General features: G+C 70.5%; 54 protein-coding genes and 1 pseudogene (1 of these 55 cut by a window edge). 28 read left to right on the top strand and 27 right to left on the bottom strand.

Annotation, left to right across the window (positions count from 1 at the left end):
* Together atpA and atpH are read right to left on the bottom strand one after the other, a co-directional pair.
* On the bottom strand, positions 1-1,224 hold the 5' portion of the coding sequence (gene atpA / locus GT007_RS12895) for a F0F1 ATP synthase subunit alpha (protein WP_160122030.1). Its footprint begins 315 nt before the window's first position; 1,224 of the gene's 1,539 nt are visible here — the first part of the coding sequence; its start codon is at positions 1,222-1,224; the stop codon falls past the left edge of the window.
* A complete protein-coding gene (gene atpH, locus GT007_RS12890; RefSeq protein ID WP_236571647.1) occupies positions 1,224-1,814 on the bottom strand; it encodes an ATP synthase F1 subunit delta in 591 nt (196 codons plus the stop codon). The genes atpA and atpH overlap by 1 nt, the downstream gene beginning before the upstream one ends.
* A 309-nt stretch (positions 1,815-2,123) precedes the next feature.
* On the opposite strand from atpH, the gene GT007_RS12885 reads away from it, so the two are divergent.
* The gene (locus tag GT007_RS12885; protein WP_160122029.1) at positions 2,124-3,203 is read left to right on the top strand and encodes a flagellar motor protein MotB; all 1,080 of its coding nucleotides are present in this window, start codon (positions 2,124-2,126) and stop codon (positions 3,201-3,203) included.
* Positions 3,200-4,066 carry a flagellar motor stator protein MotA gene (gene motA / locus GT007_RS12880; RefSeq protein WP_160122028.1) on the top strand — a complete coding sequence of 289 codons (867 nt, stop codon included), beginning with the start codon at positions 3,200-3,202 and terminating at the stop codon, positions 4,064-4,066. The genes GT007_RS12885 and motA overlap by 4 nt, the downstream gene beginning before the upstream one ends.
* Here motA and GT007_RS12875 read toward each other — a convergent pair whose 3' ends face one another.
* Positions 4,067-4,801 (bottom strand): S1 family peptidase, encoded by a 735-nt coding sequence (locus tag GT007_RS12875; RefSeq protein ID WP_160122027.1) that lies wholly within the window; start codon positions 4,799-4,801, stop codon positions 4,067-4,069.
* Positions 4,802-4,917: 116 nt separating this feature from the next.
* On the opposite strand from GT007_RS12875, the gene GT007_RS12870 reads away from it, so the two are divergent.
* From GT007_RS12870 to GT007_RS12855, 4 genes are all read left to right on the top strand, one after another.
* A complete protein-coding gene (locus GT007_RS12870; protein ID WP_160122026.1) occupies positions 4,918-5,643 on the top strand; it encodes an ImuA family protein in 726 nt (241 codons plus the stop codon).
* A 7-nt stretch (positions 5,644-5,650) separates the two neighbouring features.
* Entirely contained in the window at positions 5,651-6,919 is a 1,269-nt protein-coding gene (locus GT007_RS12865; protein ID WP_160122025.1) for a DNA polymerase Y subunit UmuC family protein, read from the top strand.
* Between the two features lie 62 nt (positions 6,920-6,981).
* Complete coding sequence (locus tag GT007_RS12860; protein ID WP_160122024.1) at positions 6,982-7,449, top strand: MOSC domain-containing protein; 468 nt, start codon at positions 6,982-6,984, stop codon at positions 7,447-7,449.
* An 8-nt stretch (positions 7,450-7,457) separates the two neighbouring features.
* Positions 7,458-8,375, top strand: a complete 918-nt coding sequence (locus GT007_RS12855; protein WP_160122023.1) for a PDR/VanB family oxidoreductase — start codon at positions 7,458-7,460, stop codon at positions 8,373-8,375.
* A gap of 275 nt (positions 8,376-8,650) precedes the next feature.
* Here the strand turns inward: GT007_RS12855 and GT007_RS22805 are convergent, their stop codons facing one another.
* From GT007_RS22805 to fdhD, 3 genes are read right to left on the bottom strand one after another with little or no spacing between them, the layout of a single operon-like run.
* A complete protein-coding gene (locus tag GT007_RS22805; RefSeq protein WP_268894556.1) occupies positions 8,651-8,773 on the bottom strand; it encodes a hypothetical protein in 123 nt (40 codons plus the stop codon).
* Entirely contained in the window at positions 8,770-9,402 is a 633-nt protein-coding gene (mobA, locus tag GT007_RS12850) for a molybdenum cofactor guanylyltransferase MobA (RefSeq protein ID WP_160122022.1), read from the bottom strand. The genes GT007_RS22805 and mobA overlap by 4 nt, the downstream gene beginning before the upstream one ends.
* Positions 9,392-10,276, bottom strand: a complete 885-nt coding sequence (gene fdhD, locus GT007_RS12845) for a formate dehydrogenase accessory sulfurtransferase FdhD (RefSeq protein WP_160122021.1) — start codon at positions 10,274-10,276, stop codon at positions 9,392-9,394. The genes mobA and fdhD overlap by 11 nt, the downstream gene beginning before the upstream one ends.
* 116 nt (positions 10,277-10,392) lie before the next feature.
* Between fdhD and GT007_RS12840 the strand changes: the two genes are divergently transcribed.
* From GT007_RS12840 to GT007_RS12830, 3 genes are read left to right on the top strand one after another with little or no spacing between them, the layout of a single operon-like run.
* Complete coding sequence (locus GT007_RS12840) at positions 10,393-11,289, top strand: hypothetical protein (protein WP_160122020.1); 897 nt, start codon at positions 10,393-10,395, stop codon at positions 11,287-11,289.
* Positions 11,286-12,494: an O-antigen ligase family protein gene (locus tag GT007_RS12835; RefSeq protein ID WP_160122019.1), complete on the top strand. Its 1,209-nt coding sequence runs from the start codon at positions 11,286-11,288 to the stop codon at positions 12,492-12,494. The genes GT007_RS12840 and GT007_RS12835 overlap by 4 nt, the downstream gene beginning before the upstream one ends.
* Entirely contained in the window at positions 12,487-13,068 is a 582-nt protein-coding gene (locus GT007_RS12830; RefSeq protein WP_160122018.1) for a sugar transferase, read from the top strand. The genes GT007_RS12835 and GT007_RS12830 overlap by 8 nt, the downstream gene beginning before the upstream one ends.
* Positions 13,069-13,286: 218 nt before the next feature.
* Here GT007_RS12830 and GT007_RS12825 read toward each other — a convergent pair whose 3' ends face one another.
* Together GT007_RS12825 and GT007_RS23040 are read right to left on the bottom strand one after the other, a co-directional pair.
* A complete protein-coding gene (locus GT007_RS12825) occupies positions 13,287-13,796 on the bottom strand; it encodes an aromatic-ring-hydroxylating dioxygenase subunit beta (RefSeq protein ID WP_160122017.1) in 510 nt (169 codons plus the stop codon).
* A 2-nt stretch (positions 13,797-13,798) separates the two neighbouring features.
* Positions 13,799-16,582 carry an FAD-dependent oxidoreductase gene (locus tag GT007_RS23040; RefSeq protein WP_201451909.1) on the bottom strand — a complete coding sequence of 928 codons (2,784 nt, stop codon included), beginning with the start codon at positions 16,580-16,582 and terminating at the stop codon, positions 13,799-13,801.
* A 135-nt stretch (positions 16,583-16,717) separates the two neighbouring features.
* On the opposite strand from GT007_RS23040, the gene GT007_RS12815 reads away from it, so the two are divergent.
* Positions 16,718-17,086 carry a putative quinol monooxygenase gene (locus tag GT007_RS12815; RefSeq protein ID WP_160122016.1) on the top strand — a complete coding sequence of 123 codons (369 nt, stop codon included), beginning with the start codon at positions 16,718-16,720 and terminating at the stop codon, positions 17,084-17,086.
* Between the two features lie 44 nt (positions 17,087-17,130).
* On the opposite strand, the gene GT007_RS12810 is transcribed toward GT007_RS12815, so the two are convergent.
* From GT007_RS12810 to GT007_RS12795, 4 genes are all read right to left on the bottom strand, one after another.
* Positions 17,131-17,883, bottom strand: a complete 753-nt coding sequence (locus tag GT007_RS12810; protein WP_160122015.1) for an SDR family NAD(P)-dependent oxidoreductase — start codon at positions 17,881-17,883, stop codon at positions 17,131-17,133.
* A 71-nt stretch (positions 17,884-17,954) separates the two neighbouring features.
* Complete coding sequence (locus GT007_RS12805) at positions 17,955-19,457, bottom strand: tripartite tricarboxylate transporter permease (protein ID WP_160122014.1); 1,503 nt, start codon at positions 19,455-19,457, stop codon at positions 17,955-17,957.
* 10 nt (positions 19,458-19,467) lie between these two features.
* On the bottom strand, positions 19,468-20,070 hold the full coding sequence (locus GT007_RS12800; protein ID WP_160122013.1) for a hypothetical protein: 603 nt from the start codon (positions 20,068-20,070) through the stop codon (positions 19,468-19,470).
* A gap of 173 nt (positions 20,071-20,243) precedes the next feature.
* Positions 20,244-21,239 carry a Bug family tripartite tricarboxylate transporter substrate binding protein gene (locus GT007_RS12795; RefSeq protein WP_160122012.1) on the bottom strand — a complete coding sequence of 332 codons (996 nt, stop codon included), beginning with the start codon at positions 21,237-21,239 and terminating at the stop codon, positions 20,244-20,246.
* Between the two features lie 145 nt (positions 21,240-21,384).
* On the opposite strand from GT007_RS12795, the gene GT007_RS12790 reads away from it, so the two are divergent.
* The 10 genes from GT007_RS12790 (at position 21,385) to GT007_RS12745 (ending at position 30,884) form a co-directional block, all read left to right on the top strand.
* Positions 21,385-22,563, top strand: a complete 1,179-nt coding sequence (locus tag GT007_RS12790) for a M20 metallopeptidase family protein (RefSeq protein ID WP_160122011.1) — start codon at positions 21,385-21,387, stop codon at positions 22,561-22,563.
* Complete coding sequence (locus GT007_RS12785; protein WP_160122010.1) at positions 22,560-23,348, top strand: creatininase family protein; 789 nt, start codon at positions 22,560-22,562, stop codon at positions 23,346-23,348. The genes GT007_RS12790 and GT007_RS12785 overlap by 4 nt, the downstream gene beginning before the upstream one ends.
* On the top strand, positions 23,345-24,325 hold the full coding sequence (locus tag GT007_RS12780; RefSeq protein WP_160122009.1) for a ketopantoate reductase family protein: 981 nt from the start codon (positions 23,345-23,347) through the stop codon (positions 24,323-24,325). The genes GT007_RS12785 and GT007_RS12780 overlap by 4 nt, the downstream gene beginning before the upstream one ends.
* A gap of 233 nt (positions 24,326-24,558) precedes the next feature.
* Positions 24,559-26,700: a glycosyltransferase gene (locus GT007_RS12775; protein WP_160122008.1), complete on the top strand. Its 2,142-nt coding sequence runs from the start codon at positions 24,559-24,561 to the stop codon at positions 26,698-26,700.
* Positions 26,701-26,745: 45 nt separating this feature from the next.
* The gene (locus GT007_RS12770) at positions 26,746-27,792 is read left to right on the top strand and encodes a class I SAM-dependent methyltransferase (protein WP_160122007.1); all 1,047 of its coding nucleotides are present in this window, start codon (positions 26,746-26,748) and stop codon (positions 27,790-27,792) included.
* Between the two features lie 65 nt (positions 27,793-27,857).
* On the top strand, positions 27,858-28,016 hold the full coding sequence (locus tag GT007_RS12765) for a hypothetical protein (RefSeq protein WP_160122006.1): 159 nt from the start codon (positions 27,858-27,860) through the stop codon (positions 28,014-28,016).
* 17 nt (positions 28,017-28,033) lie between these two features.
* Entirely contained in the window at positions 28,034-28,240 is a 207-nt protein-coding gene (locus tag GT007_RS12760; protein WP_160122005.1) for a hypothetical protein, read from the top strand.
* Positions 28,237-29,637 carry an amidase gene (locus tag GT007_RS12755; RefSeq protein ID WP_160122004.1) on the top strand — a complete coding sequence of 467 codons (1,401 nt, stop codon included), beginning with the start codon at positions 28,237-28,239 and terminating at the stop codon, positions 29,635-29,637. The genes GT007_RS12760 and GT007_RS12755 overlap by 4 nt, the downstream gene beginning before the upstream one ends.
* Positions 29,634-29,819 carry a hypothetical protein gene (locus tag GT007_RS12750; RefSeq protein ID WP_160122003.1) on the top strand — a complete coding sequence of 62 codons (186 nt, stop codon included), beginning with the start codon at positions 29,634-29,636 and terminating at the stop codon, positions 29,817-29,819. The genes GT007_RS12755 and GT007_RS12750 overlap by 4 nt, the downstream gene beginning before the upstream one ends.
* Before the next feature lie 69 nt (positions 29,820-29,888).
* Entirely contained in the window at positions 29,889-30,884 is a 996-nt protein-coding gene (locus GT007_RS12745) for an extracellular catalytic domain type 1 short-chain-length polyhydroxyalkanoate depolymerase (RefSeq protein ID WP_160122002.1), read from the top strand.
* 7 nt (positions 30,885-30,891) lie between these two features.
* Here GT007_RS12745 and GT007_RS12740 read toward each other — a convergent pair whose 3' ends face one another.
* The 10 genes from GT007_RS12740 to GT007_RS12695 form a co-directional block, all read right to left on the bottom strand.
* Positions 30,892-31,506 carry a YitT family protein gene (locus tag GT007_RS12740; protein ID WP_160122001.1) on the bottom strand — a complete coding sequence of 205 codons (615 nt, stop codon included), beginning with the start codon at positions 31,504-31,506 and terminating at the stop codon, positions 30,892-30,894.
* Between the two features lie 60 nt (positions 31,507-31,566).
* Positions 31,567-32,865, bottom strand: coding sequence for a glycolate oxidase subunit GlcF (gene glcF / locus GT007_RS12735; protein WP_160122000.1), 1,299 nt, complete (start codon positions 32,863-32,865; stop codon positions 31,567-31,569).
* Between the two features lie 7 nt (positions 32,866-32,872).
* Positions 32,873-34,033, bottom strand: coding sequence for a glycolate oxidase subunit GlcE (glcE, locus tag GT007_RS12730; RefSeq protein ID WP_236571646.1), 1,161 nt, complete (start codon positions 34,031-34,033; stop codon positions 32,873-32,875).
* Positions 34,033-35,478 (bottom strand): FAD-linked oxidase C-terminal domain-containing protein, encoded by a 1,446-nt coding sequence (locus tag GT007_RS12725; protein ID WP_160121998.1) that lies wholly within the window; start codon positions 35,476-35,478, stop codon positions 34,033-34,035. The genes glcE and GT007_RS12725 overlap by 1 nt, the downstream gene beginning before the upstream one ends.
* A 193-nt stretch (positions 35,479-35,671) precedes the next feature.
* Positions 35,672-35,797 (bottom strand): type B 50S ribosomal protein L36, encoded by a 126-nt coding sequence (gene ykgO, locus GT007_RS12720; protein ID WP_007003646.1) that lies wholly within the window; start codon positions 35,795-35,797, stop codon positions 35,672-35,674.
* 80 nt (positions 35,798-35,877) lie between these two features.
* On the bottom strand, positions 35,878-36,441 hold the full coding sequence (locus GT007_RS12715; protein ID WP_160121997.1) for a GNAT family N-acetyltransferase: 564 nt from the start codon (positions 36,439-36,441) through the stop codon (positions 35,878-35,880).
* A gap of 3 nt (positions 36,442-36,444) precedes the next feature.
* A complete protein-coding gene (rpoD, locus tag GT007_RS12710) occupies positions 36,445-38,355 on the bottom strand; it encodes an RNA polymerase sigma factor RpoD (RefSeq protein WP_160121996.1) in 1,911 nt (636 codons plus the stop codon).
* A gap of 239 nt (positions 38,356-38,594) precedes the next feature.
* The gene (gene dnaG, locus GT007_RS12705; protein ID WP_160121995.1) at positions 38,595-40,370 is read right to left on the bottom strand and encodes a DNA primase; all 1,776 of its coding nucleotides are present in this window, start codon (positions 40,368-40,370) and stop codon (positions 38,595-38,597) included.
* 52 nt (positions 40,371-40,422) lie between these two features.
* The gene (locus GT007_RS12700; protein ID WP_160121994.1) at positions 40,423-40,710 is read right to left on the bottom strand and encodes a hypothetical protein; all 288 of its coding nucleotides are present in this window, start codon (positions 40,708-40,710) and stop codon (positions 40,423-40,425) included.
* Between the two features lie 84 nt (positions 40,711-40,794).
* Positions 40,795-41,208: a helix-turn-helix transcriptional regulator gene (locus tag GT007_RS12695; RefSeq protein WP_160121993.1), complete on the bottom strand. Its 414-nt coding sequence runs from the start codon at positions 41,206-41,208 to the stop codon at positions 40,795-40,797.
* Between the two features lie 395 nt (positions 41,209-41,603).
* On the opposite strand from GT007_RS12695, the gene GT007_RS12690 reads away from it, so the two are divergent.
* Positions 41,604-41,819, top strand: a complete 216-nt coding sequence (locus tag GT007_RS12690) for a DUF3126 family protein (protein WP_236571645.1) — start codon at positions 41,604-41,606, stop codon at positions 41,817-41,819.
* 12 nt (positions 41,820-41,831) lie between these two features.
* On the opposite strand, the gene GT007_RS12685 is transcribed toward GT007_RS12690, so the two are convergent.
* On the bottom strand, positions 41,832-42,284 hold the full coding sequence (locus GT007_RS12685) for a GatB/YqeY domain-containing protein (protein WP_160121991.1): 453 nt from the start codon (positions 42,282-42,284) through the stop codon (positions 41,832-41,834).
* A gap of 229 nt (positions 42,285-42,513) precedes the next feature.
* On the opposite strand from GT007_RS12685, the gene GT007_RS12680 reads away from it, so the two are divergent.
* The 6 genes from GT007_RS12680 (at position 42,514) to mutL (ending at position 51,179) form a co-directional block, all read left to right on the top strand.
* Positions 42,514-43,593 (top strand): TRAP transporter substrate-binding protein, encoded by a 1,080-nt coding sequence (locus GT007_RS12680; protein WP_160121990.1) that lies wholly within the window; start codon positions 42,514-42,516, stop codon positions 43,591-43,593.
* Positions 43,590-44,192 (top strand): TRAP transporter small permease subunit, encoded by a 603-nt coding sequence (locus GT007_RS12675; protein ID WP_160121989.1) that lies wholly within the window; start codon positions 43,590-43,592, stop codon positions 44,190-44,192. Before GT007_RS12680 ends, GT007_RS12675 begins: the two co-directional genes overlap by 4 nt.
* Positions 44,189-45,550 carry a TRAP transporter large permease gene (locus tag GT007_RS12670; RefSeq protein ID WP_160121988.1) on the top strand — a complete coding sequence of 454 codons (1,362 nt, stop codon included), beginning with the start codon at positions 44,189-44,191 and terminating at the stop codon, positions 45,548-45,550. The genes GT007_RS12675 and GT007_RS12670 overlap by 4 nt, the downstream gene beginning before the upstream one ends.
* Before the next feature lie 26 nt (positions 45,551-45,576).
* Entirely contained in the window at positions 45,577-47,628 is a 2,052-nt protein-coding gene (locus GT007_RS12665; protein ID WP_160121987.1) for a hydantoinase/oxoprolinase family protein, read from the top strand.
* Complete coding sequence (locus GT007_RS12660) at positions 47,628-49,259, top strand: hydantoinase B/oxoprolinase family protein (protein WP_160121986.1); 1,632 nt, start codon at positions 47,628-47,630, stop codon at positions 49,257-49,259. Before GT007_RS12665 ends, GT007_RS12660 begins: the two co-directional genes overlap by 1 nt.
* Before the next feature lie 162 nt (positions 49,260-49,421).
* Positions 49,422-51,179 carry a DNA mismatch repair endonuclease MutL gene (gene mutL, locus GT007_RS12655; RefSeq protein ID WP_201451908.1) on the top strand — a complete coding sequence of 586 codons (1,758 nt, stop codon included), beginning with the start codon at positions 49,422-49,424 and terminating at the stop codon, positions 51,177-51,179.
* Between the two features lie 120 nt (positions 51,180-51,299).
* Here mutL and GT007_RS12650 read toward each other — a convergent pair whose 3' ends face one another.
* Positions 51,300-51,566, bottom strand: a complete 267-nt coding sequence (locus tag GT007_RS12650) for a hypothetical protein (protein WP_160121984.1) — start codon at positions 51,564-51,566, stop codon at positions 51,300-51,302.
* Positions 51,567-51,724: 158 nt separating this feature from the next.
* A complete protein-coding gene (locus tag GT007_RS12645) occupies positions 51,725-52,771 on the bottom strand; it encodes a DUF2125 domain-containing protein (protein ID WP_160121983.1) in 1,047 nt (348 codons plus the stop codon).
* A gap of 129 nt (positions 52,772-52,900) precedes the next feature.
* On the opposite strand from GT007_RS12645, the gene GT007_RS12640 reads away from it, so the two are divergent.
* Positions 52,901-53,419 (top strand): gamma-glutamylcyclotransferase, encoded by a 519-nt coding sequence (locus GT007_RS12640; protein WP_160121982.1) that lies wholly within the window; start codon positions 52,901-52,903, stop codon positions 53,417-53,419.
* On the opposite strand, the gene tolB is transcribed toward GT007_RS12640, so the two are convergent.
* Positions 53,420-54,760: a Tol-Pal system beta propeller repeat protein TolB gene (tolB, locus tag GT007_RS12635; RefSeq protein WP_160121981.1), complete on the bottom strand. Its 1,341-nt coding sequence runs from the start codon at positions 54,758-54,760 to the stop codon at positions 53,420-53,422.
* A gap of 118 nt (positions 54,761-54,878) precedes the next feature.
* Positions 54,879-55,489 (bottom strand): annotated as a pseudogene (locus GT007_RS12630) (hypothetical protein); the annotation flags it as partial.

Below are 55,489 nucleotides of genomic sequence, written 5' to 3'. Positions count from 1 at the left end.
GAACTGGGCGAAGGCCGCCATTTCGCGGTACTGCGCCAGCTCCAGCTTGATCTTGCCGGCCACCTGCTTCATCGCCTTGATCTGCGCCGAGGAGCCCACGCGGGACACGCTCAGGCCGACGTTCACGGCGGGGCGGATGCCCTTGAAGAACAGTTCCGTCTCCAGGAAGATCTGCCCGTCCGTGATCGAGATCACGTTGGTCGGGATGTAGGCAGACACGTCGCCGGCCTGCGTCTCGATGACGGGCAGCGCGGTCAGCGAACCGAGGCCCGCTTCCTTGCCCATCTTCGCCGCGCGCTCCAGCAGGCGGGAGTGCAGGTAGAACACGTCGCCCGGATAGGCCTCACGGCCCGGCGGACGACGCAGCAGCAGGGACATCTGGCGATAGGCCACGGCCTGCTTCGACAGATCGTCGTAGAAGATGACCGCGTGCATGCCGTTGTCGCGGAAATACTCGCCCATGGCGCAGCCGGTGTAGGGCGCCAGGAACTGCATCGGCGCCGGGTCGGAAGCGGTGGCGGCCACGATGATGGAGTATTCGAGCGCGCCGCTCTCCTCCAGCTGCTTCACCAGCTGGGCGACGGTGGAGCGCTTCTGGCCCACGGCGACATAGATGCAATAGAGCTTCTGGCTCTCATCCGTCGCGTTGGCGTTCACGGCCTTCTGGTTGATGATGGTGTCCACCACCACGGCGGTCTTGCCGGTCTGGCGGTCACCGATCACCAGCTCACGCTGGCCGCGGCCGATGGGGATCAGGGCGTCGATCGCCTTGATGCCCGTCTGCATCGGCTCATGCACGGACTTGCGGGGGATGATGCCCGGGGCCTTCACCTCGACGAGGCGGCGCTCGGTGTACTGGATCGGGCCCTTGCCATCGATCGGGTTGCCGAGGCCGTCGACCACGCGGCCGAGCAGGCCCTTGCCGGTCGGCACGTCCACGATGGTGCCGGTGCGCTGCACCAGGTCGCCCTCGCGCACGCCCTTGTCGTCACCGAAGATCACGACACCGACATTGTCGGTCTCGAGGTTCAGCGCCATGCCCTTCAGGCCGGCGCCCGGGAACTCGACGAGTTCGCCAGCCATCACGTTCTGCAGGCCGTAGACGCGGGCAATGCCGTCGCCAACAGTCAGAACCGTGCCGACTTCGGCGACATTCGCCTCGGCGTCGAAGTTCGCGATCTGGCTCTTCAGGATCTCGGAAATTTCGGCGGGACGGATGTCCATCAGGCGGCCCCCTTCATGGCGTATTGCAGGCGCTGCAGCTTGGAGCGGATCGAGTTGTCATACAGGCGGGAGCCGATCCGCAGGATCAGACCGCCCAGGATCGAAGTGTCCACCGCCTCAAGAAGGTGGACACCGGAATAACCCGCTTCCGTCAGACGCGCGACGATCTGCGCACGCTGCGTGTCGTTCAGCGGATGAGCCGTGGTGACCGAGGCCGTCTGCTGGCCACGGCGCTCGGCGAGCTTGGCCCCGAAGGCCGAAGCCACCTCGGCCAGGTGGGACAGGCGACGATTGGTCGCCAGCACGCCCACGAGGTTATGCACTTCCGTCCCCATCCCCACGCGATCCAGGATCGCGAAGGCACCCTTGCGCTGCTCGGTGGCAGCCAGGCGGGGGTCGGCCACGAAGGCCCGGAAGGTAGCGTCTTGCTGCCAGAGATCCAGCAGCTTCTGAAGATCGGCCGCGATGCGGTCCAGCGCCTGCGGATCGGACTGCCGCTTGTCGTCAGCCAGCGCGAGAAGCGCGAGGGCATAACGGTCTGCGAGGCCCGTCGGGTTCGGCGCTGTCTGTGCGGCGGTGCTGTCAACCACTGGCGATACCCGGCTTTTGATGTGCGGTTGCCACGGCAGAGGAACCCCTGTCGCGGCGGCCGGGCGGCCTTACCATGGGGAAGCAGCCCCCGCAACCAAGCCCACGCCGCTGCGGCGCAGAAATATGCCATTTTGTAACCGATGCCCGCTTTAAGCCCCGGTTCGGGCCCCTCCGGCTCCGCTCGCCGGCGTTAGGCGGGCGTTCATCGCGGGCGGCCATGCTGCGCCCGCGGTGTGCCCCGCCTCCCCCGCCAGGGGGGCGGCGCGCCCGCCGCAGAAGCCGACCCCAAAAGCGGAACAGGGCGCAGAATGGCCAGGAAGAAGGGCGATGGCGTGACCATCGTCGTCAAGAAATACGAGGAAGGCGGCGGCGGCCACCATGGCGGTGCCTGGAAGGTCGCCTACGCCGATTTCGTGACCGCGATGATGGCCTTCTTCCTGCTGATGTGGCTGCTGAACGCCACCACGGAGGAACAGCGCCGGGGCCTGGCGGACTACTTCGCCCCCAGCAACGCGCTGTCCTCCGGCTCCTCCGGCATGGGGCAGCCCTTCGGCGGCACCACCATGAACAGCGTGGGCCAGATGGCGCGCGACGCCGGCGCCATCCGGGCGGAACGCGGCCACAACCCCACCCGGCTGGACATCGAGGATGAGTCGGACGAGCTGGAACAGCCCCCCACCTCTTCCCGCCAGGGCCCACCCGGGGAGGCGGAGGAAGCCCAGCGCACCGTGGCCATGGCCCAGCCGGGCCAGCCCGGGGGTGGGCGCCAAGGCGCCGGCCGGGACCAGGGCGCGGCCCAGGCCGCCGCGCGCGACAGCGACGCCGCCCGGCTGACCGACATGGCCCTGCGCGCCGAGCTCGCCCGGCGGGAGCAGGCGGCGATGGAACAGGCCGCCGACCAGCTGCGGGAGGAGATCCGCCAGAACCCCGCCACCGCCGAGATGGCGCAGCAGGTCTCGGTGGAGATCACGCCCGAGGGGCTGCGAATCCAGCTGATCGACGCGGATGGCCAGGCCATGTTCACCTCCGGCAGTGCCCAGCCCAATGACCGCACCCGGGCGCTGATCCGCGCCGTGGCGCTGGCCGCGGCCCGTCTGCCCAATCCGATCCAGATCACCGGCCACACCGATTCGGTGCCCTTCCGCGGGGAGGGGCGCAGCAACTGGGAACTCTCGGCCGAGCGCGCCAACGCCGCCCGCCGCCTGCTGACCGAGGCGGGCGTGGCCGACCAGCGCTTCCGCGCCGTGACCGGGGCGGCCGACCGGGACCTGCACATCCCCGACAACCCCCAGGCCGCCGGCAACCGCCGCGTGGCCATCACCATGCTGCGGCTGAGCGACGCGCCCCGCGCCACCCCAGCCCCCACCGCCGGAGACCGCGCCCGATGAACACGATCGGTGGCTTCCTGTTCCTGCTGGGCACGGTGTTCGGCGGCTATGCCATCTCCGGCGGCAGCTTCGGCATCATCCTGCACGCCGTCCCGCTGGAGGGGATGATGATCGGCGGCGCCGCCATCGGCGCCTTCATCATGTCCAACTCCACGCATGACCTGAAGCACACGCTCGGCGGCTTCGGAAAGACCATGAAGGGCTGCCGCTTCCACAAGCACGACTATGTCGAGCTGCTGTCGCTGATGTTCTATTTCGTGCGCCTGGCCCAGACCAAGGGCGCCATGGCCCTCGAACCCCACATCGAGAAGCCGGAGGAAAGCGCCGCCTTCGCCAAATTCCCCAAGATCAAGGCCGACCACCACGCCACGGCGCTGATCTGCGATTACCTGCGCATGGTGGGCATGAACGCCGACGATCCGCACCAGATCGAGGACGTGATGGCGCGCGAGCTGAAGAAGATCAAGCACGAGGAGATGCACGCGGCCCACGCCATCCAGAACATCGCCGACGCCCTGCCGGCGCTGGGCATCGTGGCGGCCGTGCTGGGCGTGGTGAAGACCATGGGCAGCATCGACCAGCCCCCCACCGTGCTGGGCGGCATGATCGGCGGCGCGCTGGTCGGCACCTTCCTGGGCGTGCTGCTGGCCTATGGGCTGATGGGCCCGATCGCGGCCCGGCTGACGGCGGTGGTGGAGGAGGAATGCCTCTATTACGAGGTGATCCGCGCCGTGATCGTGGCGCATCTGCAGGGCAACGCGCCGCAGGTCAGCGTGGAGACCGGCCGCAAGGTGGCGCCCAGCCACTCCATGCCCAGCTTCCAGGAGCTGGAAGTCAGCCTGCAGGAATTGCAGATCGCCTGATCAGCGCGCCGCGACGCGCTGGGTGGCGGCCGAAGGCTGGGCGGTCAGGCGCCGGGCCTCGGCCACCGCCTCCTGGATCGAGAGGACGAAGACCTCCCTGCCCTCTCCGGCCAGCCCGCCCAGATCCATGCCGGTCAGGCTGGCGACCACGGGGTCGGCCCCCGAATCGCCCAGGGCCGTGGTCAGGCCCAGCACCCGGCCGTCGCGCGCCACCACCGGCCCGCCGGAAAACCCCATCAGCGCGCCCAGCCGGGCGGTGAAGCCCAGGCCGAAGCGGCGCAGGCGCAGGCTGGGGCGCTCCACCGCGCCGCTGGCCAGCGCGCGGCCCAGACCCTCCGGCCCCATAGCCCAGACCGGGGCGCCGGGGCGCGGGGCGGTGCCGGGGCTGGCCGGGGTCAGCGTGGATTCGGGCAGGGACAGCACCGCCAGGTCCATCCGCGTGGAGGTCGCCAGCACCCGCACCGCCCCCATCGGCTGCCCATCGGCGCGGCGGGCGGTCAGCCCCTCTCCGGCCTGGCGGGTGACATGGGCGTTGGTCAGCAGCAGGGCGGCGCCGGTGGCGGCATCCCGCACCGCCACCGCCGCCCCCACCGACACCCCGTTCGCCTGCAGGCTGAGCATGCTGTCGCGCGCCACGCGCTCGGCCGGGGTGCCCTGCGCCTGGTCGGCGGGCAGGCCGGCGCAGCCCTGCAACAGCAGAGCCAGCCCGGCGGAGGCGATGAGGTGGCGAGCCATGGACGGCGTCTCCCTTGCGGCGGCAACGGCGGAAGCCCGGGCGGGTTGCATCGCCAGGCGCTTGACTCATGCCCGCAAAAACAGAACATATTATGAACAAACCTCCCGGCACCCCCATGTCCACCACCACAGAAATGGAGACCGATCGCGCCGCCCTGCTGGCCAGCCTGCGGGCCCGGCTGGCGCGCGGCAGCGCCGCCCAGGGCACCCGCCCGCGCATCAGCCTGTGCCCGGAAATCGACGCCACCCTGCCCGAGGGCGGCCTGCCCGGTGCCTGCCTGCATGAGATCCTGGCGGCGGAGCCCGGGGCCGCCACCGGCTTCGCCACCCTGCTGCTGGCCCGCGCCCAGGCGCTGAACCCCTCAGGCAGCGTGCTGTGGATCAGCCAGGACCCGGATGCCTATCCGCAGGGGCTGGCCCGGCTGGGGCTGGCGCCGCAGCATCTGGTGCTGGTGCGCGCCCCCCGCGCGCAGGATGCGCTGTGGGCCACCGAGGAAGCCGCCCGCTGCCCCGCCGTGGCCGCCACCCTGCTGCACTCGCCCCTGCGGGAGGGGCCGGACATGACCGCCTGCCGCCGCCTGCAGCTGGCGGCCGAAACCGGCGGCGGGCTGACGGTGCTGCTGGGCCCCGACACCGACACCCCCGCCCCCAGCCCCGCCCGCAGCCGCTGGCGCGTGCGCGCCGCGGCCGAGGGCGCCGGCCACGGCCAGCCCGCCTGGGAGCTGGAGCTGCTGCTGCATCGCGGCGGCGTGCCCCGGCGCTGGAACTGCACCTGGAACCCGGTGCAGGACCGCCTCTCGGTGCTGGAATCCTCCCCCACCGAGCGCAGGCGGCGCGGGTGAGGCCGCCATGGGCGCCGCCCGCCATCTGGTCCTGCTGATCCCCGATGCCGCCCGCTGGGCGGAATGGTCCCGCCGCTTCTCCCCCCTCGTCGGCGTGGTGGCGGAGGACGCGCTGGCCATGGAGGTCTCGGGCCTGACGCATCTGTCAGGCGGGGAGGAAGGCTTCCTGGACCAGGTGCGGCAAGGCTTCGCCCGCGCGGGGCAGGACGTGCCGGCCCTGCTGGGCGGCGCCTGGCCCGCGCTGCTGGCCCTGCTGCGCGGCGGCTGGCGCGACCGGGTGCTGAGCCCGGCGGAACAGGCCCACGCCTGGCCCACCCTGCACCCGCGCACCCTGCCTTTGCCGAAGCGGGACATCGTGACCCTGCACCGCGCCGGGCTGCGGCGGTTGCAGGATATCCGGGACCAGCACCGCGCCGTCGTCACCTATCGCATGCGGGACGGGCTGCTGAAGATCCTGGACCAGGTGGCGGGCGAGGCACCCGCCCCCATCGCCCCGGTGCGCGAACCGCCCATCCAGTCGGTGACGGAAGACTACACCGCCCCCCTCATCACCCGCCCCGCGCTGGACATGGCGCTGGAACGCCTGCTGACCCGGCTGTGCGCGCATCTGCATGAGGCGGGGCTGGGCGCCCGCCGCATGGCGCTGGCCGGCTGGCGGATGGATGGCAGCTGGCAGGAGGTGACGGCGGGCAGCGGCCTCGCCTCCTGCCAGGCGGAGAAATGGGCGATGCTGTTCCGGGAGCCGCTGGGCAAGCTGCGGCCGGAGCTGGGCTTCGAACGCTTCGCGCTCTCGACCGACCATGTGGACCCGCTGCGCGCCAGCCAGCCGGGGCTGGATGCCAGCACCCCGCCCGAGGTGCTGGGCCGGCTGCTGGACCGGCTGGCCCAGCGGGTGGAGCTGTGGCGGCTGCAGCCCTTGCCCAGCTATTGGCCCGAACGCAGCACGCAGCGGCTGGACGCGCATGCCCAGGTGGCGCCGGAATGGATCACGCCCGTGCCCCGCCCGGTGCGGCTGCTGCGCCGCCCGAAGGTGTTGCACGCCACCGCCACCCCCGCCGGCGCGCCGCTGCGGCTGGAGCTGGAAGGCCGCACCCACCAGGTGCTGCACGCCTGGGGCCCGGAGCGGCTGGAACCCGAATGGTGGCGCAACGCACGCGCCCGTTCCCGCGACTATTACGCCGTGCAGCTGGCCGACGGCCCGCGCTGGTGGGTGTGCCGCACCGGCAAGCCCGACGACCCGGACCCGCGCTGGTATCTGCACGGGCTGATGGGCTGAAGCGGTTGACGGCCCCCGCGCCGCGTGTTTCCTATCAGGAAACACGCATCCCGAGAGGCTCCATGACCTGGCAAGGCGAACTCCTGCACATCTTCATCGCCGAGGCCGCCTCGATGGAAATGGAGGAACTGGCCGAGGGGCGCATGATCCCAGGCGTGGGCATCGAGGGCGACCGCTACGCCACCGCCCAGGGCACCTACAGCCACATGCCGCATGAGGACCGCCAGTGCACGCTGATGGAAATCGAGACCATGGAGGCGCTGGAGCGCGACCACGGCCTGCCGCTGACGCCGCAGGAAAGCCGCCGCAACCTGACCACGCGCGGCGTGCCGCTGAACCATCTGGTGGGCCGGCATTTCCGCGTGGGGGAGGTGCTGCTGTTCGGCGGCCGCCTGAACAAGCCCTGCAAGTATTTCGATGATCTGCTGGGCCGGCCGCTGTTCAACCCGCTGCTCAACCGCTCGGGCCTGAACTGCCGCATCATCGAGGGCGGCGTGATCCGCCCCGGCGACACGATCCGCCCCGCATGAAGATCCTGATGCCAGCGGAGGTCACGGCCATCCGGGACCTGACGCCGCGCATCCGGCTGTTCACCATCAAGCCGCGCAAGCGCCCGGCCTTTCCGCCCTTTCGCGGCGGCGCGCACACCATCCTGCAACTGCGCCCCGGGCTGCGGCGGCCCTACTCCATCACCTCCGACCCCACCCGCCCCGAAAGCTGGGAGGTGGCGGTGCTGCGGGAGCCGGAGGGCCGCGGCGGCAGCCGGTGGCTGCATGAGGAAGCGGTGGTGGGCAGCCCCATCGCCGCCAGCTTCCCGCAGCAGAATTTCGTCCTGGCCGAGGGCGCCACGCGGCACATCCTCATCGCGGGCGGCATCGGCATCACCCCCTTCCTGTCCATGCTGGCGGAGGCCCCCGGGGCCGAGCTGCACTACTGCGCCCGCGCGCCGGAGGACGCGGCCTTCCTGCCGGAGCTGCGCGCCCTGCTGGGCCCGCGCCTGGTGACCTGGTTCGCCAGCGAGGGCCGCCGCCTGGACCTGCCCGCCCTGCTGGCCGCCCCGGCACCCGGCACCCATGCCTATGCCTGCGGCCCCGCGCGGCTGCTGGAGGCGTTTTCCGCCGCCACCGCCCATTGGCCGGCGGGCCAGGCGCATCTGGAACATTTTTCCGGCCTGCCCCCCGGCGCCGCCGGGGAGGGCGCGGCCTTCGAGGCCGAAATCGCCTCGACCGGCGCGGTGATCGCGGTGCCGGCGGGCGTGACCCTGCTGGCCGCCCTGCGCGCGGCGGGCCAACGGGTCGATTCGGCCTGCGAAGGCGGGGTGTGTGGGGCCTGTGCCGTGCCGCTGGAAGGCGGCGAGGCGGAGCACCGGGACATGTGCCTGAAGCCCGGCGAGCGCGCCGGGCAGATCATCACCTGCGTCTCACGCGGGAAGGGGCGGGTGCGGCTGGGGTTGTAGGGATGGCGGCGGGAAGCTCAGGGGCTTTGCCCCCGAACCCCCACCAGAGGGCTCTGCCCTCTGGACACCCGCCAAAGGCCGAAAGGCCCTTGGAACCCAGGAACTGGCGCCTTACCTCGGCAAGTATGGTGCCATTTTCATTATAAAATTCAATGGAAAACACCTTCCCAGGATCAGCGCCCAACTGATCTAGGTCCAGGACCGAGCACGGTCCTGGCGGGGTCCAGGGGCGGCGCCCCTGGTCGGGGTGCGGGGGCGAAGCCCCTGAGACAGCCCTACAGCCGCACGCCCTGGGTGTGGAAGCTCTCGGCGGTCCGCTGCACCTTGGTATCCAGCACATAGGCCGCACCGGCGGCGATGATGATGGCGGCGGCGATGCCGAACAGGATGGCTTTCATGGCTGGCTCCTCGAAGGACTGGCTGTGGCCTTATGCAGAAGTGCCTCGGCCTCCGCCAGTTCTTCCCATGTGTTGGCGTTGAAGAAGGGATCAAGCGGCAGGCTGGGCCATTGCGCATGGGCCACGCCGTGCCGCGCGGTCCAGCGGTCGATCTTGCGCTCGCCCCCGGCCAGGGCATCGCGCAGGGCGTCGCGCAGGCCGGTCTCCCACAGGGCGCAGGGCGGGTGAGTGTGGCCGCCCGATTCGGCGCAGGCCAGCGGCACGCCCGCTTCCTGTCGCACCGCGTGCAGGCGGGCGATGTAGTCGGCGGGCAGGAAAGGGCTGTCGCCCGGCGCCGTCACCACCCAGCGCAGGCCGAGCCCCGCGGCCCAATCCATCGCGGCCAGGATGCCGGCCAGCGGGCCGGGGAAACCCTCCATCGGGTCGGGCAGAACCGGCAGGCCCCAGGCGGCGAAGCGCGCGGGGTCGCCATTGGCGTTGATGGCGAGCGGGGCGGCCTGGGGGCGCAGGGCGCCGAGCACGCGGTCGAGCATGGTGCGGCCGGCCACTTCGCGCAGCGGCTTGTCCCCGCCGCCCATGCGCCGCGCCAGGCCCCCGGCCAGCACCACGGCGGCGGTGTCAGCCCTCATCGCCGGCCTCCCGGCTGTTCTTGCGCCAGTGCTTCGCGCTTTCCTCGGGCACATAGGCCAGGTCGGCGTCGAAGACGATGCGCTCCAGCCCCGCCAGCGCGGTGAAGCGCTTGCCCTTGCAGCGGCCGATCAGGGTCAGGTTGGCCTCCCGCGCCAGCTCCACCCCCCAGGCGGTGAAGCCCGAGCGCGAGACCAGGATGGGAATGCCCATCCGCACCGTCTTGATGACCATTTCGCTGGTCAGCCGGCCGGTGGTGTAGAACAGCTTGTCCCCGCCCCCCACGCCGTTGCGGAACATCCAGCCCGCGATCTTGTCCACCGCGTTGTGGCGGCCGACATCCTCCATATAGACCAGCGGCTGGTCGCCCTGGCACAGCGCGCAGCCATGGATGGCGCCTGCCTCCAGATACAGGCTGGGCAGGGTGTTGATGGCGTGCAGCAGGCGATAGAGGTCGGAGGTGCGCAACGCGGCCTCCGCCGGAAGCCGCACCTCGGAGAAATCCTCCATCAGGTCGCCGAAGGCGGTGCCCTGGGCGCAGCCGCTGGTCAGGGTCTTCTTGCGCAGCTTTTCCTCGAAATTCGTGCGCTCCGGCGTGCGGACGACGACGACGGACAGGTCCTCGTCGTAATCGACGCCCTCCACCACCGAATGGGCCTTCAGCATGCCCTGGTTCAGCAGATAGCCGACGGCCAAATCCTCCGGCCGGTCCAGGATGGTCATCATCGTCACGATCTCCTGCCCGTTCAGGTACAGGGTCAGCGGGCGCTCGACCGTGACGGCGGTCTCGACCGGCGCGCCGGTCTGGTCGATGCCGGTGACGCGCCGCGTCAGGCGCGGGTCGGAGGGGTCGGGCTGGACGAGCAAGGGGGCCATCCCTCGCAGGTGCCCCCGCGCGGGGCCCGGCGCAAGGGGTGGCCGCGATGCACGGAATGGTTGCACGGCGCGCCTTTTGCACGCATCAGTAAGCGAGAGCTTCATCGCGGGGCAGGATGCCGCTGGAGGAATTGCTGCGGAGGGTGTGGGGCTGGCGCTGGCGCATGCTGGCGGCGGTGGTCCTGCTCTATGCCGCCGCGGCCAGCCTGATCTGGTCCTGGCCGCGCAGCTATGTCGCCGCCATGGATGTGGCACCCGCCGAGACCACCTCCATGGCCACCTCCGCCCTGCTCTCCCCGGTGCCCTTGATGCAGTCGGGCCTGCTGGACAGCCGGCCGGGGGGCAATTTCGCGGTGTATCTCTCGGCGCTGGGCTCGGCCGAGGCGGCGGAGATGCTGGCCCGCGACACCCCCATCCTGGCGCAGATGACCGAACGCCGGGCCGAGGGCGCGATGGGCGCGTTGCGCCGCGCGCTGGATTTGCGCATCGAGGCCGATCTGGACGATCTGCGCGGCTTCCTCGACCGCTCGCTGGCCACCGACCAGGATGGCGCGGCGATGACCTGGTCCATCACCCTGCCCTGGCGCGACCGGGCGCTGGCGCTGGACATGCTGCGCCGCCTGCATGGCTTCGCCGAGGCCAAGGTGCGCGACGACCTGCTGCTGCTGGCCCAGGGCCGCATCCAGGCCCTGAACGCCCGCATCGCGCAGGAGCGCGACCTGTACCAGCGCGGCGCCCTGTTCGACCTGCTGGCGCAGCAGCAGCGCGCCGCGCTGGTGGTGGCGGCCGACGCGGTGGTGGCGGCGCGGCTCGTCTCCGCCCCCATGGTGGAGATCCGGCCCAGCGTGCCCAACCGGCCGCTGCTGCTGGCGCTGCTGGGGGTGGCGGTGCCGGGCTTCGTGCTGGTGCTGGCGCTGTGCGTGGCGCTGCTGCGGGGCCCCGCGCCGCCGCCCTGGCTGCCCGCCCTGCCCCGCCGCCAGGCCGCGCGCGCCCGCCACGGGGTGGATGCATGATCAGGGCCGCCCCCGCCTTCGCGGGGCTGGCCGGGATGGCGGCCGCCACCCTGCATTACGCGGGCGCGCTGAAGACATCCCCCCTGCTGGCCCGCGCGCCGCTGGATATCACTCTGCTGGCGCTGGCCGCGCTGCTGCCGCTGCTGGCGCTGATGCTGGCCGGTGGCGGCTGGCGGCTGGGGCGGGGTATCGCCCTGCCGGCGCTGGCCGCGGCCGGGCTGTGGCTGTGGTGGGTGGTGGCCGGCGCCTGGGCCCCCAATGGCCAAGCCGCGATCGAGAAGCTGGCCCCCCTGGTGCTGATGGGCCCGCTGATGCTGCTGGCCGGGCTGCTGGTGGGCGCCGACCCCACCGCCCGCCGCCTGCTGGTGGCGGCCGTGATCGGCATCGGGCTGCTGGTGGCGGCCGCCCTGGCCTGGGGGCTGGCGACCGACAGCGTGCAGCTGGGCGGGCGGGGCCCGGAGGACCTGCAGCGCGTGCGCGTGCAGTACCAGCTGGCGGGGCTGGCCATGGCCAGCGGCGCCATCCTGGCCGTGCTGCGCTGTGTGGAGGCCCGCGGCACCCGGGCGCGGCTGTTCTGGCTGGCGCTGTCCCTGCCGCTGATGGGCGGCGTGTTCCTGCCGGGCGGGCGCGCCGCGCTGCTGGTGCTGGGCGCGGGCGTGGCGCTGGTGCCGGCCTTTCGCCTGTGGGTCGCCCGCCGGCCCGCCGCCGCGCTGGGCTGGCTGGCGCTGGTGGGGCTGGCGGGGGCCGCCGCCCTGGCCGTGGTGGCGCTCGACCCCGAACGCGCGGAGCGCCTGCGCACGCTCGACCGGCTGATGGGCGACCCCGGCTCCGCGCCCGAGGCCCGGCTGCAGCTGTGGTCCGCCGCCTGGCGGCTGGCGGAGCCTTTCGGCCTCGGCCCCGGCGGCTTTCCGCAGGCGGCGGGTTTCGGCGTGAACCCCGGCATGTACCCGCACAACCACGCGCTGGAGGCCGTGGCCGAGGGCGGCTTTCCCGGCCTACTCCTGTGGCTCGGTGCCTTCGGCGGCGGGCTGGCGCTGCTGCTCGCGGGCGCCTGGCGGCTGGAGGCCGGGCGCGCCGCCCGCATCCTGGCCCTGGTGCTGCCCATGGCCATCACCGTCATGGTCTCCACCGACCTGACCAACCGCATGGCCTGGTTCGCGCTGGGCCTGGCACTCTCCGTCGCGGTGGAGCGGCTGGATGTATGAGGCCTGGGGCAAGCGCGCGCTGGACATCGCCGGCGCCCTGGCCCTGCTGGCCCTGGCCGTCCCCCTGCTGGGGCTGGCCGCGCTGGGGGTGTGGCTGTGCCTCGGCCGGCCCATCCTGTTCCGGCAGCAGCGCGCGGGGCTGCATGGCCGCCCCTTCGCCGTGCTGAAGCTGCGCAGCATGCTGGCGGGCCCCGGCGAGGACGCCGCCCGCCTGACCCGCTTCGGCCGCGCCCTGCGCGCCAGCGCGCTGGACGAGTTGCCGCAACTGCTGAACGTGCTGCGCGGAGAGATGAGCCTGGTCGGCCCCCGCCCGCTGCCCTTGGCCTATGTGCCGCGCTACTCCGCCCGGCAACGCCGGCGGCTGGCGGTGCGCCCCGGCCTGTGCGGCCTGGCCCAGGCCGCCGGGCGCAACGCCGTGCCCTGGGCCCTGCGCCTGCGGCTGGATGCGGATTACGCCCGCAAGGTGACGCTGGGGCGGGATGCAAGGATCATCCTGGCCTGCGCGCGGGTGGTGCTGGGCGGGCAAGGGGTGACGGCGGAAGGGCATGCCAGCATGCCGGAATTCAGGGGGTGAAAGGCGGGGGCTTTGCCCCCGGACCCCACCAGAGGGCTCTGCCCTCTGGACACCCGCCAGGAGCCGAAAGGCCCCTGGACCCCATCAGTTTGGCGCGGGTCCTGGAAAGGCACTTCCCATTGATATTTATAATGAAAATGGCGCCAATCCATGGGCTCAAAGGGTTGCTACAACCCTTTGCGGGAGAGCACGAGAGGGCAGCGCCCTCTCGTCCTTGCTCACACGGGAATGCACAGCGCCGTCGGCACCAGCAGCGTATCGTACACGCAGCGCCGCGACGCCAGTTTCAGCGCCCCATCCACCCGCCGGAACACGTCCAGGAAGCTGCCCACCTGCAGGATGCGGGCATCGGGCCGGTCGGTCAGCACTTCGAACACGATGTAGTTCGCCCGCGCCTCGAAGCTGCCATCCGCGCGGGGGGCTTCCACCGCCAGGTTGGAGACCATGTGCCGCAGGTAGCGCGGCCCGAACATCGCGGTCTTCAGCAGGGCGAAGGCGCGGTCCTTGACCATCGCGCGGCCCTCGCAATGGATCAGGCCCACGGGCAGGCCGCTGTCGAAATTCTCCCGGCTGATGACGGAATAGAACGCGTCCTCGGTGAAGAATTCCGTCCATTCCATCAGCTTCTGCGCGTCCAGCGCCGCGCAGTATGCGGTGTTGAAGGCGTCCACCTCCGCCCGCAGCAGCAGGGCCGAGAGGCGCGGGTCCAGGGTCAGCGTGTCCGGCATGGTCAGAGCCCCATCACCTCGCGCCAATGGCGGTACATGGCGCGGATCGCGGATTCGGAAATGAGCGTGTCGGAGGTGCCCTCCGGCGTCGCGGGGTCGAGCGCGACATAGTGCTCGCCGTCCGGCACGCGCAGCATGCCGTCCTGGACGAACTTCATCGCTTCGTTGTCTTCCAGGCCCAGGAAGCCCGCGGGGCCCATCAGGTTGCCCTGGCGCAGGCGGTGGGCGGTCATCTCGGGGGTGTCGCCCTCGAAACCGAACATGGTCCATTTCATGATGAACTCGTTCGGGCCGGTCGGCACGATCTGGCGGATGCCCAGCGTGTTCATCTCCCGCTGGACGATCAGGTTCGGCCAGATGGTGGACATGGTGACGGACCATTCGCTGTCGAACTCGTCGAAGAAATCCATCATGCGCGGGTCTTCCAGCTTCATGCCGTCATGGAAGGCCCGCATTTCCTTCTTGTCCTCCGCCGCGATCTTGGACGGGTCGGATTTGGCCGAGCACATCACGCCATGCCGGCCGCTGGCATCGGCCAGCATCAGGCTGCGGTTGCCCGCCACCAGCAGGCCGAAGGCGACCAGGAAGGTGTGCAGCAGGGTCGCGTGATACGGGTCCTTGAGGTTCTCGTGATAGAGCTTCCAGTTGCCCGGTAGGGTGTGGCGGTAATGGCCCAGGATCACCAGCTTGCGGCCGTCGAAGGTGGCCTCGAACTCGCGCATCACCTCGGGGCCCAGATAGTCGGCCAAGCTTTCCATGTCGTCGGCATAGCTGGCGAAGACCACGCCGCGATGGGTGGTGACGGACAGCTTGCGCGGGCCGTGATCCTCCACCTTGAAGTCGGCCGGCATGCCGCCCTTGCCCGCGGCCCCGCGCCGGAACGGCACGCCCTGCAGGTTGCCCTTCAGGTCATAGGTCCACTGGTGATAAGGGCAGACGAATTCCGCGACATTGCCCTTCAGCTCCCGGCAGAACTCGGCGGCACGGTGGGTGCAGCGGTTCTCGAAGACGTTGATGCTGCCGTCCTCGGCGCGCGAGACCACCACGGGGGTGGGCCCGACATGGCTGCGGATATAGTCGCCGGAATTCGGGATCTCGGATTCGAGCGCCACGTAGTTCCAGCTGCGGCCCTTGAAGATGCGCTCCACCTCGCGCTCGTAGATCCAGGGGTCGGTGTAGACCCAGTCCGGGATGCGGGTCAGGCCCTCGGCGGGCCAGGCGTAGCGGCGGGAGAGGGTGATGCCGCGATTTTCCGCATGCGTGTCCATGGGCGGTTCCTCCTCAGGCTGGTCGAGCCAGCGGGCCTCGGCGGGGATGGTCAGGGCGGTGCGCGCGGCGCGGATGGCGGCCGCGTCGTTGAAGGCGATGATGGCGGTGGGCTGGCCCGCGGCATCGGCGGTGTGGAAACAGGCGCCGGCGCGGGCCACGCGGTCTGTGGCCAGGGGCAGGCCCAGCATCTGGATGTTCACCCCGAACTGGTCGGACCAGAACCAGGGCTTTCGCAGGGGCTGGGGCGCGGCGCCCGCGATGGAACGCCCGGCGGCGGCCCCCGAATCCTCGGCGAATTGCCAGCTTTCCAGCCGGCGCGCGGCACCGCGCAGGGCGGTGGGATAGGCCGCGCAATCGCCCGCCGCCCAGATGCCGGGGATGGAGGTGCGGCCCGCCTCGTCGATCGCCACGGCCCCGGCCTTCAGGGCGCAACCGGCGGTGGCGGCCAGGGCGGTGTCGGGCTCCAGCCCCACCCCCACCAGCACGGCGTCGGCTTCGAAATGCTCCTCGCCGGTCGAGACCAGCAGGGCCTGGCCATGCTGCGCGATGGCCTCCACCGCCAGGCCGCGCCGCACCTCCACGCCGTGGCTTTCGGCCAGATGGCGGAAGGCGGCGCCGATCGGGGCGGGCAGCAGGCGGGCCATCAGCTCGGGCGCCTGTTCCAGCAGGGTGACGGCCACGCCCAGCCGGCGCGCGGCCGAGGCCAGTTCCAGCCCGATGAAGCCGCCGCCCACCACCACCACGCGCCGGGCCTGGCGCAGGGCGCGGGCGATGTCCTCCGCGTCCTCCCGCGTGCGCAGGTGGAACACGCCGGGCAGGTTCGCGCCCGGCACCGACAGGCGCCGCGCCCGGCCGCCGGTGGCCAGCAGCAGCGCATCGTATTCCAGCACCGCGCCACCCGAGAGGGTGACGCGCCCCTCGCCGACGCTCTCCACCCGCAGGCCCAGATGCAGGTCCACGTTCAGCGCCGTGGGGTCCAGGCAATCGGGGATGGCGGCTGCGGGGTCGAGCAGCGCCTCCTTCGACAGGGGCGGGCGTTCGTAGGGAAGATGCGGTTCCTCGCCCACCAGGGCGATGGGGCCGGCGAAACCGGCCTCCCGCGCCGCGCGGATGGCGGCGGCCGCGGCCTGGCCGGCACCCACCACCACCAGGCGGCGGGTTTCGCTGGCCAGGGGCTGGGGCGCGGGCCTGGGCGCGGCCTGGCCGGGCTGGTCCAAATCCACCCAGATCTCCGCCCCGCGCCGCTCCACCGCATAGGTCGGCAGGTCGCGGCTGAGCGGGGCGCAGAGCGCGCGGCCCGTGCGCACGTCGAAGCGGCCCTGGTGCAGCGGGCATTCGATCTGCCCATCCTCCAGGAAGCCATCCTTCATGAAGGCCAGCGCATGGGTGCAGACGCCATGGGTGGCGAAGACCTGCCCGTCGAGCCGGTAGAGCGCGACCTCGGTCTCGCCCAGCCGCACGCCCAGCACCTGCCCCTCATTCAGCGCGGACGCTTGCGCCGCCATCTGCCACGCCATGCGCGGCCCCTCCATCGAAGCCCCAGATGCTCAGTATATTGAGGATTTCGCCATGCCCGCGCAACAGGCATTGCGCCGGATCAATTCGTCAGTATACCCTCTAATTGCACACCGGGATGGCAGAAAGGCAACGCTATGGCCCAGGAACCGCTCGCCCAGCGCGGCAACATTCTCCACATCTACGACTTCCATGTGAAGGACGGCTTCCAGGAGGAATTCATCCGCCTGTTCGAGGCGTTCGACTACGGCGACGACAACCCCATGCACAAATCCCCCGCCCAGCGGAAGGATGGGGTGCTGTGCCAGGACGCGACGGACAAGACGCGCTTCTTCCTGATCGCGGAATGGGCCAGCATCGAGGAACACGCGGCCATCCTGCCGGTGCTGAAGGCGATGAAGCCCGAATTCATCCAGTACATCGAAGGCGGCCCGGCAGCCTTCAAGCCGCGCTACGTGAACGTGGTGTCGTCCACGCCGGAGGAGATCCTGAACAAGGCGGGGTAGCGCCACCGGGGCCGGGGGCAAAGCCCCCGCGGCGCCACCCTGCCTCAGTGCGAGAACCGCCGGGTGCCGCCGTCGACGTGCACCACCTGGCCGGTGATGTAGCGGGCGCGGGGCGAGGCGAGGAAGGCCACCAGCACCGCCAGGTCTTCTGCGTCGCCGATGTAGCCGACGGGCACCTGGGTTTCCGCCCAGGCGCGCTGCGCTTCGGGCGTGGGCATGATGCGGTTGTCGATCTGCTCGGAATGGATGCGCCCGGGCGGGATGGAATTCACCGTGATGCCGTCCTTCCCCAGGGTGCGGGACAGCGCCTTGGCCCAGATATGCACGGCGCCGTTGGGGGCGTTGGCCGCGTTCACGTTGTGCGGTTCGTCCTGGCCCGTGATGTTGATGATGCGGCCGAACTGGCGTTCCTGCATCGCGGGGACCAGGGCGTGGGTGATGCGCAGCCCGGCGTGGAAGTTCAGCTCCATCGCCTCCATCCACACCTCGGGCGCGCCCAGGTCCGGCTGCGGGCGGCTGCCGCCGGCGTTGTTCACCAGGATGTCGCAGCAGCCGAAGCGGCCCAGCACCGCATCGCGGATGCGCGCGGCGGCCGTAGGGTCGGTGATGTCTTCCTCGATGACCAGGGTCTCGGCGGTGGCGGGCAGCTCGGCGGCCAGGCTGTCCAGCAGCGGGCGGCGGCGGCCCAGGATGGCCAGGCGGCAGCCTTCCTCGGCCAGGATGCGGGCGATGGTGCGCCCCAACCCGGCCGACGCCCCGGTGACGAGCGCCACGCGCCCCTGAAGCCGCAGATCCATCCCAACCCCCCAATGAAAAACGCCCCGGAGGTTGCCCTCCGAGGCGCTGATTGTGAACCTCCGGGCTGGCCTTATTCGGCCAGCGCGGCGTCCTTGCCCTTGCGCAGCGAGGGCAGGGCCATCGCCAGCAGGGCGGCGGCGCCGATGCCCAGCAGCGTGGCCGAGATCGGGCGCTGCAGGAAGACCATCGCATCGCCGCGGGAAAGCAGCATGGCGCGGCGCAGGTGTTCTTCCATCATCGGGCCCAGCACGAAGCCGATCAGCAACGGAGCGGCCTCAAGGCGCAGCTTGTTGCAGAGGTAGCCGAAGAGGGAGAACCCGATCGTCATGTACACGTCGAACACGTTGTTGTTCAGCGAGTACACACCGATGGAGCAGAACACCAGGATGGACGGGTACATGTACTTGTAGGGAACCTTCAGCAGGCTGACCCACATGCCGATGAGCGGCAGGTTGATCACGAGCAGCATCAGGTTGCCGACCCACATGGAGGCGATGAGGCCCCAGAACAGGTCCGGCTGGGCCTCCACCATGCGGGGGCCGGGCTGGATGCCCTGGATGATCAGCGCGCCCACCATCAGCGCCATCACGGCGTTGGAGGGGATGCCGAGCGTCAGCAGCGGGATGAAGCTGGTCTGGGCGGCCGCGTTGTTCGCGGATTCCGGACCGGCCACGCCCTCGATGGCGCCGTTGCCGAACTGGTGGCGGCCCTTGGAGATCTTGCGCTCCATCATGTAGCTGCCGAAGGCCGCGAGCGACGCGCCGCCACCGGGCAGGATGCCCAGGAAGCTGCCGATCACGGTACCGCGCAGCACGGGCGGGATGGCGCGGCGGAACTCCTCGCGGGTCAGCCACAGGCTGCCGACCTTGGTCGAGAGCACCGAGCGGCTTTCCGGGCGTTCCAGGTTCAGCACGATCTCGGCGATGCCGAACATGCCCATGGCGACCGGCACGAAGCCGATGCCGTCGGACAGTTCAGGGATGCCGAAGGTGAAGCGCTGCTGGCCGGTCTGCACGTCCGTGCCGACCAGGCCGAGCGCCACGCCCACCACCACCATGCCGATGGCCTTGATGACCGAGCCCTGCGCCAGCACCGAGGCGATGATGAGGCCGAGCAGCATGAGGGAGAAGTAGTCGGCCGGGCCGAAGGACAGCGCCACCTGCGTGAGCAGCGGGCCAGAGGCCGCGACCAGGATGGTGGCCACGGAACCCGCGAAGAAGCTGCCGATCGCCGAGGTGGCGAGAGCCGCGCCCGCGCGCCCGTTGCGGGCCATCTTGTAGCCCTCGAGCGTGGTCACGACCGAGGAGACTTCGCCGGGCAGGTTGAGCAGGATGGCCGTGGTGGAGCCGCCGTACTGGGCGCCGTAGAAGATGCCCGCGAGCATGATGATGGCGGTGGTCGCCGTCATGCCGAAGGTGATCGGCAGCAGCAGCGAGATCGTCGCCACCGGGCCGATGCCCGGCAGCACGCCGATCGCCGTGCCGATCAGCGCACCGAGGAGCGCCGCACCCAGATTGGTGAAGGTGACGGCGACGCCGAAGCCGTGCGCGAGGTTGCTGAGAAGCAGTTCCATGTCATTTCCCTCAGGCGGTCGGCCACAGGTTCACGCGGATATCCAGCTCGTAGATGAACACGAACCAGCACAGCGCGAGCAGGAAGGCGACCAGGCCGAGCACGCCGAGCGGGCTCTTGGTGTGGTCGCGTTCCGGCAGGCAGGAGCAGATGATGATGCCCGCCAGCGCCGCGAAAAAGCCGAACCGCTCCAGCAGCAGGGCGAAGATGGCCATGGAGGCCGAGATCATGCCGAGGAAGCGCCAGCCGGGCGAGATGCTCAGAACCAGGAAGCCAGCCAGCATGCCCACGCCGAGCGCGTTGTAGCCGGTGCCCAGGAAGCCCTCGGTGCCGCTGAGCAGCCACCACACCGCGAAGCCCACGACCAGGCTGCCCACGAAGGCGCCGATCTCGTCGGTCTTCCAGCGGGGCATCTTCTCGGGGCCGCTGGCCAGGCCGACCAGCACAGCGCCGGCGCCAAGCGCGATCTGCAGCCAGAACACCAGCCATGGCATGTAACCAGGGCCCATACGGCGGGCCGTTCCCATCGTGTGCTCGGTGTTGAGCCACAAGCCGATCGCGGCAACCACGATCAGGAACACGCCTGAGGCGATGTCCCGTTGATTGATTTTCATCCTCTAGCCTTTCCCAGACCATCCAGCCCACGGGGGAGGCACATCCCGCAAACTAGGGATGCGCCAGCCGGGGCTTAGCGGGTTTGCGCCATCATGCAAATCGTCTTGCGCGCGTCCAGCCCCAAGCGCAACAGGATTGCCGAAACCCATGCTGCACCGCAACATTACAAGGACTATTCCACACGGGCACCCGAAGCGCGCACCACGGGACCCCACTTTTCCATCTCGCGCCGCACAAATTCTTGGAATTCAGATGCCTGCATCGCCTGCGCCGTGCCGCCGAGTTCCCTGAACCGAAGCTGAACGTCGGGGTTGGAGAGGATCACGCCCACTTCCCGATTCAAACGCTCCACTACCGCCGCGTGCATTCCGGCCGGGCCGGAAAGTCCGAACCAGCTGGTGCTGGCCAGGTCGAAGCCCTGTTCGCGCAGCGTCGGCACATCCGGGAACAGCGGATGGCGCTCGGGACTCGCCATGCCGATGGCATTCACCACCCCCTGGCGCAGATAGGCGGCGGAGGATGGCAGGCTGTCGCTCATCATCGGCACCTGGCCCGCGATCACGGCGGTCATGGCCGGCCCCGCGCCGCGGAAGGGGATGTGGTTGACCGTCTTGCCCAGCAGCTGGCCCAGCATGACAATCAGCATATGATTGGATGAACCCACGCCGGAGCTGGCCATGTCCAGCCCCTCCGCGCTCGCGCGGTGGATGCGCGCCAGGTCCGCCATGGTGCGGATGCCGCAATCCTTATTGGCCACGAACACCGAGGGGTTGGTGGTGACCATGGCGATATGCGTGAAATCCCGCATCACATCGTAACGCAGGCCCGGATACAGGAAGGGCGCGATCGCCTGGCTGGCGATGTTGCTCATCAGCAGGGTCTGGCCATCGGGGTTGGCCTGCATGGCGGCGATGCTGCCCACCGTGGCCCCGGCCCCCGCGCGGTTGTCGATGGTGACGGCGACACCCAGCCGCTCCGCCAGGGGGGTGGCGATCAGCCGGGCCACCAGGTCGGTGCTGCCGCCGGGCGCGAAGGGCACGATCAGCCGGATGGGGCCGTTCGGAAATCCTGGCGCCCCACCTTGGGCCCGCGCCAGCAGGGGCGCCGCCAGAAAGGGAACAGCAAGGCCAGCCCGGGCGATCAGCCCGCGGCGCGCGATCTTGGACATGGGTTACTCCCAACCTTATGGCGCAAGCTATCGCAGCCCTGACTTGTACGATCAACCCTCCAAGTCAGGATCGCGCTCACGATCTGGACTCAAGCCGCCGGGCGGCGGATACCGACAGGCAGCACACTCGGCGCGCGGGGCACCCATGGCGATCACCAATGACATCCAGGCCTTCCTCGATGACACCACCAGGGCGCTGGAGCCCCGGCTGATCGAGATCAGGCGCGACATCCACAGCCACCCGGAGCTGGCCTTCCAGGAGGTGCGCACCGCCGGCATCGTCGCCGCGGAGCTGACGCGCCTGGGCATCCCGCACCGCACGGGCGTGGGCCGCACCGGCGTGGTGGGAGAGATCAAGGGCGGCCGCCCCGGCCCCACCATCGCCATCCGGGCGGACATGGACGCCCTGCCGATCCATGAGGAAACCGGCCAGGCCTTCGCCAGCACCATCGACGGCCAGATGCACGCCTGCGGGCATGACATTCACACCACCACCCTGCTGGGCGCGGCGGAGGTGCTGAAGGCCCTGGCCCCCGACCTGGCGGGCACCATCCGCCTGATCTTCCAGCCGGCCGAGGAAGTGCTGGAAGGCGCGCCCGCCATGATCGCCGACGGCGCGGCGGATGGGCTCGATCTGGCCATCGGCTTCCACAACATGCCGGACATGCCGGTGGGCGAATTCGGCTTCGTGCGCGGCGCGGCGCTCGCCGCCTCGGACCGGTTCGACATCGTGGTCCAGGGCAAGTCGGGCCACGCCGCCCACCCCTATGCCGCCGTGGACCCCATCGTGGCCGCGGCGCATCTGGTCACCCAGTTGCAGACCGTGGTCAGCCGCGAGCAGAAGGCCATCCACCCCTGCGTGGTGACGGTGGGCATGTTCCAGGGCGGCACCACCTACAACATCATCCCTGAGCGCGTGGCGCTGAAGGGCACCGTCCGCACCCTGCACAAGGAAGCGCGCGACGTGGCCGAGAGCGCCATCCGCCGCCTGTGCGAAGGGGTCGGCACCGCGATGCGTGTGAAGACCGAGATCAACTACCGCCGCATGGTGCCCTCCCTGATGAACGACGACACTGTGCTGGAACCGGCGATCGCCGCCGTGGCCCAGCATTTCGGCAAGCCGCTGATCGAGAAGGACCCCTCCATGGGGGCCGAGGATTTCTCGGCCTTCGCCGACCGGGTGCCGAGTTTTCATCTGCTGGTGGGCGCGGGGGCGCCTGGCCGGGCGGATCGGTTGCACAACGCCTTCTATCAGCCGGACGAGGCCTGCATCGGCCTGGGCGTGCGGGCGCTGACGCGGATCGTGGCCGAGCGCCTGCGGTGAGCCACTCCATCGCCCGACTGACCGCGCCCGAGGTCTCGGCCCGCATCGCCGCCGGAGCCGCCGTCATGCTGCCGCTCGGCAGCACGGAGACGCATGGCCCCGCCACGCCGATGGGCGACTATCTGCTGGCCGAAGCCATCGCGCTGGCCGGCGCCGAGGCCGCGAAGGCCGCCGGCGACGATGCGCTGGTCGCCCCGCCCCTGCCCTTCGGCGGCGAGGATTTCTTCCGCGGCGTGCCCGGCGGCATCGCGCTCAGCCACGCCACGCTCGCCGCCGTGATCGGGGAATGCCTGGAGGCGCTGCGCCTGTCCGGGGCGAAGCGGCTGCTGATCGTCAGCGGCCATGGCGGCAACATCCCCGCGGTCGAGGAAGTCCAGCGCCGCCTGCGTGAGGCCCATGGCCTCGTCGTGCCCGCCCTGCACATCTGGCGGGAGGTGACGCCCCTGCTGACGGGCTTCGGCGTCCCGCCCGAGACCATCGGCCATGGCGGCAACCCGGTGCTGGGCACGACGCTGCGGCTGTTCCCCGAACGCTGCCGCCCGTGGGAGCTGGCCCCGCGCGCCAGCGCCGGCAGCCTGTTCGGCCACGCTGTCTCAGGCTTCGGCACGCTGCGGATGGGGAACATGAACCTCGCCATCCCGGCGCGGATCGAGGAGATCGCGCCCGGCGGCGTGCAGGCCCCGGACCCGCGCGGCATCACCGCCGAACATGGCGAACACGTGGTCGCCGCGCTGGCGGCCGCCATCCGTGACAGCCTCGCCGCGATGAAGGACAATCCCGCATGAAGATCTGCGTCTTCGGAACCGGCGCCATCGGCAGCCACCTGGCCGGCCGCCTGGCCAAGGGCGGCGCCGAGCTGTCCATCGTGGCGCGCGGCGCCCAGCTGGCCGCCATCCAGGAAAAGGGCATCACCGTCCGCGCCCCGGACGGCGAACTGCACTGCATGCCCCGTGCCGCGGCGGACCCGGCGGCGCTGGGCCCGCAGGATGCCGTGCTGGTCACCACCAAGCAGACGGCCCTGCCCTCGGTCGCGGCCAGCATCGCGCCGCTGCTGGGCCCCGAAACCAGCGTGACCTTCGTCGTGAACGGCATTCCCTGGTGGTATTACGACTCCGAAGGCGGGCCGAACCAGGGCACCCGCCTGCCGCAGGTCGATCCCGGCGACGCCATGCGCCAGGCCGTGGGCATCGAACGCACCATCGGCGGCGTGGTGTGGTCCGCCTGCACCGTGACCGAGCCCGGGGTGGTGGAGGTGCGCAGCCCCACCTCCCGCCTCATCCTGGGTGAGCCGGACGGGACGGTCTCGCCCCGTGCGGAAGCCATCGCCGGCATCCTGAAGGCCGGCGGGCTGGGCGCCAAGGCGGTGCCCGACATCCGCACGGAGCTGTGGGCCAAGCTGATCGGCAACCTCTCCCAGGGGCCGCTATGCGTGCTGTCGCGGCAGGACATGCGCACCACCCTGGCCGAGCCCGCCATCCGCGCCGCCGCCCTGCGCAGCCTGGAGGAATCGATCGCCATCGCCCATGGGCTGGGCATCCCCCTGCAGATCAACGCGCAGGACCGTTTCGCCCGCAGCGTGGACACGGCGCACAAGCCCTCCATCCTGCAGGACCTGGAGGCGGGGCGGCCGATGGAGGTGGCGGCGATCTTCGACCTGCCGCTGCTGCTGGCGCGCCAGGCGGGGGTGGAAACGCCCACGCTGGACCTGTGCGTGGCGCTGGCGCGGCAGGCCGCCCAGGCCGCCGGGCTGTATCAGGGCTGATCCCGACCCCGACCGCGCCATCGAGGCGGCGCGGCCCCATTGCTGACGCAAACCGCTCGTATTGAACGGAGAACTACTTCTGGTTGCGGGACTGGACATCCTGGCGTGTTCAGGCCATCCGCACGCCCATCGATCAGGACTCCGCAGCATTGAACGCCACGTCGCCTGTCATGCCAAAGCCGGAAGCGCCGCGACCGCCCCCAAGGCCGGGGCGGCGCTGGGTCTCTCGCCAAATGAGGCGCGCGCGCCGGCTGGTCGGCTGGACACTCACCGCGGAACTTCTCCCGGAATTGCGCAAGCGCAAAGAACCCCTGCTGGCCCGGCTGGACTACCTGCTGTCCCGCATCGGGCTGCGCCTGCCCCGCCGGCCCAGCATGCTGCGCGCGGAACTCGGCCTGCCTGACCTGAAGAAGGCCCCGAAGCCCGAGGCCATCCGGCTGAGCGTCAGCGAGACGCCGGTGGTGACGGTGCTGATCCCCACCTATGGCCAGGTGGACTACACGCTGCTCTGCCTGAACAGCCTGGCGCAGTTCCCGCCCGAGACGCCCATCGAGGTGATCGTGGCCGAGGATGCCTCGGGCGATCCGCGCATCCCCGAACTGCGGCGGGTGGCCGGGCTGCGCCTGCTGGAGCGCGAGAAGAACCTGGGTTTCCTGCTCTCCTGCAACGATGCGGCGAAGCGGGCGCGGGGCGAGTTCATCTTCCTGCTGAACAACGACACCGAGGTGATGCCCGGCGCCATCGACGCGCTGGTGCGGACCCTGCGCGACCACCCCGAGGCCGGCATGGCGGGCGCCCGCTTGCTCTACCCCGACGGCTACCAGCAGGAGGCCGGGGGCATCGTCTGGCAGGATGGCTCGGCCTGGAACTATGGCCACCGGGACGACCCGACCAAGCCCGAATACAATTACCTGCGAGAGGCCGACTATATCTCCGGCGCGGCCATCATGCTGCCGCTGGCGGTGTGGAACCGCATGGGCGGCTTCGACGAGCACTACGTCCCCGCCTATTGCGAGGACAGCGACCTGGCCTTCCGCCTGCGCGCGGCGGGGATGAAGGTGCTGTACCAGCCCGAGGCCCAGGTCATTCACTATGAAGGCGTCAGCCATGGGCGGGACGTGAATGCGGGGCTGAAGGCCTATCAGGTGGCCAACACCGCCAAGCTGCACGCCCGCTGGGCGGCGGAGCTGGCGGGGCATTTCCCCGGCGGCACCCATGTGATGCGCGCGCGCGACCGCGCCTTCGGCAGCCGCGTCACGCTGGTGATGGACAACAACGTGCCCGAGCCCGACCGCGACGCCGGCTCCCGCACCATGCTGGCCTTTATCCAGGCGTTGCAGGCCACCGGCCGCATCGTGAAATTCTGGCCCACCAACGGCTATGCCACCCCCGGCTATACCCGGGCGCTGCAGCAGATGGGCGTGCAGGTGTTCTACACGCCCTGGTACGGCAGCTTCCGCGCCTTCATCCAGGAACAGGGCGCGGAGATCGACGAGATCCTGCTCTCCCGCCCGCATGTCGCGGAGGAAAACCTGGCGCTGATCCGCCAGCACTGCTCGGCCCCGGTGGTGTTCTATGGCCACGACCTGCACCATGCCCGCATGCGGCGCGAGGCCGAGGCGGCCCAGAGCCAGACCTGCCTGCGGGAGGCCGAGGAGATGCAGGCCCGCGAGCGCGCGGTGTGGCGCGCGGTGGACCTGGTGCTCTACCCCAGCGAGGACGAGGCGATCGAGGTCCGGCGGCTGGAACCCGGCGTGCCGGCGAGCGGCATCGTACCCTATGCCCTGCCCCCCACCAGCACCGCCGCGATGACGCCCGCGGGGCGTGATGGCGTGATGTTCGTGGCCGGCTTCGGGCACTCCCCCAATGTGGACGCGGCTCAGTGGCTGGTGCGGGAGATCATGCCCATCCTGCGCGCCCAGCGGCCGGGGCTGCGGCTCTCTCTCGTCGGCTCCAACCCCACCGCGGAGGTGAAGGCCCTGGCCGACGCGCTGACCGAGGTGACGGGCTTCGTCAGCGACGAGGAGCTGGCCCGCCGCTATGCCGGCACCCGCGTGGTCCTCTGCCCGCTGCGCTTCGGCGCGGGGGTGAAGATGAAGGTGGTGGAGGCGCTGCATTCCGGCGTGCCGCTGGTGATGACGACCACCGGCGCCCAGGGCCTGACGGATGTGGAGCAGGCCTGCGACGTGACCGACGATCCCGCCGCCTTCGCCGCCGCCGTGCTGCGCCTGCTGGAGGACGAGGCCCTGTGGGCCGCGCGCTCGCGCTCTCAACGGGCCTATGTGGAGGGGCGCTTTACCCTTGCCGCCATGAGCCGCGCGCTGGAGGATGCCTTCTCGGCCGCCGCCGCCCGCGCCGCATCCCATCCGGGCTGAGCCGCCCCGCTGACCGCCCCCGACCGGGGGCACAGGAGAACCGCCTTGGGCGAAATCTTCCCGCGCGAACGCGCCAAGACCGAGCTGCATTTCACGGGTGAGCGGATGACCGGCTCCATCCGCGGCCAGATCGAGATCGAGCACCTGCACCGCTACTTCCTGGCGCGCGAGATGGCGCGCGGGCAGGAGGTGCTGGAGATCGCCTGCGGCGAGGGCTATGGCGCGGCGATGATGGCCCAGGTCGCCACCTCCGTGCTGGGCATGGATGTCTCGATCGAGGCGGTGGCCCATGCCGCGCGGAACTACAAGCGCGACAACCTGCGCTTCGCGCTGGGCGATGCCCGCAAACTGGACGCGCCCGATGCCTCGGTCGATCTGCTCACCTCCTTCGAGACGCTCGAGCATTTCTATGAGCATGAGCTGTTCTACGCTGAGGCGCGGCGGGTGCTGCGCCCGGGCGGCAAGCTGCTGATCAGCACGCCGGAGCGCGAGGTGTATTCGCCCGAGGGTTCCCGCGCGAACATGCACCATGTGCGCGAATTGTCCCGCGCGGAGTTCGAGGCGGGGCTGCGCGCCGTCTTCCCGCATGTGGTGCTGATGGCGCAGCGGCCCATGATCGGCTCCGTGCTGGCGGCGACGGAGCCCGCGGCGGCCGAACCCCGCACCATGACCTTCGAGCAGCGCGGCGAGGATGCCTTCGAGACCAATGAAGGGCTGCCGCGCGGGGTGTACCTGGTGGCCGTGTGCTCCGACCAGCCGGTGACGGTGCCGCTGGCCACCCACTACATCGCCACCTCCCGCCTCGATTGGCAGGAGCAGCACTGGAAGCATCTGGGCCGCGAGGAAGAACGCGAGGTGCAGAGCCGTGAAAAAGAAGCCCTGCGCCAGGCCCTGAACGCCGAGGCTGCGGAAACCGCCCGCGTACTGCGTGAGGAACTGGACCACCGCATCGCGCGGGAGCGGGAATTGCTGGCCGAGCGCGACCACGCCCTGGCCGTGCTGCGGGATGCCGAGGCGAGCCTGGAGGCGATACACCGCAGCACCAGCTGGCGCCTGACCGCGCCGCTGCGCCGGATGCTGGGACGCGGCTGAATTCGTGAATGACATAGCATTCATCCGTTGACGCCCCGGCGTTGATGCCCGGGCGCGGCGCTTTCATGCCGCGCCAAGGCCCTGCCTCCATCCGCATCGTGGACGAGGCGCTGTTCCTTTTCGTGGCACATGACCCAAATCCGCGCGCGATGAGCCGCCGGGTGAAGGGATTCGTGCGGCCACGCTTCTGGTCGCAGGACCTGGCCCCGATCAGCATGGGCTGATTGGGAAAGGACGACCGATGAGCGACACCACGGAGGCCGACTTCCAGGCCCTGCTGCGCATCGCCGGCATCAGCTTCACCGAGGACCGCTATCCGGTGATGCTCGATGCCTACAGAAGCTGGCTGAAGCTGGTGGAGGTGCTGGACGAACCCCTGCCGCTGGCGGTCGAACCCGCCGCGGCCCCCAGGCTGGCGGAGTTCCGGCTTGAGGAGCCCCGGGCATGAGCACCCCCGCCCCGCTGCCCAGCCTGGCCGAAGCCTCCCACATGATCGCGGAGGGCAGCACCACCCCGACCGCGCTGACCGAACAGGCGCTGGGGCGTATCGCGGCGCTGGATCCGCGCCTGAACGCCTTCATCACCGTCACCGGCGACCGGGCGCTGGCCGCCGCGAAAACCGCCGAGGCCGAGATGGCCGCCGGGCACCGGCGCGGCCCGCTGCACGGCATCCCCTATGCGCTGAAGGACATCTACGACGTGGCGGGCGTGCCCACCACGGCGCATTCGCGCGTGCTGCTGGGCAACATCCCCACCCAGGATGCCGAGACCACCGCGCGCCTTGAAGCCGCGGGCATGGTGCTGCTGGGCAAGCTGGCGACGCATGAATTCGCGCGCGGCGGGCCGACCGACAAGCTGCACTGGCCCTCGGCGAAGAACCCTTGGAACCTGGATCACTTCGCGGGCGGGTCGTCCTCGGGGTCCGGCTCGGCGGTGGCGGCGGGGCTGGTGGCGATGGCCATGGGCAGCGACACCGGCGGCTCCATCCGCCTGCCCGCCGTGTTCTGCGGCATCACCGGGTTGAAGCCGACCTATGGCCGCGTGTCCCGGCGGGGCGTCGTGCCGCTCTCCTTCGGCCTCGACCACACCGGGCCGCTGACCCGCACCGCCGAGGATTGCGCGCTGAGCATGCAGGTGCTGGCCGGGCATGATCCGCTCGACCCCGGCTCCGCCCCCGTGCCGCCGGGCGACTACCTCTCGGGCCTCAAGGACGGCATCAAGGGCCTGACCATCGGCTATGCCCGGGCCTTCAACGAGGGTGCTGCGCTGTCCGCCGAATCCGTGGCCGCGCAGGAGGAAGCGGTGTGCGTGCTGCGCGCCCTGGGGGCGACCGTGATCGACGTGGCCCTGCCGCCCATGCGCCGCATGGAAGCCGCGATGTGGACCATCCTGCACGCTGAGTCCTTCGCCATCCATCAGGACCACCTGCGCCGCACGCCCGAACTGTATGGCCGCGTCACGCGGGAGCGCCTCAGCCTCGGCGCCTTCGTCACCGGGCCGCATTACGTGCAGGCCCAGCGCCTGCGCACCCTGCTGACGGAGGAGATGAACGCGGTGTTCGACCGGTGCGACGCCATCCTCTGCGCCCCGGCCTCCGGCACCGCGCCGGCCCTGTCGGCGGTGGACGAACTGCCCTGGCGTAAGCAGCAGCCGCTGACCGCGCCCTTCAACCTGACCGGCCATCCGGCGATCTGCGTGCCCGGCGGCTTCGGGGCGAACGGGCTGCCGCTGTCGCTGCAATTCGCGGGCCGCGCCTTCGACGAAGCCACGCTGCTGCGCATCGCCCACGCGCTGGAAACCGCCACGGATCACGCCGCCCGCCGCCCGCCGGAGAGCTGGCCATGACCGAGCCGCAACCATCGCCAAGGCCCAGGATCGCGCTGCCCTCAGCGCGATCGACGGCGCGGCGGTTCGACCTGCTGGCCTCGGCCGCGCCCCATGTCCGGGGCGTGGCGGGCCGGCTGCGCACGCCACGGCCCTTCGGGGCGGAACCCGCGAACAGCTTCGGCTTCACCGGCTACGGCTGAACCCGCCTTCCAGGGTCAGCCGCGGGCCCGTCCGGTGCGTTAACCACGTATCCTACCGAGCGGAGCCAGATGGCGCGCAAACCCAACTTCCTGCGGCTGGCGCGCTCCTGGGCGCGGCTGCAATCCTCTGTCCTGCGCCTCGCCAGCCCCGCGCTTCCGGCTGCCCGCGCCGTGCGGCGCAAAAAGGCGCCCTCGAAGGCCTCGGTCTTCGGCTCGAACCCGGGCGCCTTGGACATGCACCTTCACCTGCCGCCCGGCGCCAAGGCGGGGGCGGCCCTGATCGTCGTCCTGCACGGTTGCGGGCAGGATGCCCGGGGCTTCGCCGCCGCGTCCGGCTGGCAGGCGCTGTCCGACCAGCTGCGTATTCCCCTGCTGCTGCCGGAACAGCGCGCCGCCAACCACCCCAACCGCTGCTTCCATTGGTATCTCGACGGCGATGTCCTGCGCGGCAGGGGCGAGGCGGCATCGATCCGCCAGATGCTGAGCCACACGATGAAGCGCCTCGGCACCGATCGCAGCCGGGTCTTCATCGTCGGGCTTTCCGCGGGAGGCGCCATGACGGCCGCCATGCTGGCCGCCTATCCCGCCGTCTTCGCCGGGGGCGCGATCGTGGCGGGCCTGCCGGCCGGCACCGCCCACAGCTCCCTGATGGCGCTGCGCCGCATGTACCGGGCGGTGCCGTTCAGCACCCGCGCGGCGCTGGTGGCCGCTGTCCGCGCCATCTCACCGGGGCGCGACCACCGGCCCTGGCCGCGCGTCTCCATCTGGCAGGGCCTGGCCGACCGCACCGTGGACCCCGCGAATGCCGAACTTCTCGCGGACCAGTGGAGCGGCGTGCATGGGCTGGACGCCGAGCCGGCCACCGATACGGCGCCCGCGCCCGGCATCAGGCGCCGGGCCTGGCGGAACCGCGCGCAGGATGTGGTGGAGGCCTGGACCATCGAGGGGCTGGCGCACGGCTTTCCCGTGGCACCGGCGCTGGATGGCGGGCGCGCCGGGCCTTCGGTGGTCGATATCGGCGTTCCGGCCGCGCTGCATATCGCCCACTTCTGGGGGCTGCGGTAACCGGGCGTCAGCTCAGCGCCACATAGCGCCCCGGGCGGTGGTTCATGGCGATGATCAGGTTCAGCACCACCACCCCCAGCACCGACAGCGCGAGCTGGACCGGCTGCAGCACGAAGCAGGCGGCCAGCATGATGGTCAGGTCCACGGCCAGCTGGAAGTAGCCGGCGCGGATGCCGTGGCGCTCCTGTAAATACAGCGCCAGGATGTTCACGCCGCCCAGCCCGATGCGGTGCCGCACCATGATCAGCATGCCGATGCCGAACAGCCCGCCCCCGGTGACCGAGGCATAGATGGGGTTCAGATGCTCGAACCCGATCCACAGCGGCGTCAGGCGCGACAGCAGAGAGACCAGCCCCACCGCCACGAAGGTGCGCAGCGTGATGCGCCAGCCCATGCGCCGCGCCGCCACCCAGTAGAAGGGCAGGTTGGTGACGAAGAAGATGGCCCCGAAGCTGATGCCCGTGACCTGGTGCAGCAGCAGGGACAGGCCGACGGTGCCCCCGGTCAGGATGCGGGCCTCGGCATACAGGTTGCTGCCCAGGGCGACGAACAGGCAGCCCAGGGCGAGGGCCGCCAGATCCTCGACGGGCGTGTGGCGATGGGGGGCGGTGGAAGTGGCCATGGGCGCAGTGTAGCGCGGCACCGGGGGCTTCGCCGCCCCGGTGTTGCGCCGCAGCGAGGGCTAAACCCCCGCCAATGCCTGCGGCTTGGGCCCGCCCGCCATCCAATCCAGCAATTGCACGGTGTGCACGGTGGGCGGCCCGCCGGCGCCGATCTGCGTCAGGCAGCCGATATTGCCCGCGGCCACCACGCTGGCGCCGGTGCGGGCGATATTGGCCAGCTTGCGCGCCTTCAGCTTCGCCGCGATCTCGGGCTGCATCATGTTGTAGGTGCCGGCGCTGCCGCAGCACAGATGCCCCTCGGCCGGTTCCTTCACCGTGAAGCCCGCCCGGGTCAGCAACTGCTTGGGCAGGGCCGTGATCTTCTGGCCATGCTGCAGGGAGCAAGCACTGTGATAGGCCACCGTGATGCCCGGGGCCGCGCGGCTGGGGGCATAGTCGAACTTCGCCAGCGCCTCCGTCACGTCCATCGCCAGGGCGGAGACACGGGCGGCGGCCTCGGCCTCCGGCTCCTCGCGGAACATGAAGCCGTAATCCTTCACCGTGGTGCCGCAGCCGGAGGCATTGACGATGATGGCATCCAGCCCGCCCTGGCGGGCCTCCGCCTCCCAGGCCTGGATATTGGCGCGCGCGGCGGCCATGGCCGGGTCGTGCCGACCCATGTGATGCGTGAGCGAGCCGCAGCAGCCGGCGGCGGGCGGCACCACCACCTCCAGCCCCATGCGCGTCAACAGGCGGATGGTGGCGGCGTTGATCTCTGGGTCCAGCACCTGCTGGGCGCAGCCGGCCAGCAGTGCCACGCGGCCGCGCCGGTTGCCCTCGGCGGGGTGGGTGCCGGTGACGGGGCGGGCGGCCGGCAGGGCCTGCGGCGCCAGCTCCAGCATGGCGCGCAGCCGGCGGGAGGTCACGCCCCGCCCCGGCACCAGGCCCCGCAGGGGCCGCGCCAGCGCCGCCAGCCGCATCGCCCAGCGGAAGCGGCCGGGATGGGGCAGCAGCGCGGCCAGCACGGCGCGCAGCGCGCGTTCCGGCAGCGGGCGGGTATAGGTTTCCTCCACATGCCGCCGGGCGTGGTCGATCAGGTGCATGTAGTGCACCCCCGACGGGCAGGTGGTCATGCAGGACAGGCAGGACAGGCAGCGGTCGATATGCCGTGCCTCCAGCTCACTGGCGGGGCGGCCGCTCTCCAGCATGTCCTTGATCAGGTAGATGCGGCCGCGCGGGGAATCCAGCTCGTCGCCCAGCTCCACGAAGGTGGGGCAGGTGGCGGTGCAGAAGCCGCAATGCACGCAGCTGCGCAGGATGCCGTTGGCGACCTTCAGCTCCGGGTCCTGGAGCTGCTCGGGGGAGAAATGGGTTTGCATCCGGTGTTCAGCGCCCCATGCGGCCGGGGTTGAGAATGCCCGCGGGGTCCAGCAGCGCCTTCACCCGGGTGGAGATGGCGGCCAGCGCCGGCGGTTCGGGCGGCAGCACGGCCACGGCGTGGCGCAGCGCGTCGGGTGCGCGGAACAGGGTGAAGCTGCCAGTGCCGGCGGCGGCCACCACGGCCTGATGCATGGCCTCGCTGGCCTCGCCCGCCACCCAGATCAGCCCCCCGCCCCAGTCCAGCAGCAGCTTCGCCCCCGGCAAGGCCGCGCAGACCGCCGGCGCCGCCGAGGGCGCGACCGACAGCCGCCACACGGCATCCTCCGGCGCGGCATCCAAGAAGGTCGCGTCCCGCACGCCGCGCCACAGGCTGCGCGCCGCCTGGCCGTCGAACAGGGAGATCTCGCCGAAGGGGGCCAGAACCTCACGCAGCCTGCCGGTGCGATAGGTCACGCTCTCCGAAAAATCCTCGATGCGCAGCAGCGCCACCGGGCCCGGCAGGCCCATCGCCGCCATGCCCATCGGCAGCAGCGCGGCCCCCGACACCCCGAAGGGCGAGCCCAGCCCCGCCGACAGCGCCCGCACCCCCGCCCCGAGATCCGGCACCGCCAAGGCCAGCGTGCCCGTGGCCTCGGCGGCGGGCAGCACCTTGAAGGTGATCTCGGTCAGCACGCCCAGCGTGCCGTGGCTGCCCGCCAGCAGCTTGCACAGGTCGAGTCCCGTCACGTTCTTCAACACCCGCCCGCCGGAGCGGAAGATCTCGCCATCGCCCTTCACCGCGCGGATGCCCAGCACATGGTCGCGCATGGAGCCCCAGGCGATGCGGCGCGGCCCCGAGAGGTTGGTCGCCACCACGCCCCCCAGCGTCGCCCCGCCCGCCCCCAGCAGGGCCGAGAGGTCCGGCGGCTCCGCGATGATCTGCTGGCCCTGCTCGGCCAAGGCGGCCTCGATCTCGGCCACCGGCGTGCCGGCGCGGGCGGAGATCACCAGCTCCGCCGGCTTGTACAGGGTGATGCCGGTCAGCCCCCGGGTGGAGAGGGTGCGCGCGGCCTGAACCGGGCGCAGCATGGCGCGCTTGCTGCCCGCGCCCTCGATCGCCAGCGGCTCCCGCGCCGCATGGGCGGCCCGGACGGCCTCGGCCAGGGCCTGCTCGGTGCCGGGGGTCATCATGCCGCGCCCGCCAGCACGGTCTCGCCCAGCAAGGGAAACACCTTGGCCGGGTTCAGCAGCCAGTCGGGGTCGAAGGCGGATTTGATGGAACGCTGCAAGGCCAGCTCATCGGCGGTGAACTGCACATGCATCAGGTCGCGCTTTTCCACCCCTACCCCGTGCTCGCCGGTCAGGCAGCCGCCCACCTCCACGCACAGCTTCAGGATATCGGCGCCGAAGGCCTCGGCCTTGCGGAAGCTTTCGGGGTCATTGGCGTCGAACATGATCAGCGGGTGCAGGTTGCCGTCGCCGGCGTGGAACACATTGGCTACCTTCAACCCGTATTCCTCGCTCATCTCCGTGATGCGGCCCAGCACGCGCGGCAGCTCGCCGGTGGGGATGGTGCCGTCCATGCACAGATAGTCCGGGCTGATCCGCCCCACCGCGCCGAAGGCGCCCTTGCGCCCCTTCCAGATCGCCAGCGACTGCTCGGCGCTTTCAGCCACCTTCATGCTGATGGGGTCGAACCGCGCGCAGATGTCGCGGATGCGGGCCAGCAGCGCGTCCTGCTCCGCCTCGCTGCCCTCCACCTCGATGATCAGCATCGCCTCCGCATCCAGCGGGTAGCCGGCATGGGCGAAGGCCTCGCAGGCATGGATGCAGGGGCGGTCCATGAATTCCAGCGCCACGGGGATGATGCCGCTGCCGATGATGGCATCCACCGCCTGGCCCGCCACCGGGATCGAGGAAAACGCCGCCAGCATGGCCCGCGCGCCCTCGGGGCCCCGCAGGATGCGCACCGTCACCTCGGTGACCATGCCGAGTTGCCCCTCGGAGCCGGTAATCAAACCGAGCCAGTCGTAGCCAGCACCATCCAGATGCGTGCCGCCAACTTCGAAAATCTCGCCCTCGATGGTGACGAACTTCACGCCCAACAGGTTGTTCGCCGTGACCCCGTATTTCAGGCAATGCGCGCCACCCGAATTCATCATCACATTGCCGCCGATCATGCAGGCCAGCTGGCTGGACGGGTCCGGGGCATAGAAGAACCCCTCCCCCGCCACCGCCTGGGTGATGCCGATATTCGTCACTCCCGCCTCGACCACCGCGAAACGGTCCTCGAAATTCATCTCCAGGATGCGGTTCATCCGCATCAGCCCGATCACCACCGCATCGGCCAACGGCAAGGCCCCACCCGACAGCGACGTGCCCGCCCCGCGCGGGATCACCCGCACCCCCTGCTGATGGCAAAACCGCAGCACGGCCGCCACCTCCGCCGTCGTGCGCGGCAACACCACCGCCATCGGCATCTGCCGATAGGCCGAAAGCCCATCCGTCTCATAAGGCCGGAGGCGCAATTCCTCCGTGATCAGCGCATCCGCCGGCACAAGCCGCGCCAGCCCGGCCAGAATCTCGGGCCGGCGGGCCAACACCTCGGGCTTGGGGGCGGGCAGCCTGATCATGGAACGTCTCGTTTCTTGCGCGTGAAGCCACCCCGAACATGCGGCGCCCCGCGATACGCCGCAAGGGCGGGTTGTTTTTGGGGGAAGGCCGCATGAGGGGGGCAAAGCCCCTCTCGCAGCCCGCCCCCAGAAACAACAAAACCCGCCGGCCTGGTGGCGGGCGGGTTTGCTGTGCGGGCTGTGCCCGGGCTGGTTAGCCCTGGCGCGCCTTCATGCGGGGGTTCTTCTTGTTCAGAACGTACAGGCGGCCACGGCGGCGGACCACCACGCAGTTCTTGTCGCGCGTCTTGGCGGACTTCAGGCTGTTACGGATCTTCATGACGGAACCTGCGCAAGTGAATGGGGGCCTGGCGCTAGGCCCGGCAGAGGCCGTGCTTCTACGCAGCGAGCCTGCCCGCGTCAACCCGCCATCAGGTGTGCGGGCACGCGCAAACCCAGGGAAACCGGCACAGGCCAGTCTTCGGCCACTGTCCGCAGCTTGCGGAAGCCCGCGCGGATGTAGTTGGGCAGGGCGCGGGGGTGGTCGGCGGTGCAGGTGTTCACCGTCAGCGCCCCGCAGCCGTCGCCCCAGGCCTGGGCGATGGCGTGGTGCAGGAAGGCCATCCCGAGTCCCCGCCCCACCGCCCAGGGCATCAGCCCGAAATAGGAGAGGTTGGTGATGGGCGAGCCCATCCGGTCCAGCTCATAGAAGCCGGCCGGTTCGCCCTTCAGCATCAGCACATGGATGGAGATGCCGGACTGCGCGAGGATGGCCGTCAGCTGGCTGTCGTTCAGCGTGCGGCGCAGCCACCACAGATAGTCCTCGCCCACCGTGTTGTAGAGGTAGCGGTAGAAGGGCACGGTGCAGCGCGGCACCCGCACCACCTCCGCTTCCGGGGGCAGCACGGGCACGGGTGTGGCCGGCGGCGTGTCCATGCGCAGGAACGTCACATGGACCCGCAGGTGATGGGCGGCGACGGCCACCGCTCAGTGCTCCAGGAAGCTCCGCAATTTCCGCGAGCGTGAGGGGTGCTTCAGCTTGCGCAGCGCCTTCGCCTCGATCTGGCGGATGCGTTCGCGCGTCACGTTGAACTGCTGGCCGACCTCTTCCAGCGTGTGGTCGGTGTTCATGCCGATGCCGAAGCGCATGCGCAGCACGCGCTCCTCACGCGGCGTCAGGCTGGACAGCACCTTGGTGGTGGCTTCGCGCAGGTTGGACTGGATCGCGGCATCCAGCGGGATGACGGCGGCCTTGTCCTCGATGAAATCGCCCAGATGGCTGTCTTCCTCGTCGCCGATCGGCGTTTCGAGGGAGATCGGCTCCTTGGCGATCTTCAGCACCTTGCGCACTTTCTCCAGCGGCATGCCGAGCTTCTCGGCCAGCTCCTCCGGCTGGGGTTCGCGGCCGATCTCGTGCAGCATCTGGCGGCTGGTACGCACCAGCTTGTTGATCGTCTCGATCATATGGACCGGGATGCGGATGGTCCGCGCCTGGTCGGCGATGGAGCGCGTGATCGCCTGGCGGATCCACCAGGTGGCGTAGGTGCTGAACTTGTAGCCGCGGCGGTATTCGAACTTATCCACCGCCTTCATCAGGCCGATATTGCCTTCCTGGATCAGGTCCAGGAACTGCAGGCCGCGGTTGGTGTACTTCTTGGCGATGGAGATCACGAGGCGCAGGTTGGCCTCGACCATCTCCTTCTTCGCCACCGTCATGTCGCGCTCACCGCGCGAAACGGTCAGGTACACGCGGCGGAATTCCGCCACCGGCAGGCCGGTCTCGCTGGCAATGGCGCTGATCTCGCCGCGGATGCGCTCCACATCCTCACCGGCGCGGGCGGCGAAGCCCTGCCAGGACTTGGCCTTGGAACGGCCCATGCGCTCCACCCAGGACGGGTCGAGCTCGGACCCGCGCCACTGGCTGAGGAAGTCCTCGCGCTTCACCTTGAAGCTCTCGGCCAGGCGCAGCATCTGGCCGTCCATCGTCACCAGGCGCTTGTTCAGCAGCTTCAGCTGCTCGACCAGCTCCTCGATGCGGTTGTTGTGCAGGCGGATCTTCTCCACCAGCGCCACGAGTTCGAGGCGGGACTTCTCGTAGCTTTTCTCGCTGCGCCCACCCAGCTCCTCGCCGGCGGTGTAGGCGTCCATGCGCTTCACCGTGGCCTTGGCCAGCTTGGAGTACATGCCCTCGATGGCCTCGAACTGGGCCAGCACCTCGGGCTTCAGCTTCTCCTCCAGCGCCGAGAGCGACAGGCCCATGCTGCCTTCCTCGTCGCCTTCCTCGAATTCCTCGGGCTCGGCGGCGCCTTCGGGCAGGTCGGCGGCGTTGGTGGCTTCCAGGTCGATCACGTCGCGCAGCAGCATGCGGCCTTCGCGCACGGCCTCATGCCAGGCGACGATGGCGCGGAAGGTCAGGGGGCTTTCGCACAGCCCCCCGATCATCATGTCGCGGCCGGCCTCGATGCGCTTGGCGATGGCGATTTCGCCTTCGCGGGAGAGCAGCTCGACGCTGCCCATCTCACGCAGATACATGCGGACGGGGTCGTCGGTGCGGCCGACGCTCTCCTCATCCACATTGCCGCCGGCCTCTTCCTCTTCCTCTTTCTCACCCTCGGCGGTGACGGGCTTGACGGTGGCGTCGCCCTCCTCGGCTTCTTCCGCCTCGACGACGGTGATGCCGCTCTCGGAGAGGGTGGCCAGCGTGTCCTCGATCATCTCGGAGGACACCTGCTCGGACGGCAGCACGGCGTTGACCTCGTCAACGGTGACGAAGCCGCGCTCCTTGCCCCGGGCAATCAGCTTCTTCACGGCGGCCGAGTGCATGTCGAGCATGACGCCCTCCACCGCCTCGTCGCGCGCTTCCGCGGTTTCGGTGCCGTTGCCCGGTTTCGTCGCCATATATTAAACTCCGTTCACATGCCCCGGAGGCGCGGAAACCGCACCCCGCACGGGGCATACCAACCCAAAAGCCGCCAAAGGCGCATATGGAACGCGCCGAGGCCGTCCGCCAGCCCTGGAGCAGCATTTGCTCCAACGAAACTGCTTTGCGGTTTCGTTGGAGCAAATTCAAGCTGCTCCAGCAGCAAATGCCTCTGGGGCGCGAATCCGCGCAGGATTTGCCACATCGTGTGGCAGGATCAACCCTCCGGACCCTCCGATCCGGTTTCGCCACGCCCAAAAGCGTCCAGCGCCTCTTTCAAAAGCGTGACGCGGCGCTGGGTTTCCGTCGAAGGATTCCGTTCAGCGGCATGGATCGCCGCTTCCAGATCTTCCTTCAGCGGGCCGTTGCCCCGCAACCTGGCGAAGAAGTGCCAGAAACATTCCAGCGTCTCGGACTGCTGGGCCTCCGCCCGGGCCCCCAGGGGCAGGGCCGGCGTGCGCCGGGCCCAGACCAGGGCGTCGCCCGCGCCGGAGGACCGCAAATGATCGGCGACCGCCTCCGGGTCAAGCGGCGCGCCCTCGGAAAACAGCTTCAGCAGCGCAGCCCTGAGTTGCGTGGCCTCGCCCTCGGGCAGGTCCAGCAGCATCAGGGGTTCCTCCACCTCCGGCAGCAGCCAGGGGTGGTTGACCAGGCAGGCCATCAGCGCCCGGGCCTGGGCCAGCCGCACGCCGCCGCCCGGCACGGGGCGCTGGATGGTGACGGGGGCGGGCTTGCCGCCGCGCTTGTTGCTGGCGAACAGGCGGTCCAGCAGCGCCCGGCGGTATTCCCCGGCCAGCGCCTTGTCCGGGATCTGGCCCACCGCCTCCATCAATTTGTTGCGGAAGGCGGCGCGCTGCTCCGGCCGGTCCATCTTGCCCTGGGGGCGCAGCAGGTCGAACAGCGCCTCATCCATCGGGCGGGCCGCGTCGAGCACGGCGTTGAACGCCTCCGGCCCCTTGTTCGCCACCAGCGTGTCCGGGTCCTCCCCGGCGGGCAGGATGGCGAAGCGCAGGGTGCGCGCGGGCGAGAGCAGGGGCAGCGCCACCTCCGCCGCGCGGGCCATGGCGCGCAGGCCGGCGCTGTCGCCATCCAGGCACAGCACGGGCTCGGGGCCGATGGCCCACATGGCTTCCAGCTGCTCGGGCGTCAGCGCGGTGCCCAGGGGGGCGACGGCGCCGCCGAAACCGTTCTGGTGCAGGGAGATGACATCCATATACCCCTCCACCGCCACCAGCCGGGCGCCGCGGAACACCGCCTCCCGCGCCAGGTCCAGGCCATAGAGGTTGCGGCGCTTGGAAAAGACCGGGGTTTCCGGGCCGTTCACGTATTTGGGCTGGCCGTCGCCCAGGATGCGGCCCCCGAAGCTGATGGTGCGGCCGCGCTTGTCGCGGATGGGGAACATCACCCGGTTGAAGAACAGGTCCACCGGGCCGCGATCGCGTTCCTGCATCAGCCCGGCCTCGATCAGCTGGGCGGTCTCCACCCCCTGGTCGCGCAGGTCGGCGGCCAGCGCGCCGCGCCCCTCGCCAGACCAGCCCAGGCCGAAGCGGGCAATGGTTTCGTCCGTCAGGCGGCGGCGGCGCAGGTATTCCAGGGCGGCGCGGCCCTCGGGCAGGTGCAGGCGGCGGGTGAAGGCGGCCTCGGCGGCGGCCAGCACGCCGTGGATGTCCTTGGCGCGGCGGTCGCGCGCGGCGGCCTCGGGGGTGGGTTTGGGCACCTCCAGCCCGGCCTCGGCCGACAGGCGCTCGATCGCCTCCATGAAGGTGGCGCCGGACTGGCGCATGACGAAGGTGATGGCATCGCCATGCGCGCCACAGCCGAAGCAGTGGAAGTGGTCGTCGTAGATATAGAAGGAGGGGGATTTCTCGCCGTGGAACGGGCAGCAGGCCTTCCATTGGCGCCCGGCCTTTTCCAGCCGGGTTGCGCGCCCGATGAGGGGAGCGAGCGGGGTGCGCGCGCGCAATTCATCGAGGAAATGTGGAGGCAGGGCCATCGGGGCTATTAGCGCCGGCCGGCGCGCGCCCGCAACGGTACGCCCCGCCCCCTCAGCCCCAGGGGCCGCGGCGACGCTGCAGGATATCGTTCAGCAGGGATGCCCGCGGCGCCTCATGCAGCACGGACCAGGCATTGCTGACCGCGAAGCGCAGGGGGCTGTTGTCCTGGGCGCGGATGAAGCCGTCCAGTTCCAACTCCATCAGCAGCAGATAGAGCGCGCGTTCCACGATCGGCAGCCGGGCCGCGATGGCGGCATCCTGCTGGCTAGGCCGAGACGTGGCCGGGGCATGGCCGAGAAGTTCATGAACCGCACTGGACTGCCTAGGGCCCTCGGGCATAGCACCTCCAAGCGCACCGCCGCGCACACTCACCGCATGTCACATCACGTGACATGAGACAAGTCGATACGTCACGCCACGTGACTATCGATCGCCCTTGCGCAGAGGCGCCGAGGCTTCCTCATGCAGGCTGCCGCCCCGGGACGCCACTTTCTTCACCCGCCCCGGCTCCCGCACGCCGACGGGAATCTCCTGGCTGCCGGCCGCGATCCCCAGCCGGGAAGCGGCGGCGAACACGTCCCGTTGCAGATCGAAAGGCATGCCATGCAAGCCCCCGGCATACACCCATTCCAGCGTAACCCTATGCCGCGCCATCAGGCGCAACATGGCCTGCACCTGCGCCAGACGGGAGCCGCCTTCCCAGTTCGCATAGGTGTTGCGCTCGACGCCGATCTCCGCCGCGAGCTGTTCCTGGGTCTTGCCGAGCGCCAGGCGGGCGGCGGCCAGGCGTCGGCCGACCGCCTCTTTCAATGCGGAATCAGGTGAGGAACTGGGCATGCCCCAACGGGTGCCTTTTCACCATCAAAAGGTCACGCCACATGTCGTGACGCGGGGTGATACCACTTGGCCGTCACACATCGTGACATTTTTCATTCCGAACCGCATGGAGCGCCGCCGGAGTGCGCCACGCGGATGGATGCAGGCTGCGCGCTGCCCTGCCGGCGAAGTCATGCCAGGCACCGCACTCTCGTTCTTTTGCATATAATTCAATGGAATATTGATCTTCTGAAAGATGTCCGCGCGCACTTCGGACTACCAGCAGAGCCGCCATACCTCAAATGAATGAACACATGAATTCCCTGGACTGCAACCGCGCGGGGTGCACACCCATATCGGCCAGCCTCCGTCACAAGGGTTTACCGGACACGCCCACACCCGCTATGCCGCGCTGCATGAAGCCCGCTGAGATCCAGGCCGTCCAGGCCGAACTCCGTCGCCTGACCGGCAGCGCCAAGCTGACGATCCGCGCCCCCAAGACCCGCAACGGCCCCGTTGAGCTGCTGGCGGATGATGAAGTGATCGGCACGGTGGACCGTGACGACGAGGATGGCGACCTGGCCTACCACGTCACCATCACCATCCTCTCCGAGGATCTGGCGGGGGGCTGAGCCCCCCGGCCTTCACCCGCCCAGAGCCGCCTTCACCAGCGGCCCGGCCTTGGCCATGTCCATCTGGGCGGCATACTTGCCCTTCAGCACGGCCATCACCTTGCCCATCTCCTTGATGCTGGCGGCCCCGCTTTCCGCCACGGCGGCGGCGACGGCGGCCTGCATCGCGGCGTCATCCATCTGCTGCGGCAGGAAGGCCTCGATCACCGCGATCTCGGCATCCTCCTTCGCCGCCAGCTCCGGCCGGTTGCCCTGGCGGTACATCTCCGCCGACTCGCGCCGGCTTTTCACCATGCCGCGCAGCATGCTCACCAGCGCCGCTTCCTCCAGCGGCGGGCCCGGGCGGGCCGCGATGTCGGAATCCTTCATCTTCGCGATGATCATGCGGATGGTGGAGGTGCGCGGCGCATCCCCCGCCTTCATGCTGGTCTTCAGTTCCTCGGTGAAACGGGCGCGCAGTTCCATGATCATTCTCCTTGCGGGTGGCAGCCTATAGGCCGGCCGCCCTTTGCGGAGAATATGGGGATCGCCCGACCCGCGCACATGCCCCGGCTGCGCGGGATATGGGCAGGTTGCTTGCGCAATGCTCGCGGCCAGGATGCGGTGTGGTATCTCACCGTCAGAATCTCTCTGGCCGGCCCCCGGGCCTGTGCCATGCTCGCCCCACGCAAGGACGCGATGCGGAGGCCCCCTCATGATCAAGACCGCCCTCAAGGCGCTGGCATTCACCACGGCGCTGGCGGCGCCCCTGGCCTCGCAGGCCCAGGTGCCCGAAAGCCTGGCCGCCGGCCCCCGCGTGAACATCGTGGCCGTGACCCAGCCCGTGCCCACCAACCCGCAATTCATCCGCGTGGACCAGGCCATCCTGCGTGACCTGGTGGGCCAGCGCAGCGGCGGCCGCATCCAGGTCACCGTCGCCTCCCACGCCGAGCGCAATCTGGGCGGCAGTGAGATCGTCCGCCTCGTGCGCTCCGGCCAGGTCGAGATCGGGGCCGGCACCCTCTCCACCCTGTCGGGCGACGTGCCCATCCTGGACGGCATCGACCTGGCGGGCCTGGCCCCCGATATCGGCGATGCCCGCCGCATCGCGGAGCAGATGCTGCCCATCGCCAACCGCGACCTGGAACGCTTCAACACCCGCATCGTGGTGATCTATCCCTTCCCGGCGCAGGTGATGTTCTGCCGCGCGCCCTTCACCAACCTGACCGACCTGCGCGGCCGGCGCGTGCGCACCTTCGGCAATTCGCTGGTGGATTTCTTCACCGCCCTCGGCGCCCAGCCGACCAGCATCGGCTTCCCCGAAGTGTATTCGGCGCTGGAGCGCGGCGTGGTCGATTGCGCCATCACCGGCACCGGCTCGGGTGCCGCCGCCCGCTGGCCGGAGGTTTCGACCCATATCAGCGACCTGCCCATCTCCTGGGCCGTGGCCGGCTACATGGTGAACCTCACCTGGTGGAACCGGCTGGACCCGGCGGTGCGCACCTTCCTGGAAGGCACCTTCAAGCAGATGTCCGATGAGCTGTGGGCGCTGGGTGCGGCCGCCACGCGCGACGGCATCGACTGCAACATCGGCAATGCCAGCGCCTGCCGCATCCATCAGCTGGCCCCGCGCCCGATGACGGAGGTGCCCGCCACCCCCGCCGATCGCGCGCTGACGCGCCAGATCTTCGAGCAGAACGTGCTGCCCGGCTGGGTGCGCCGCTGCGGCGCGCGCTGCGGCGAGGTCTACAACCAGATCATCGCCCCCATTTCCGGCGTGCGGTTCGGCGGGTGAAAGCCCTGCTGAACGGGGCGGACCTGCTGCGCCGCGGCGCGGCGGGTGTCTCCGCCCTGATGGGGTATCTGGCGGGATGGAGCTACGTCGCCGCCTCCCTGTTCATCACCTTCGACATCCTGACGCGGAATTTCCTGGGCTTCTCCTCCTCCGCGACGGTCGAGATCACGGGCTATATTCTGGCCTGCGGCATCGCCTGGGCGCTGGCGCACACGCTGGCGGCGCGGGCGCATATCCGGGTGGATGTGCTGGTCAACCGCTTCCCGCTGCCCATCCGCGCGCCCATGCACATCTTCGCGCTGCTGATGCTGGGCGCCTTCGCGGTGTTCTGCGCCTGGGCCGCCTGGTCCCTGGTGGATGAGAGCATGCTGTTCGACGCGCATGACAATTCCGCCCTGCACATCCCCATGGTGATCCCGCAGGGGATCTGGTTCGTGGGCATCATGGCCTTCGTGATCATGGTGGGGGTGCTGCTGCTGGAAAGCCTGCTGGCCCTGCTGGCCGGTGAGCCGGAGCGGCTGGACCGGATCCTGTCCTCCCGCAGCTTCGAGGACGAAACCGCAGAGGCGCTGGACGCCGTGGGGATGGCCCGCAAGTGATTGCAATCGTCTTTCTGCTCGGCCTGCTGGGCGTGCTGGTCTTCGCCGCCGCCGGCACCGCCGCGGTGCCGGTCGCCGAGATCCTGATGCTGATCGGCGTCTTCGTCGTGTTCTTCGGCTCGGGCGTCTACATCGCGGCGGTCCTGGGCATCCTCTCCTTCCTCATCGGCTTCATGTTCAGCGACCGGCCCTGGTGGAATTTCGCCGGGCAGACGCTGTGGGGCCCCAGCTCCAACTTCGTGCTGGTGGCGGTGCCGCTGTTCCTGCTGATGGGTGAGATCCTGCTGCGCGCCGGCCTGTCGGACCGGCTGTACAAGGCGCTGAACGTGTGGCTGAACCGCCTGCCGGGCGGCCTGCTGCACACCAACATCGTCTCCTGCGCGGTGTTTTCCGCCATCTCGGGCTCCTCGGTCGCCACGGCCGCCACCATGGGCTCCGTCGCCCTGCCCTATTTCAACAACACGCCCTACAACCAGCGCTGGGTGCTGGGGTCGCTGGCGGCCGGCGGCGCGCTGGGCAACCTGATCCCGCCGGGCATCACCTTCATCATCTATGGCCTGATCACCGAGACCTCGGTGGGCGCGCTGTACATCGCGGCCCTGCTGCCTTCCGCCCTAGTGGTGGCGCTGTTCGCGGCGCTAATCGCCTGGCATGGCTGGCGCAATCCGCTGCCCAAGCCCCCCGCCGTGCCCCTGCGCGACAAGCTGATCGCGCTGAAGGACCTGACGCCCACGGTGCTGCTGATCGTGCTCGTGCTGGGCTCGATCTATGGCGGCTACGCCACGCCGACCGAGGCCGCGGCGCTGGGCGTCGTGGGCTCCCTGTTCTTCGCCGCGATCGAGGGCAAGCTGTCCCTGCGGCTGCTGAACGCGAGCGCCGAGGCCACCGCCCGCAACACGGCGCTGCTCGGCCTCATCATCTTCGGCGCCTATCTGCTGAACTATGTGCTGACCATCATCAACGTGCCGCAGGCGCTGGCGGGGCTCATCTCCGGCCTGCCGCTGCCGCCCTGGGCCATCATGTGCTGCATCATCGGGCTGTATTTCGCGCTCGGCACCTTCATGGAGGGCTTCTCCATGATCATCACTACCGTGCCGGTCGTGTTCCCGGTGGTGGTGGCGCTGGGCTACGACCCGATCTGGTTCGGCGTGATCGTGACCATGCTGGTCGAGATCGCGCAGATCAGCCCGCCCGACGGCACGGTGATGTATGTGCTGCAGGGCATGCGCCCCAAGGGCGGCCCCATCACCGACGTGTTCGCGGGGGTGATGCCCTTTGTGCTCGTCTATCTGCTCGCCATCGTGCTGCTCATGCTCGTGCCCGGCATCGCCCTGTGGCTGCCGCGCGCGATGGCCTGACACCCCTTTCCCCAGTGACGGATACCATGACCGAGGATACTCGCCCCGTTCGCATCGCCGTGGATATCGGCGGCACCTTCACCGACCTGCAGATCTATGACGCGCGGCGCGGCCAGGTGGTGGCCTGGAAGACCCCCACCACCCCCGCCGACCCGTCGGACGGCCTGCTGACCGGCGTGAAGGAAGCCTCCGAGAAGTTCGGCTTCGCGCTGTCCGATGTGGGGCTGCTGCTGCACGGCACCACCATCGCCACCAACGCGGTGCTGGAACGCAAGCTGGCCCGCGGTGTGCTGCTGACCACCGCCGGCTTCGAGGATGTGCTGGAGATCACGCGCCATTTCCGCCGTGACCTGTACGCCCTGGCCCCCGACCCTTTCCCCTGCCTGATCGCCCGCGACATGCGCCTGGGCGTGACGGAGCGCCTGCGCGCCGATGGCAGCGTGGAAACCCCGCTGGCGCTGGACGGGCTGATGGAGAAGCTGCGGGCGCTGAAGCCCGAGGCCATCGCCATCTGCCTGCTGCACGCCTATGCCAACCCGGCGCATGAGCGGGCGCTGCGCGACGCGGTGGCGGCCGCCTTCCCCGGCTTGCCGATCTCGCTCTCCTCGGAGATCTCGCCCGAGATCCGCGAATACGAGCGCACCAGCACCACGGTGCTGAACGCGGTGCTGATGCCCGTCGTCAGCGCCTATATGAAAAAGCTCCAGGCGCGGCTGGGCTCGGGCGAGTTCACGCCGCGCGTCTTCCTCGTGCAGTCCAATGGCGGCGTGTGCAGCCCGCAGACGGCGGGCGAGCAGCCCGCGCGGCTGCTGCTCTCGGGCCCCTCGGGCGGGGCGCTCGCGGCCTCCCGCCTCGCGCAGGAACTCGGCAAGCCGAACCTGGTGGCCGTGGATATGGGCGGCACCAGCTATGATGTCTCCGTGGTGCAGGGGGGCGCCGTCTCCATCATCACCCAGGGCGAGATCGACGGCCTGCCGGTGCGGCTGCCGATGGTCGAGATGCGCACGATCGGCGCCGGCGGCGGGTCGCTCGCGCGCGTGCGCGATGGCGGGCGGCTGACGGTCGGCCCCGAAAGCGCGGGGGCGCGGCCCGGCCCCGTCTCCTACGGGCGCGGCGGCACGGAGCCCACGGTGACGGACGCCAACCTGTTCACCGGGCGGCTGGATGCCGAATTCTTCCTGGGCGGGGCCATGAAGCTGGACATGCCGGCCACCGGCCGCGCCATGGCGGGCCTCGGCGACCGGCTGGGCCTGTCGGGCGAGCAGACGGCCGAGGGCATCCTGACCCTGACCAACGCGGCGCTGGCCGCGGCCGTGCGGCTTTCCCTGTTCGAGAAGGGGCTGCACCCCAAGGATTTCGCCCTGCTCTCCTTCGGCGGCGCCGGCGGCCTGCATGCCACCGAGGTGGCCGATGAGATGAGCATGACCGAGGTGGTGTTCCCCCAGAACCCGGGCACGCTCTCGGCCTATGGCATCATGTTCAGCGACCTGAAGCAGGACCTGGCGCGGTCCCGCCTGCTGGTGCTGGGCGAAGCGGCCCTGCCCGCCCTGACGGCACTGATCGCCGAGCTGCGCGCCGAGGCCGATGCGGCCCTCGCCCGCGATGGCGTGGCGGCCGGCGCGCGGGAGCTGAGCGTCTCGGCCGACATGCGCTATCACGGCCAGGCCTTCGAGCTGCTGGTGCCCTGGGGCGACATCACCGCCCCCACGGCGGCCGACCTGGCGGCTTTGGCCGCCCGCTTCCATGAGCAGCACAAGCAGCGCTTCAGCTACTCGGCCGAGGATGAGGTGGTGGAGATCGTGACCATCCGCGTCACCGCCACCGGCCGCCTGCCCCGCCCGGAGCCCGCGCCGATGGCCCCCGCCACCGGCACGGCGCTGAAGGGCACCCGCCGCGTCTTCACGGGCGGTGGCTGGCATGAGGCCGGGGTGTGGGACCGCGACAGCATCGCGGCCGCCGACACCATCACCGGCCCCGCCATCATCGAGGAAGCCTTCGCCACCCATTTCATCGCGCCCGGCTGGACCGCGCGCCTGGGCACCGCCGGTGCCATCATCGCCGTGAAGGAGGGCGCATAATGCTTGGCCCTGTCGATATCGAGGTCATCCGCAACGCGCTGACCGCCGCCGCCGCCGAGATGGACGTGACCATCTGGCGCACCAGCCGCAGCACCATCGTGCGGGAATTGCTGGACTATTCCACCGCCGTCTTCGACGCCGACGGCTGGAACCTGGCGCAATCCGCCCGCATCCCGGGGCATCTGAACTCCATGTCCGCCGCGCTGCGCACGCTGCTGACGCAGTTCGTGGATGCCGAGGCCTGGGGCCCGGATGATGTGGTCATCACCAACGACCCCTATTGCGGCGGCCAGCACCTGCCGGACATCATCGCCTATCGGCCGGTGTTCCATGAGGGCAAGCGCATCGCCTATGTCGGTGCGCTGTGCCACCACATCGATGTGGGCGGGCTCGCGGCCGGCAGCTATGCCGCCACCGCCACCGAGATCTTCCAGGAGGGGCTGCGCATCCCCCCCGTGAAGCTGATCGAGAACGGCAAGCGAAACGACGGCGTCTGGGCGATGATCCGCCAGAACATCCGCAAGCCCGATCTGCTGCTGGGCGACCTGACCAGCCAGATCGCCAGCCTGGAGGTGGGCCGCGCCGCCCTGATCCGCCTGGCCGACCGCTATGGCGCCGAGGCCATGCTGGAAGCGGGCGCCCGCATCCTGGACCAGTCCGAGGCCGGGATGCGCGCCGCCCTCGCGGCCATGCCCGACGGCACCTACGAGTTCACCGACGTGCTCGACGACGATGGCGTGGACATCGGCAAGATCATCGAGCTGAAGGTGAAGCTGACCATCAAGGGCGATGAGGCGGTGGCGGACCTTTCGGGCTGCTCGCCGCAGAGCCAGGGGCCGGTGAATGCCACGCTGGCCTCCTCCAACGCCGCGGTGATGTATGCGCTGATGAGCGCCTCGGGCGGCGGTTTCGCCATGAATGCCGGCTGCTACCGGCCCATCACGGTGATCGCGCCCGAGGGGCTGGTGGTGAATGCCAAGGCGCCCGCGCCGGTGGCGCATCGCGTGGCGGTCTCCCACCGCCTGCTCAACGCCATGTTCGGCGCGCTGCACCAGGCGATCCCGGACCGCATTCCGGCCGCTTATTACGGCAATTCCTATGTCTGCACCTTCCAGACCATCAAGGCGGACGCCAAGCGCGACGTGCTGGTGGAGATCGAGATCGGCGGATCGGGGGCGGCGCCGCACAAGGATGGCGTGAATGCCTATGCGTCCGGCATGCACAACAACAGCAACATCCCGATCGAGATGATCGAGAGCCAGATGCCGCTGACCATCACCCGCTATGAGCTGCAGCCCGACAGCGGCGGCGCGGGGCGGTATCGCGGGGGCTTGGGGCTGCTGCGGGAATGGCGGGTGGACAGCCCGCGCTGCCTGTTCACGGCGAATATGGACCGCTTCCTCAGCGCGCCCTACGGGCTGGCGGGCGGCCAGCCGGCGGCGCCCGGCACGCTGACGCTGATCCGCGACGGGAAGGAGACGCCCATCCCGCCGAAATCGGACAACCGGCCGCTGGTGGCCGGCGATATCGTGCGGCTGGTGACCTCGGGCGGGGGCGGCTTCGGCCCACCCAGCGCCCGGCCGGCCGAGGATCAGGCCCGCGACAAGGCGATGGGGTATGTGACGGGCTGAACAGCCCCCTGCGGGCTCGCTTCCCGGCCGCACAGCGGCCGGCGGCGCCCATAAGGCCTTAGGGCCAGGCGCACCCTGCGCGCGCCGTAAGCCAAGGCGGCGGATGCCGCCGCCCGGCGCTTGAGGGCGCAATATCGCTTTCAGCATGCTATGCTGAAAGCGATGTCACTCCTGCGACTCCTCCCCGAAACCACCGCCAACCGCATCGCCGCCGGCGAGGTGGTGGAGCGCCCCGCGGCGGTGGTGAAGGAGCTGGCCGAGAACGCGCTGGATGCCGGCGCCACCCGCATCGCCGTCACCATCGAGGAAGGCGGCTCCGGCCGCATCCTGGTCGAGGATGACGGCATCGGCATGTCGGCCGAGGAGCTGGCGCTCGCCATCCAGCGCCACGCCACCTCCAAACTGCCCGAGGAAGACACGCTCTTCGCCATCGCCACCCTCGGCTTCCGGGGAGAGGCGCTGCCCTCCATCGGCGCGGTGTCGCGGCTGACCCTGACCTCGCGCCAGCGCGGCGGGGATGCCGCCGCCATCATGGTCGAGGGCGGGCGCGTCGGGCCCGTCACCCCCGCCGCCGCCGCCCCGGGCACGCGGGTGGAGATGCGGGACCTGTTCTTCGCCACCCCCGCCCGGCGCAAATTCCTGAAGGCCCCGCGCACCGAGGCCGAACACGCGCTGGAGGCCCTGCGCCGCCTGGCGCTGGCCTGGCCGCAGGTGGCCTTTCACGCCACGGTCGATGGGCGGGTGGCGCTGAACCTGCCCGCCGCCGACCGCGACACCCGCATCAAGGCCGTGCTGGGCCCCGATTTCGCCGCCAACGCCCTGCCGGTGGCGTGGGAGGGCGGGACCATGCGGTTGTCCGGGCTGATCGCCCAGCCCGCCCATTCCCGCGCCACGGCAGCCGAGCAGCACCTGGTGGTCAACCGCCGCCCGGTGCGCGACCAGATGCTGCGCGCCGCCCTGCGCGTGGCCTATCGGGACGTGATGGAGGCCGGCCGCCACCCGGTGGCCGCGCTGTATCTGGACGTGCCGCCGGATGCGGTGGACGTGAACGTGCACCCGATGAAGACCGAACTGCGCTTCCGCGATGCCGGGGCGGTGCGGGGGGCCATGATCTCCGCCTTGCGGCGCGCCCTGGGCGTGGGTGTCACGGAGGTGGTGGCCGCCGCCGAACCGCGCGCGGCCTTGCAGGGCTGGCGCCCCGCCGCCCCCGCCCAGCTCAGCCACGGCTGGGCCGCGCGCGGCTTCCAGGAAGCGGGGCTGGACCTGCTGCCCCCACCCGCGACACCAGCCACCGCCCCTGCCCTGCCCATGGGCTTCGCGGCCGAGGCCCCGCCCGCCGGCCCGCTCGGCCGGGCGATCGGACAGGTGCTGGAATGCTACATCCTGGCCGAGGCCGCCGATGGCGCGCTGGTGCTGGTGGACCAGCATGCGGCGCATGAACGGCTGACGCATGAACGCCTCTCGGCCCAGCTGGTGGAGGGCGGCGTGCGCGCCCAGCCGCTGCTGCTGCCCGCCGTGGTGGATTTGCCCCCGGCCGATGCCGCCCGGCTGGCCGAAGCGGCCCCCGAGCTGATGAAGCTGGGGCTGGAGATCGAGGGTTTCGGCAATGGCGCCATGCTGGTGCGCGCCCTGCCCGCCCTGCTGGGCAAGACCGACCCCGCCCCCCTGCTGCGCGACATGGCCGCCGAGATCGCGGAATGGGGGGAGGACACGGCGCTGACCCGCAAGCTGGACGCGGCGGTGGCGCGGCTGGCCTGCCATGGCAGCATCCGCTCCGGCCGCCGGCTGACCCTGCCGGAGATGGACGCGCTGCTGCGCGCGATGGAGGCGACGCCCCGCGCCGCCACCTGCAGCCATGGCCGCCCCACCTTCCTGCGCTTCCAGCGCGCCGATTTCGAACGCATGTTCGGCCGCGCCTGACCCCCCCCCCGGGCCGCAAGGCGGCCCGCGGCGCCCATCAGGCTTTCCGGCAGAGCGATCCAGCGCCGCGCCGTAAGCCAAGCGCGCGGACGCGCGCGCCCGGCGCCTGAGGGCGCAGAACTACGCCGCTCGCCGCTGCGCGAGCAGCAGGGTCTCCAGCCGCTGCATGCCGAAGATCTGGCCGAGGTTGCCCTCCACCAGATGCACCATCTCGGCGGGCATGCGCAGCACGGTCATCACCACGCGCATGGTGTTCTGGCCCTCGCGGTGCGCACGCACCTGGTCGGGCACCAAGTCACGCTTGGCCAGCGGCTCCAGCACACGGCTCAGCAGCCCCGGGCAAGCCTCGGCCACACAATGGAATTCGACGGGAACGGTCTCGGACATGGAAATCTCGCTGAAAAACTGGGGCAGCGCGCGATGGGGTTCGGAGTGCTTTCCCGGCCGGGCTCAGCCGGCCGCGCGCGCGGACCGGCTCAGGCGGCCGGGCCAGTAATTCGCATCGAGACGGTGTGGAAGCGATCCATGCCGATCACACTATCCGCTCAATCCCGGGAGGGCAAGGAGGGATCGCGCGCGGCGTCGGGCTCGGGCGGGGGCGCGGGCCAGCGGATCTCCGGCAGCCGGCCCAGCCGCATATGCGACAGCGCCAGCCGCCGGTCCTGCACCGTGAAGGGCAGTTCCAGCACCGGCGGCGCGCCATCCGCCCCGGGGCGCGACAGCATGATGGCCAGCGCCCGGCCGGCGGTCACGGCATTGCGCTGGATCCAGCCCAGCGCTGCCAGCGCCTCCAGCGCCTCATTGGCGCCGGTCACCTGCAATTGCCCGGCACCCATCGGCTGCAGATTGTCGTCCAGCGTGCCGGTGGCGGACAGGGCCAGCTTCACCGGCCCCCATTCGGCCTCGGCATGGCGTATTTCCAGCGTGCCGCCGGCGTCGCGCCAGGCCTCCGCGCGCTCACGCATGTGGCGCACCGGGGGCAGCGGGCCGCTGATGCCGCCCTCCAGCGCCAGCCGGGCGATGCTGCCGCCCAACGCCCCGGGGCCCGGGCGCGGCAGGGTGATGTCCTCGGCCGAGCCATCCAGGGTCAGGGCCGGTTCGCTCTCGGTGGCGGTCAGCCGGGTCTGGGCGGACAGCCGGCCGCGCCGCATCTCGAAGGGGCCGAAGGGGGAATTCAGCCGCAGCCGCTCCACCTCGATCTCGGCATCGCGCGGCACCGGGCCGCGTTCCAGCGGCAGGGACAGTTCCATCCGGTCCGCCGCGAAGGGGATCTCGTCCCCCGCCAGGCCCAGCCGCTGCCGCCCGCGCGGGGCGATCACCAGCCGGCCCCATTCGGCGGGGGTCAGGCGCAGTTCCAGCGCCTCCGCCTGCCAGCGGAAGGCGGGCGGCGCGGCGCGGGCGATCTGCAGGTCCGGCAGGGTTAGGCTGGCGCTGAAGGGCCAGCCGCCGCGCCGTGGCGTGCCATAGGTGATGACCCAGCCCTGGGCGCGGCGCTGGGCGGCCCAATCCTCCGCGGTCTGCTGCAGGGTGCTGGTGGCGCTGCGCCACAGCCCGCTGTGCAGCGCCAGCAACGCCGCGCACAGCAGCGGCAACGCCCACCAGAGGCGCGAGGCACGGCGCCTGGCCGGCGCGGTCCGCGTTTCCGGAGGCCGGGGCATGGAAGGCCTGGTCATGCCGAGGATATAGGCGGGGTGGCGAGCCGGGGATATACCTGAACCACCATGTTCGTCTTCGCCTATGGGTCCCTGATCTGGCGGCCCGGCTTCCCCTACCTCGCCGCCCAGCCGGCGCTGCTGCGCGGCTATCATCGGCGGTTCTGCCTGTGGTCCCGCCATTATCGCGGCACGCCGGAGGCACCGGGCCTGGTGCTGGGCCTGGACCGGGGCGGCAGCTGCCAGGGCGTCGCTTTCCAGGTGGCACCGGAGGCGCGCGCGGAGGTGCTGGAATACCTGGACGCGCGCGAAAACCCGCAGGGCGAGCACGTCTACCACCGCCGCGAAGTCGCGCTCCGCCTGACGGATGGGCGGGCCGTGCGCGGCATCACCTATGTCGCGGACCGCAGCCACCCGGCCTATGCCCGCCCCTGCCACGAAACGGCGGCGCGGGTGATCGCGGCCGGCCATGGCAAGGCCGGCAGCAACCGGGACTATCTGCTGAACACCGTGCGGCAGTTGCGGGAATTCGGGCTGCGCGACCTGGGGCTGGAACGGATCGCGGGGCTGATCAGCCCCGCGACATGATCAAGACAGCAGCGCCGACCAGCTCGGGTCGCTCGCATCCGTCGGCGTCACGATCTGGCGCTCATTGAAGCCGGCGATGTCGATGCTCGACAGCCGCGCCGAGTAGCCATTGCCGCGCGCGTCCCGCGCCGGGCTCTCGCGGTAGAACATCAGCACACGGCCATTGGGCGCGAAGGTAGGCCCCTCCATGCCCCAGCCCTCGGACAGGATTCGCTCACCCGAACCATCCGGCCGCATCACGCCGATGCCGAAGCCACCGCGCCCGATGCGGGTGAAGGCGATCAAATCGCCGCGCGGCGACCACACCGGCGTCGCGTACCGCCCCTGGCCGAAGGAAATCCGCCGCGCCCCGCCGCCATCCGCGCTCATGACATACAGCTGCTGGTCGCCGCCACGGTCGGAGTTGAACACGATCTGCGTGCCGTCCGGGCTGAAGCAGGGCGACACGTCCAGCCCCCCGCCGGAGGTCAGCTGCCGCTCGCGCCGGCTGCCCACATCCACCACGAAGATGTTGGCATCGCCCCCGCGCACGGCCGACAGCACCACCGACCGCCCATCCGGGCTGAAGCGCGGCGACAGCGTCATGCCATTGAAATTGCCCAGCACCTCCTGCCGGCCGGACTGGATGTTGAACAGGAACACCCGCGGCTGGTTGTTGGCGTAGCTCATGAACGCGATCTGCTGCGCATTCGGATGGAAGCGCGGCGTCAGCGCCTGGGCCGAGCCATCGGTCAGGAAGCGGTTGTTCTCGCCATCCTGGTCCATGATCGCCAAGCGCCGGCTGCGGCGGTCGCGCGGCCCGCTCTCGGCGATATAGGCGACGCGGGTGTTGAAATAGCCTTCCTCGCCCAGCGCGCGCTTATAGATGTCGTCGCTGATGATATGGGCGATCTGCCGCCAGTTGCTGACGGTGGCGTTGTAGGCCGTGCCGATCGACTGCTGCTCCGGCAGCACGTCCCACAGGCGGAATTCCACCCGCAGCCGGTCGCCCGAGGCATCCACCCGCCCCGTCGTCAGGAAGGTGGCGCCGATCACCCGCCAATCCTGGAAACGCGGGGTCGCGGCGGCGGCCTCGGCGGTCTGGATATAGGCGGCGCGGTCCACCGGACGGAACAGGCCGGAACTGCGCAGGTTGTTCATGATCACGCGCGCGATGTCGCGGCCCAGCCGCGCGCCCTCGCCGCCCGTGCCCGCCATGTCGGGGATCGCGATCGGAATAGGGTCCGTCCGCGCGCGGGTGATGTCGATGACGTTGCTCTGCGCCATGGCATGGCGCGTGGCCCAGATGCCCGGCGCCACCATGGTGGCCGCCAGGGCGGATCGACGGTTCAGCATCAGCATGACAGGCACTCTCCGGATGTCTTGGCGCGAGCCAGAGCCTTATGCGACCAACCCGGCACCTGCATCAACGCAGCGACCGGGGAATGGTTGATGATGGAGTGGTGCGGGCTGCCCATCATCACCGCAGCCCCAGATCGCGCGGGTTGAAGCGGAACACCGCGTCGCGCAGGGCCGAGAGGCGGGCGGGCGGCAGGGGCAGCGGGTTGCAGCGCGGGTCCAGCAGGGCGCGGCGGGCGGCCTCGTACACCATGCGGGCGCGCGGGTCGGCGGGGATGGCGCCGTTGGGGCGCACGACGCGCACGGTGCCGCCGGCGTCCACCTCCACGCGCAGTTCCACGATCACGCTGCTGAGGTTGGGCGCACCCGCGTCCACGGCCCAGCATTCGCCGATACGGTCGGCCAGGCCGGTGCGCTCGGCGCCGGTCAGCTGGTCGGTGCCCTGGGGCACGCCGCCGCCGCGCGTGGGGGCGCCGCCGGGGTTGGCGCGGGCGCGCGGGGGTTCCTGCTGCTGGGCGCCGCGCAGGCGTTCCAGCGTGTTCAGCACGGACTGGCTGCGCTCCTGCGGGCGCTGGGGCGCGGGCGTGCGGCCGGTGCCGGCCTCACGAGAGGGCTCGGGCGGCGGGGGCGTGTTGCTCGGCGGGGTGGGCCGCTGCGGCGCCGCGGTGGGCGGCGGCGGGGTCTGGGGTGCCGGCGGCTTGTTCTCCGCCACCTGGGGCGGCGGCGGGGGCA

The sequence above is a fragment of the Rhodovarius lipocyclicus genome, assembly GCF_009900765.1.
GTDB lineage: Bacteria > Pseudomonadota > Alphaproteobacteria > Acetobacterales > Acetobacteraceae > Rhodovarius > Rhodovarius lipocyclicus.
This window is presented reverse-complemented; position numbering and strand designations above follow the sequence as displayed.

Excerpts from the sequence above, each read along its gene's own strand:
- GT007_RS12650 (WP_160121984.1), bottom strand. The coding sequence starts at position 51,566 with ATGTCCGAGACCGTTCCCGTCGAATTCCATTGTGTGGCCGAGGCTTGC.
- GT007_RS12795 (WP_160122012.1), bottom strand. The coding sequence starts at position 21,239 with ATGTCCAAGATCGCGCGCCGCGGGCTGATCGCCCGGGCTGGCCTTGCT.
- GT007_RS12695 (WP_160121993.1), bottom strand. The coding sequence starts at position 41,208 with ATGCCCAGTTCCTCACCTGATTCCGCATTGAAAGAGGCGGTCGGCCGA.
- GT007_RS12825 (WP_160122017.1), bottom strand. The coding sequence starts at position 13,796 with ATGCCGGACACGCTGACCCTGGACCCGCGCCTCTCGGCCCTGCTGCTG.
- GT007_RS12835 (WP_160122019.1), top strand. The coding sequence starts at position 11,286 with ATGATCAGGGCCGCCCCCGCCTTCGCGGGGCTGGCCGGGATGGCGGCC.
- mobA (WP_160122022.1), bottom strand. The coding sequence starts at position 9,402 with ATGAGGGCTGACACCGCCGCCGTGGTGCTGGCCGGGGGCCTGGCGCGG.
- GT007_RS12745 (WP_160122002.1), top strand. The coding sequence starts at position 29,889 with ATGGCGCGCAAACCCAACTTCCTGCGGCTGGCGCGCTCCTGGGCGCGG.
- GT007_RS12750 (WP_160122003.1), top strand. The coding sequence starts at position 29,634 with ATGACCGAGCCGCAACCATCGCCAAGGCCCAGGATCGCGCTGCCCTCA.
- GT007_RS12815 (WP_160122016.1), top strand. The coding sequence starts at position 16,718 with ATGGCCCAGGAACCGCTCGCCCAGCGCGGCAACATTCTCCACATCTAC.
- GT007_RS23040 (WP_201451909.1), bottom strand. The coding sequence starts at position 16,582 with ATGGCGTGGCAGATGGCGGCGCAAGCGTCCGCGCTGAATGAGGGGCAG.
- GT007_RS12680 (WP_160121990.1), top strand. The coding sequence starts at position 42,514 with ATGATCAAGACCGCCCTCAAGGCGCTGGCATTCACCACGGCGCTGGCG.
- GT007_RS12725 (WP_160121998.1), bottom strand. The coding sequence starts at position 35,478 with ATGATCAGGCTGCCCGCCCCCAAGCCCGAGGTGTTGGCCCGCCGGCCC.
- GT007_RS12660 (WP_160121986.1), top strand. The coding sequence starts at position 47,628 with ATGCTTGGCCCTGTCGATATCGAGGTCATCCGCAACGCGCTGACCGCC.
- motA (WP_160122028.1), top strand. The coding sequence starts at position 3,200 with ATGAACACGATCGGTGGCTTCCTGTTCCTGCTGGGCACGGTGTTCGGC.
- GT007_RS12790 (WP_160122011.1), top strand. The coding sequence starts at position 21,385 with ATGGCGATCACCAATGACATCCAGGCCTTCCTCGATGACACCACCAGG.
- GT007_RS12855 (WP_160122023.1), top strand. The coding sequence starts at position 7,458 with ATGCCAGCGGAGGTCACGGCCATCCGGGACCTGACGCCGCGCATCCGG.
- GT007_RS12775 (WP_160122008.1), top strand. The coding sequence starts at position 24,559 with ATGAGGCGCGCGCGCCGGCTGGTCGGCTGGACACTCACCGCGGAACTT.
- GT007_RS12800 (WP_160122013.1), bottom strand. The coding sequence starts at position 20,070 with ATGAAAATCAATCAACGGGACATCGCCTCAGGCGTGTTCCTGATCGTG.
- GT007_RS12765 (WP_160122006.1), top strand. The coding sequence starts at position 27,858 with ATGCCGCGCCAAGGCCCTGCCTCCATCCGCATCGTGGACGAGGCGCTG.
- rpoD (WP_160121996.1), bottom strand. The coding sequence starts at position 38,355 with ATGGCGACGAAACCGGGCAACGGCACCGAAACCGCGGAAGCGCGCGAC.
- GT007_RS12690 (WP_236571645.1), top strand. The coding sequence starts at position 41,604 with ATGAAGCCCGCTGAGATCCAGGCCGTCCAGGCCGAACTCCGTCGCCTG.
- GT007_RS12760 (WP_160122005.1), top strand. The coding sequence starts at position 28,034 with ATGAGCGACACCACGGAGGCCGACTTCCAGGCCCTGCTGCGCATCGCC.
- GT007_RS12755 (WP_160122004.1), top strand. The coding sequence starts at position 28,237 with ATGAGCACCCCCGCCCCGCTGCCCAGCCTGGCCGAAGCCTCCCACATG.
- GT007_RS12810 (WP_160122015.1), bottom strand. The coding sequence starts at position 17,883 with ATGGATCTGCGGCTTCAGGGGCGCGTGGCGCTCGTCACCGGGGCGTCG.
- GT007_RS12685 (WP_160121991.1), bottom strand. The coding sequence starts at position 42,284 with ATGGAACTGCGCGCCCGTTTCACCGAGGAACTGAAGACCAGCATGAAG.
- GT007_RS12700 (WP_160121994.1), bottom strand. The coding sequence starts at position 40,710 with ATGCCCGAGGGCCCTAGGCAGTCCAGTGCGGTTCATGAACTTCTCGGC.
- ykgO (WP_007003646.1), bottom strand. The coding sequence starts at position 35,797 with ATGAAGATCCGTAACAGCCTGAAGTCCGCCAAGACGCGCGACAAGAAC.
- GT007_RS12860 (WP_160122024.1), top strand. The coding sequence starts at position 6,982 with ATGACCTGGCAAGGCGAACTCCTGCACATCTTCATCGCCGAGGCCGCC.
- GT007_RS12740 (WP_160122001.1), bottom strand. The coding sequence starts at position 31,506 with ATGGCCACTTCCACCGCCCCCCATCGCCACACGCCCGTCGAGGATCTG.
- fdhD (WP_160122021.1), bottom strand. The coding sequence starts at position 10,276 with ATGGCCCCCTTGCTCGTCCAGCCCGACCCCTCCGACCCGCGCCTGACG.
- GT007_RS12875 (WP_160122027.1), bottom strand. The coding sequence starts at position 4,801 with ATGGCTCGCCACCTCATCGCCTCCGCCGGGCTGGCTCTGCTGTTGCAG.
- tolB (WP_160121981.1), bottom strand. The coding sequence starts at position 54,760 with ATGCTGATGCTGAACCGTCGATCCGCCCTGGCGGCCACCATGGTGGCG.
- GT007_RS12870 (WP_160122026.1), top strand. The coding sequence starts at position 4,918 with ATGTCCACCACCACAGAAATGGAGACCGATCGCGCCGCCCTGCTGGCC.
- mutL (WP_201451908.1), top strand. The coding sequence starts at position 49,422 with ATGTCACTCCTGCGACTCCTCCCCGAAACCACCGCCAACCGCATCGCC.
- glcF (WP_160122000.1), bottom strand. The coding sequence starts at position 32,865 with ATGCAAACCCATTTCTCCCCCGAGCAGCTCCAGGACCCGGAGCTGAAG.
- GT007_RS12885 (WP_160122029.1), top strand. The coding sequence starts at position 2,124 with ATGGCCAGGAAGAAGGGCGATGGCGTGACCATCGTCGTCAAGAAATAC.
- GT007_RS22805 (WP_268894556.1), bottom strand. The coding sequence starts at position 8,773 with ATGAAAGCCATCCTGTTCGGCATCGCCGCCGCCATCATCATCGCCGCC.
- GT007_RS12805 (WP_160122014.1), bottom strand. The coding sequence starts at position 19,457 with ATGGAACTGCTTCTCAGCAACCTCGCGCACGGCTTCGGCGTCGCCGTC.
- GT007_RS12840 (WP_160122020.1), top strand. The coding sequence starts at position 10,393 with ATGCCGCTGGAGGAATTGCTGCGGAGGGTGTGGGGCTGGCGCTGGCGC.
- GT007_RS12640 (WP_160121982.1), top strand. The coding sequence starts at position 52,901 with ATGTTCGTCTTCGCCTATGGGTCCCTGATCTGGCGGCCCGGCTTCCCC.
- GT007_RS12665 (WP_160121987.1), top strand. The coding sequence starts at position 45,577 with ATGACCGAGGATACTCGCCCCGTTCGCATCGCCGTGGATATCGGCGGC.
- dnaG (WP_160121995.1), bottom strand. The coding sequence starts at position 40,370 with ATGGCCCTGCCTCCACATTTCCTCGATGAATTGCGCGCGCGCACCCCG.
- GT007_RS12780 (WP_160122009.1), top strand. The coding sequence starts at position 23,345 with ATGAAGATCTGCGTCTTCGGAACCGGCGCCATCGGCAGCCACCTGGCC.
- glcE (WP_236571646.1), bottom strand. The coding sequence starts at position 34,033 with ATGACCCCCGGCACCGAGCAGGCCCTGGCCGAGGCCGTCCGGGCCGCC.
- GT007_RS12865 (WP_160122025.1), top strand. The coding sequence starts at position 5,651 with ATGGGCGCCGCCCGCCATCTGGTCCTGCTGATCCCCGATGCCGCCCGC.
- GT007_RS12830 (WP_160122018.1), top strand. The coding sequence starts at position 12,487 with ATGTATGAGGCCTGGGGCAAGCGCGCGCTGGACATCGCCGGCGCCCTG.